The sequence below is a fragment of the Acidovorax sp. 35-64-16 genome, assembly GCF_002281195.1.
Classification (GTDB): domain Bacteria; phylum Pseudomonadota; class Gammaproteobacteria; order Burkholderiales; family Burkholderiaceae_C; genus Acidovorax; species Acidovorax defluvii.
Genome location: NZ_NCFM01000019.1, coordinates 1 through 48,684 on the forward strand (window position 1 = coordinate 1; position 48,684 = coordinate 48,684).

36 protein-coding genes and 1 pseudogene are annotated in these 48,684 nt (G+C 65.3%); 25 read left to right on the top strand and 12 right to left on the bottom strand.

Translation table 11 applies throughout. From position 1 onward, the window contains the following. Positions 1 to 110 precede the first annotated feature (110 nt). Positions 111 to 551, bottom strand: coding sequence for a CBS domain-containing protein (locus B7Y64_RS12680; protein WP_024815856.1), 441 nt, complete (start codon positions 549 to 551; stop codon positions 111 to 113). 217 nt (positions 552 to 768) lie between these two features. Then, entirely contained in the window at positions 769 to 1,389 is a 621-nt protein-coding gene (locus tag B7Y64_RS12685; RefSeq protein WP_111867918.1) for a DUF937 domain-containing protein, read from the bottom strand. Positions 1,390 to 1,771: 382 nt separating this feature from the next. Here B7Y64_RS12685 and B7Y64_RS12690 point away from each other — a divergent pair, with 382 nt between their 5' ends. The 11 genes from B7Y64_RS12690 (at position 1,772) to cobA (ending at position 19,944) form a co-directional block, all read left to right on the top strand. Then, on the top strand, positions 1,772 to 3,049 hold the full coding sequence (locus tag B7Y64_RS12690) for an efflux RND transporter periplasmic adaptor subunit (RefSeq protein ID WP_291327207.1): 1,278 nt from the start codon (positions 1,772 to 1,774) through the stop codon (positions 3,047 to 3,049). Between the two features lie 13 nt (positions 3,050 to 3,062). Next, positions 3,063 to 6,221, top strand: coding sequence for an efflux RND transporter permease subunit (locus tag B7Y64_RS12695; RefSeq protein WP_291327205.1), 3,159 nt, complete (start codon positions 3,063 to 3,065; stop codon positions 6,219 to 6,221). Then, positions 6,218 to 7,780, top strand: coding sequence for an efflux transporter outer membrane subunit (locus B7Y64_RS12700; RefSeq protein WP_291327203.1), 1,563 nt, complete (start codon positions 6,218 to 6,220; stop codon positions 7,778 to 7,780). The genes B7Y64_RS12695 and B7Y64_RS12700 overlap by 4 nt, the downstream gene beginning before the upstream one ends. After that, positions 7,752 to 8,378, top strand: coding sequence for an acyloxyacyl hydrolase (locus tag B7Y64_RS12705; RefSeq protein WP_291327201.1), 627 nt, complete (start codon positions 7,752 to 7,754; stop codon positions 8,376 to 8,378). The genes B7Y64_RS12700 and B7Y64_RS12705 overlap by 29 nt, the downstream gene beginning before the upstream one ends. 468 nt (positions 8,379 to 8,846) lie before the next feature. After that, positions 8,847 to 11,294, top strand: a complete 2,448-nt coding sequence (gene nirB, locus B7Y64_RS12710) for a nitrite reductase large subunit NirB (RefSeq protein ID WP_291326684.1) — start codon at positions 8,847 to 8,849, stop codon at positions 11,292 to 11,294. Between the two features lie 70 nt (positions 11,295 to 11,364). After that, a complete protein-coding gene (gene nirD / locus B7Y64_RS12715; protein WP_024815863.1) occupies positions 11,365 to 11,757 on the top strand; it encodes a nitrite reductase small subunit NirD in 393 nt (130 codons plus the stop codon). Between the two features lie 114 nt (positions 11,758 to 11,871). Then, positions 11,872 to 12,684, top strand: a complete 813-nt coding sequence (locus B7Y64_RS12720) for a formate/nitrite transporter family protein (RefSeq protein ID WP_024815864.1) — start codon at positions 11,872 to 11,874, stop codon at positions 12,682 to 12,684. A gap of 109 nt (positions 12,685 to 12,793) precedes the next feature. Further along, positions 12,794 to 14,530 carry a bifunctional protein-serine/threonine kinase/phosphatase gene (locus B7Y64_RS12725; protein WP_291325900.1) on the top strand — a complete coding sequence of 579 codons (1,737 nt, stop codon included), beginning with the start codon at positions 12,794 to 12,796 and terminating at the stop codon, positions 14,528 to 14,530. 542 nt (positions 14,531 to 15,072) lie between these two features. Further along, a complete protein-coding gene (locus B7Y64_RS12730) occupies positions 15,073 to 18,021 on the top strand; it encodes a nitrate reductase (RefSeq protein ID WP_291329063.1) in 2,949 nt (982 codons plus the stop codon). Between the two features lie 181 nt (positions 18,022 to 18,202). Further along, complete coding sequence (gene ybiB / locus B7Y64_RS12735) at positions 18,203 to 19,123, top strand: DNA-binding protein YbiB (RefSeq protein WP_291325904.1); 921 nt, start codon at positions 18,203 to 18,205, stop codon at positions 19,121 to 19,123. Further along, positions 19,120 to 19,944: a uroporphyrinogen-III C-methyltransferase gene (cobA, locus tag B7Y64_RS12740; protein WP_291325906.1), complete on the top strand. Its 825-nt coding sequence runs from the start codon at positions 19,120 to 19,122 to the stop codon at positions 19,942 to 19,944. The genes ybiB and cobA overlap by 4 nt, the downstream gene beginning before the upstream one ends. A 60-nt stretch (positions 19,945 to 20,004) precedes the next feature. On the opposite strand, the gene B7Y64_RS12745 is transcribed toward cobA, so the two are convergent. Then, positions 20,005 to 20,505, bottom strand: a complete 501-nt coding sequence (locus tag B7Y64_RS12745; RefSeq protein ID WP_024815869.1) for an acyl-CoA thioesterase — start codon at positions 20,503 to 20,505, stop codon at positions 20,005 to 20,007. 333 nt (positions 20,506 to 20,838) lie between these two features. Here B7Y64_RS12745 and B7Y64_RS12750 point away from each other — a divergent pair, with 333 nt between their 5' ends. The 4 genes from B7Y64_RS12750 to B7Y64_RS12765 all read left to right on the top strand — a co-directional run bounded on the left by B7Y64_RS12750 (position 20,839) and on the right by B7Y64_RS12765 (position 24,328). Next, on the top strand, positions 20,839 to 22,014 hold the full coding sequence (locus B7Y64_RS12750) for an ABC transporter substrate-binding protein (RefSeq protein WP_291325908.1): 1,176 nt from the start codon (positions 20,839 to 20,841) through the stop codon (positions 22,012 to 22,014). Positions 22,015 to 22,034: 20 nt separating this feature from the next. Beyond that, a complete protein-coding gene (locus B7Y64_RS12755; RefSeq protein ID WP_291325910.1) occupies positions 22,035 to 23,312 on the top strand; it encodes an NAD(P)/FAD-dependent oxidoreductase in 1,278 nt (425 codons plus the stop codon). A 151-nt stretch (positions 23,313 to 23,463) separates the two neighbouring features. Then, the gene (rpsU, locus tag B7Y64_RS12760) at positions 23,464 to 23,676 is read left to right on the top strand and encodes a 30S ribosomal protein S21 (RefSeq protein ID WP_005799779.1); all 213 of its coding nucleotides are present in this window, start codon (positions 23,464 to 23,466) and stop codon (positions 23,674 to 23,676) included. A 205-nt stretch (positions 23,677 to 23,881) separates the two neighbouring features. Next, positions 23,882 to 24,328, top strand: a complete 447-nt coding sequence (locus tag B7Y64_RS12765) for a GatB/YqeY domain-containing protein (protein WP_291329065.1) — start codon at positions 23,882 to 23,884, stop codon at positions 24,326 to 24,328. Positions 24,329 to 24,450: 122 nt separating this feature from the next. Here the strand turns inward: B7Y64_RS12765 and B7Y64_RS12770 are convergent, their stop codons facing one another. Continuing rightward, complete coding sequence (locus B7Y64_RS12770; protein WP_291324507.1) at positions 24,451 to 25,398, bottom strand: LysR substrate-binding domain-containing protein; 948 nt, start codon at positions 25,396 to 25,398, stop codon at positions 24,451 to 24,453. Between the two features lie 124 nt (positions 25,399 to 25,522). On the opposite strand from B7Y64_RS12770, the gene B7Y64_RS12775 reads away from it, so the two are divergent. Next, on the top strand, positions 25,523 to 26,623 hold the full coding sequence (locus tag B7Y64_RS12775) for a tartrate dehydrogenase (RefSeq protein WP_291324508.1): 1,101 nt from the start codon (positions 25,523 to 25,525) through the stop codon (positions 26,621 to 26,623). Positions 26,624 to 26,649: 26 nt separating this feature from the next. Here the strand turns inward: B7Y64_RS12775 and wrbA are convergent, their stop codons facing one another. Both wrbA and pmbA read right to left on the bottom strand, forming a co-directional pair. Continuing rightward, a complete protein-coding gene (wrbA, locus tag B7Y64_RS12780; protein WP_008907029.1) occupies positions 26,650 to 27,249 on the bottom strand; it encodes an NAD(P)H:quinone oxidoreductase in 600 nt (199 codons plus the stop codon). A 215-nt stretch (positions 27,250 to 27,464) separates the two neighbouring features. After that, positions 27,465 to 28,907 (bottom strand): metalloprotease PmbA, encoded by a 1,443-nt coding sequence (gene pmbA / locus B7Y64_RS12785; protein WP_291324509.1) that lies wholly within the window; start codon positions 28,905 to 28,907, stop codon positions 27,465 to 27,467. A 64-nt stretch (positions 28,908 to 28,971) separates the two neighbouring features. Between pmbA and yjgA the strand changes: the two genes are divergently transcribed. From yjgA to B7Y64_RS12800, 3 genes are all read left to right on the top strand, one after another. Continuing rightward, positions 28,972 to 29,640, top strand: a complete 669-nt coding sequence (yjgA, locus tag B7Y64_RS12790) for a ribosome biogenesis factor YjgA (protein ID WP_291324510.1) — start codon at positions 28,972 to 28,974, stop codon at positions 29,638 to 29,640. Continuing rightward, positions 29,633 to 30,226, top strand: coding sequence for a molybdopterin adenylyltransferase (gene mog / locus B7Y64_RS12795; protein WP_291324511.1), 594 nt, complete (start codon positions 29,633 to 29,635; stop codon positions 30,224 to 30,226). The genes yjgA and mog overlap by 8 nt, the downstream gene beginning before the upstream one ends. 105 nt (positions 30,227 to 30,331) lie before the next feature. Then, positions 30,332 to 31,432 (top strand): NAD(P)-dependent alcohol dehydrogenase, encoded by a 1,101-nt coding sequence (locus B7Y64_RS12800; RefSeq protein ID WP_291324512.1) that lies wholly within the window; start codon positions 30,332 to 30,334, stop codon positions 31,430 to 31,432. Positions 31,433 to 31,556: 124 nt separating this feature from the next. Here B7Y64_RS12800 and cysE read toward each other — a convergent pair whose 3' ends face one another. After that, complete coding sequence (gene cysE / locus B7Y64_RS12805; protein ID WP_024815883.1) at positions 31,557 to 32,336, bottom strand: serine O-acetyltransferase; 780 nt, start codon at positions 32,334 to 32,336, stop codon at positions 31,557 to 31,559. 33 nt (positions 32,337 to 32,369) lie between these two features. After that, complete coding sequence (locus B7Y64_RS12810; RefSeq protein WP_291324513.1) at positions 32,370 to 33,161, bottom strand: RNA methyltransferase; 792 nt, start codon at positions 33,159 to 33,161, stop codon at positions 32,370 to 32,372. A gap of 269 nt (positions 33,162 to 33,430) precedes the next feature. On the opposite strand from B7Y64_RS12810, the gene B7Y64_RS12815 reads away from it, so the two are divergent. Continuing rightward, positions 33,431 to 34,417, top strand: a complete 987-nt coding sequence (locus B7Y64_RS12815; RefSeq protein WP_291324514.1) for a hypothetical protein — start codon at positions 33,431 to 33,433, stop codon at positions 34,415 to 34,417. Between the two features lie 256 nt (positions 34,418 to 34,673). Beyond that, the gene (locus tag B7Y64_RS12820; RefSeq protein WP_291324515.1) at positions 34,674 to 35,603 is read left to right on the top strand and encodes an inositol monophosphatase family protein; all 930 of its coding nucleotides are present in this window, start codon (positions 34,674 to 34,676) and stop codon (positions 35,601 to 35,603) included. 201 nt (positions 35,604 to 35,804) lie between these two features. Here B7Y64_RS12820 and B7Y64_RS12825 read toward each other — a convergent pair whose 3' ends face one another. The 3 genes from B7Y64_RS12825 to B7Y64_RS12835 are packed head-to-tail and all read right to left on the bottom strand — an operon-like array spanning position 35,805 to position 44,411. Next, a complete protein-coding gene (locus tag B7Y64_RS12825) occupies positions 35,805 to 36,935 on the bottom strand; it encodes a two-component system response regulator (RefSeq protein WP_291324516.1) in 1,131 nt (376 codons plus the stop codon). Between the two features lie 24 nt (positions 36,936 to 36,959). After that, positions 36,960 to 41,816, bottom strand: coding sequence for a PAS domain S-box protein (locus tag B7Y64_RS12830; RefSeq protein WP_291324517.1), 4,857 nt, complete (start codon positions 41,814 to 41,816; stop codon positions 36,960 to 36,962). 39 nt (positions 41,817 to 41,855) lie between these two features. Beyond that, entirely contained in the window at positions 41,856 to 44,411 is a 2,556-nt protein-coding gene (locus tag B7Y64_RS12835; RefSeq protein ID WP_291324518.1) for a bifunctional diguanylate cyclase/phosphodiesterase, read from the bottom strand. Between the two features lie 183 nt (positions 44,412 to 44,594). Here B7Y64_RS12835 and mutS point away from each other — a divergent pair, with 183 nt between their 5' ends. The 4 genes from mutS to B7Y64_RS12855 are packed head-to-tail and all read left to right on the top strand — an operon-like array spanning position 44,595 to position 48,623. After that, the gene (gene mutS, locus B7Y64_RS12840; RefSeq protein WP_291324519.1) at positions 44,595 to 47,216 is read left to right on the top strand and encodes a DNA mismatch repair protein MutS; all 2,622 of its coding nucleotides are present in this window, start codon (positions 44,595 to 44,597) and stop codon (positions 47,214 to 47,216) included. Between the two features lie 53 nt (positions 47,217 to 47,269). Beyond that, a complete protein-coding gene (locus B7Y64_RS12845) occupies positions 47,270 to 47,728 on the top strand; it encodes a hypothetical protein (protein WP_291324520.1) in 459 nt (152 codons plus the stop codon). Between the two features lie 3 nt (positions 47,729 to 47,731). Then, the gene (locus tag B7Y64_RS12850; RefSeq protein WP_024815892.1) at positions 47,732 to 48,046 is read left to right on the top strand and encodes a CcdB family protein; all 315 of its coding nucleotides are present in this window, start codon (positions 47,732 to 47,734) and stop codon (positions 48,044 to 48,046) included. A gap of 7 nt (positions 48,047 to 48,053) precedes the next feature. Further along, positions 48,054 to 48,623 carry a hypothetical protein gene (locus B7Y64_RS12855; protein WP_291324521.1) on the top strand — a complete coding sequence of 190 codons (570 nt, stop codon included), beginning with the start codon at positions 48,054 to 48,056 and terminating at the stop codon, positions 48,621 to 48,623. A 4-nt stretch (positions 48,624 to 48,627) separates the two neighbouring features. On the opposite strand, the pseudogene B7Y64_RS18995 reads toward B7Y64_RS12855, so the two are convergent. Beyond that, positions 48,628 to 48,681 (bottom strand): annotated as a pseudogene (locus B7Y64_RS18995) (hypothetical protein); the annotation flags it as partial. Between the last annotated feature and the right edge of the window lie 3 nt (positions 48,682 to 48,684).

A 48,684-nucleotide genomic window follows, 5' to 3' on the forward strand; every position in this document is an offset into this window, starting at 1 on the left:
CAAGCTGCTGACCATGCTCAACGCCATGGTCAGAACCGGCAAACCTTGGGACGCATCGCTTCATAGTGCTTGACTTTGAAGACGGTTACTCAGGGGGTTGTCACCCCATTTCAGCGCACGCCGCCCGTGATGTAGTGCTCGAGCTGCTCGATGATGAACTGCTGCTCGGAAATGATGTCCTTGACCAGGTCACCGATGGAGATCAGCCCCACCAGCCTGGCGCCGTCGACCACCGGCAGGTGGCGCAGGCGGTTTTCGGTCATGAGCGCCATGCACTCCTGGCTGGTCTGGGTGGGGCGCACATACATCACGTCGGCGGTCATGACATCCCGCACCAGCGTGGCTGCGGACGTGCGCCCCAGCAGGGCGATCTTGCGGGCGTAGTCGCGCTCGGTGACGATGCCCACAATGGTTTCGCCCTCCATGACCAGCAGGGCCCCGATGCGTTTTTCGGCCATGCGCTGGAGCGCATCCAGCACTGAGTCTCCGGGTGCGATGGCATGGACGGTGTTGTCGCTCTTGGATTTGAGAATGTCAGCAACGGCAGTCATAAGGGACCTCGATAAAAAATGGTGGGCGAACGCCAAAGAGTTTCAACGCATCCTGCCTTGCGCGCAACACCGCCATGGCAAGGGGCCTGTTGTGCGGCAACTGGCACCACCGCAGTGCCCCATTGCGCCGCAAAACATTTTTTTGGTCAAATAAGGCTCTAGCGCTTTTCCATAAAGCGCTGATAGCTATTAAAAACAGAGCGAATCACGCGCCACCTCAGCGCCGACCACCCAGCAGGCCGCCGCCGATCTTGAGCAGGTCGCCCAGCCCCACTTGGCCGTCGCCATCCTGATCGAGCAGGCTGCCCAGCAAACCACCACCCAGGCCCCCTTGCTGCTGCACGCGCGCCTGCTCCTGGCCCAGCACCTGGCCCAGGCCGCCGGCGTCCATGCCGCCCGAGCTCATGCGCTGTGCCAAAAACGACATCACGATGGGCGCCAGCATCTGCAGCAACTGCCCGGCATTGGAGCCCAGCCCCGTGGCCTGGCCCAGGCCGGTCTCGGCACGTTGCTGGTTGCCCCCAAAAATGTGGCCCAGGATGGCCGCGCCATCGGGCTGGCCGCCCCCCGCGCTGCCGCCGCCGCCCAGCAGCGAACCGAGCAGGCCGCCCAGATCAGGGCTGCCGCTGTGGTCGCGCTGCAATGCGCCAAAAAGGTCCATGGCGCCCTGGGGCTGGGCTGCATTGCGCCCCAGCGTGCCCAGCAGCAACGGCAGGGCCGCGCCCACGGCGTCCTGGGTCTGCGCGGGGCTGGTGCCCAGTTGCTGCGCCATTTGCTGCAGCGGGGCGCCCTGAAGCTGGGCCATCAGTTCATCAACAAGGGAGGCGGGGGAGTTCATGGCGTGCATCCTTTCAAATCAATGCGTGGGCCACCGGGCCCAGCTGACATGTTAGGCCCAACGGGTGACTTTGGAATGAACGGAGCCCTGGTAAGCCGGGCACCTTGGCCGGGTTTCAAGGCCCCGGACCAGCAGCTGCGGCAAGTTGTGCGATGGCGGGCGGTCGTTGCACACCCGTAACCCGCGCAACCCGCGCGCCCCGCACAACCGGGCGCCGCTGCGGCGGCCATCCGGGGCCACCGCCACGGCCCACATGGGGGCGACCGCACTGGCCGGCACATCCACCCCTGCCACATCGCGCGATACCCTGTGGCACCCGGGGCTTCCATGCCCCCTCGCCTTTTGCGTCAGAATGTTTCGCAACCCAAGACTGCGCGCGCCCATGACCCCTCTTTTCCCAGACCACCTGCCTGCCGCCACGCTGCTGCCCCGCTCTACTCCCCCAAAGCCCTGCCGTTCACCACGCAGGCTGGCCTTGGCCGCCGCTGCCGGGCTGGCATTGCTGGTGGGCGCGTGCTCTGACAAGGCTGCGCCCGCAGCGTCCAGCGGCCCGGTGGAAGTGGGCGTGGTCACCCTTCAGTCCGAGCGCCAGACCGTGACCACCGAATTGCCCGGACGCACCAGCGCCTTCCTGAGCGCTGAGATCCGCCCCCAGGTGGGCGGCATCGTGCAGCAGCGGCTGTTCACCGAAGGTGCGCAGGTCAAGGCCGGCCAGGCGCTTTACCAGCTCGATGCCTCGGGCTTCCAGGTGGCGCTGGCCAGCGCCGAGGCCCTGGTGGCCAAGGCACAGGCCGGTGTGGGCACGGCCGAGGTCAACGCCCGGCGCAACGCCGAGCTGGTCAAAATCGACGCCATCAGCCGGCAGGTGTATGACGACAGCCAGGCCGCCGTGGTGCAGGCCCGCTCCGACCTGGCCGTTGCCCGCGCCGCGCTGGACAACGCCCGCATCAACCTGGGCTACACCCGCATCAAGGCGCCCATTTCGGGCCGCACCACCACCTCCACCGTCACGCCCGGCGCACTGGTCACCGCCAACCAGACCGCCGCGCTCACCACCATCTCGCAGCTCGATCCGCTGTATGTGGATGTCACACAGTCCAGCACCGAGGTGCTGCGCCTCAAAAGCGACCTGGCGCGCGGGCGCATACAGAAAAGCGGCCAGGCCGAAGCGCCCATCACCCTGCAACTGGAAGACGGCAGCCGCTACCCCCACCCCGGCAAGCTGCAGTTTGCGGGCGTGAGCGTGAACCCCGGCACCGGCGCCGTGACGCTGCGCGCCGTGGTGCCCAACCCCGACGGCCTGCTCATGCCCGGCATGTATGTGCGCGCCATTCTGGAAACCGGCATCAACGCGCAGGCGCTGCTGGTGCCCCAGCAAGGGGTGAACCGCGACACCGCAGGCAACGCCAGCGTGTTGCTGGTCAACGCACAAGGCAAGATCGAACGGCGCAAGGTTGTGGTGGAAACGGCCGTAGGCAACCGCTGGTTGGTGGGCAGCGGGCTGGCGGCCGGCGACCGCGTGGTGGTGGAGGGCTTTCAGCGTATCAAGCCCGGCGACACGGTGAAGCCGACCGAGGTGGTGGCCAAGCCAATGGCTGCCGCGGGTGCCACAGCAGCGCCTGCAGCGCCGGCTGCATCCGCCGCATCGGCTGCGCGCTGAGGGCCGGCCCGCCATGGCACAGTTTTTCATCAACCGCCCCATCTTTGCGTGGGTCATCGCCATCATCATCATGCTGGCCGGCGCCATGTCCATCAAGACATTGCCGCTGGAGCAATACCCCAACATTGCGCCGCCGCGCGTGTCGATCAGCGCCAACTACACCGGCGCATCGGCCAAAACCGTGGAAGACTCGGTCACGCAGGTAATCGAGCAGCAGCTCAAGGGGCTGGACAACCTGATCTACATGGGCTCGACCAGCGACGCCTCGGGCAGCTCGCGCACCACGCTCACCTTCAATGCCGGCACCAACATCGACGTGGCCCAGGTGCAGGTGCAAAACAAGCTGCAGCAGGCCATGTCGCGCCTGCCGCCGGCCGTGCAAAGCCGTGGCGTCACCGTCACCAAGGGCGGCAACGACTACCTGATGATCATCACCTTCACCTCGCCCGACCCCAGCGTGTCGCAGGTGGACATTGGTGACTACATCGCCAGCAACCTCGTGGACGTGATCAGCCGCATTGACGGCGTGGGCGACGTGCTCACACTGGGCACCGGCTACGCCATGCGCGTGTGGCTCGATCCGGGCAAGCTCGAAAAATACGCGCTCATGCCGTCAGACATCGGCAGCGCCATCAATGCGCAGAACGCGCAGGTATCGGCAGGCCAGCTGGGGGCCCTGCCCGCCGTGGGCGAGCAGCAGCTCAATGCCACCATCACCGCGCGCAGCAAGCTGCAAACCAAGGAAGAGTTCGAGCAGATCGTTCTCAAGTCCACCACCGACGGCGCCGCCGTGCGCCTGAAAGACGTGGCGCGCATCGAGCTGGGCGCAGAAAACCTCACCATCACCTCGCGCCTGAACGGCCAGCCCGGCGCCAGCATGGGCGTGGTGCTGTCCGACAGTGCCAACGCCATGGCCGTGGCCACTGCCGTCAACGCCAAGATCGCCGAGCTGCAGCCGTTCTTTCCCTACCAGCTCAAACCCTTTACCAGCTACGACACCACGCCGTTCGTCAGCGCCTCTATCGAAGAAGTGGTCAAGGCCCTGCTCGAAGCCATGGTGCTGGTGGTGCTGGTCATGTACATCTTTTTGCAGAACTTCCGCGCCACGCTGATTCCGGCCATTGCCGTGCCGGTCGTGCTGTTGGGCACCTTTGGTGTGCTGTCGGCAGCCGGTTATTCGATCAACACGCTGACCATGTTCGGCATGGTGCTGGCCATCGGCCTGCTGGTGGACGACGCCATCGTGGTGGTGGAAAACGTCGAGCGCGTGATGAGCGAAGAAGGCCTGTCCCCTAAAGAGGCCACGCGCAAGTCGATGGCCGAAATCACCCCGGCCCTGGTGGGCATTGCACTCACGCTGTCGGCGGTGTTCATCCCCATGGCGTTTTTTGGCGGCTCCACCGGGGTGATCTACCGGCAGTTTTCCATCACCATCGTGTCGGCCATGGTGCTGTCGGTGCTGGTAGCCCTCACGCTCACGCCCGCGCTGTGCGCCACCTTGCTCAAGCCCATTGCCAAGGGCCAGCACAGTCCCCATGGCGCGCCCCGCAAGGGCATTGCGGGCTGGATTGACCGCTTTTTTGTGGGCTTCAACCGCCGCTTTGACCGTTCGGCCGACAGCTACCAGCGCGGCGTGGGTGGCGTGGTGCGCCGGGGCAAACGCATGATGCTGGTGTATGTGCTGATCTGCGCGGGCATGGCGGTGCTGTTTTTGCGCCTGCCCACGTCGTTCTTGCCCAATGAAGACCAGGGCGCCATATCGGTGCAGATCACGCTGCCGCCAGGCTCGTCCAACGCACGGCTGCAGGCCGTGATGGCGCAGGTGCAAAAGTATTTTGCGGCCCAGCCCGATGTGGTCAGCTTCAACTCGATCACTGGTTCGGGTGGTGACCAGAGCTCGGCGCGCGGCTTTGTGCGGCTGACCAACTGGAGCCAGCGCACACGCCCCGACCAGAGCGCCGACGCCATTGCGCGCAAGGCCACCAAGGACCTGGCCGCCATCCGCGATGCGCGCATTTTCGTGCTGTTGCCGCCCGCCGTGCGCGGGCTGGGGGCCAATGCGGGCTTCAATTTTCAGCTCAAGGATTTGAACGGCCTGGGCCACGATGCGCTGGTGGCCGCGCGCGACAAGGTGCTCGAACTGGCCGCCAAGCGCCCCGAGCTGAGCAACACGCGCAGCACCAACCTCGACGACACCGCGCAGCTGGGCGTGGACATTGACGACAGCAAGGCCGGCGCACTGGGCCTGGCCACGGTGGACGTGAACAACACCCTGTCGAGCGCGCTGGGCGGCACCTATGTGAATGACTTTCTCAACAAGGGGCGCGTGAAGCGGGTTTACATGCAGGGCGACGCGCCGTTTCGCATGCTGCCGCAGGACGTGGGCCCCTGGACGGTGCGCAACAACCAGGGGCAGATGGTGCCGTTCTCGGCGTTTTCGAGCACCCGCTGGACCTATGGCTCACCCCAGTTGCAGCGCTACAACGGCAGCCCGAGCTACGAGTTCGTGGGCAGTGCGGCGGCGGGCGTGAGCTCGGGCGTGGCCATGGCGGCGGTTGAAGACATCATGAAGGAAATGCCCGCGGGCATTGGCTACGAATGGACCGGCGCCTCGTTTCAAGAGCGGCTGTCGGGCTCGCAGGCGCCGCTGCTGTATGCGGTATCGATTCTGTTTGTGTTTCTGTGCCTGGCCGCACTCTACGAAAGCTGGTCGGTGCCGTTTTCGGTGATTCTGGTGGTGCCGCTGGGCATTGTCGGCGCGCTGCTGGGCATCGGGTTTCGCGGGCTTTCCAACGACGTGTACTTTCAGGTGGGCCTGCTCACCACAGTGGGGCTGTCGTCCAAGAATGCCATTTTGATCGTGGAATTTGCCACCCAGTTGCAAGAGCGCGGCCGCAGCGTGCTCGATGCCACCCTGGAAGCCGTGCGCCTGCGGCTGCGGCCCATTTTGATGACCTCGCTGGCGTTCGGCTTCGGTGTGTTGCCCCTGGCGCTGGGCAGCGGCGCCGGTGCCGGTGGCCGCCAGGCCATTGGCACCGCCGTGCTGGGCGGCATGGTGTCGGCCACCGTGCTGGGCATCTTTTTTGTGCCGGTGTTCTTTGTCCTGATTCGCGGTTACTTTGCCGAGCGCAAGGCAAAGCAGACTGCCAGCGAAACCGGAGCCGCCGCATGAGCCGCATCCCCCTGATCGCCCCCCGCCGCACCGTGGTGCGCGCCACCGCCGCCAGCGCACTGGCATTGCTGGCGCTGGCTGGCTGCACCAGCCTGGCGCCCGACTATGCGCGTCCCATGCTGCCCGTGCCCGCCACGCTGAACGGCACGAACGGCCCAAACGGGTCTGAGGGCACCGCGCTGGCGCCCGAGACCGGCCCCATGGGCTGGCAGGAATTTTTGCAGGAGCCGCGCCTGCGCGAACTGGTGGCGCTGGCGCTGCAAAACAACCGCGACCTGCGCGTGGCGGTGCTGGCCATCGAGAAGGCCCGCGCGCAATACGGCGTGGAGCAGTCCAGCCGGTTTCCTGCCGTGGGCGCCACCGCCGCGGGCAACCGCACGCGCACGGCCGATGACCTGAACACCAGCGGCCGCTCGCCCACCAGCAGCCAGTACAGCGCGCAGCTTGGCTTCAGCAGCTACGAGATCGATTTTTTTGGCCGCGTAAAGAACCTCAACGAGGCTGCGCTGCAAGAGTTTTTGCGCACCACCGAGAACCGCCGCAGCGTGCAGCTGAGCCTGGTGGCCGAGGTGGCCAACGCCTGGCTCACCCTCGACGCCGATGGCCGGCGCCTGCAACTGGCGCAAGACACCCTGCGCAGCCGCCAGAAGTCATACGAACTGACAGAACGCAGCCATGCCCTGGGCGCCGCCTCGGGCCTGACGCTGGCGCAAGCCCAGACGACGGTGGACACCGCCCGCGCCGACGTGGCCGCCTTCACCAGCCAGGTGGCGCGCGACCGCAATGCGCTGGCCCTGCTGGCGGGCGCGCCGGTGCCTGCGGCCCTGCTGCCCGACGGGGCGAACCCCGGGGCCACGGCCTCCCCTGCCCAGGCTGCGTCGGCATCGGCATCGGTGGCACCCGCCCCCAGCCTTGCCACACCCGCCGCCACCTTGCTGGCGGTGCCGGGCGACCTGCCCTCGTCGGTGCTGCTCAACCGCCCCGATGTGCGCGCCGCCGAATACACGCTGCGCGGCGCTTACGCCAGCATTGGCGCGGCCCGTGCCGCGTTTTTCCCCAGCATCACGCTCACGGCGTCGGCGGGCACCGCCAGCAATGCGCTGTCGGGCCTGTTTGACGGCGGCAACGGCACCTGGAGCTTTGCGCCACAGATCCGCCTGCCCATCTTTGATGCGGGCCGCAACCGCGCCAACCTCCAGATCGCCGAAACCGCGCGCGACACGGCCCTGGCCCAGTACGACAAGGCCGTGCAAACCGCGTTCCGCGAGGTGGCCGATGCGCTGGCAGAGCGCGCCACGCTGGCCGAGCGCCTGCAGGCCCAGCAATCGCTGCAGGCGGCCACCCTGAAGGCGCTGCAGCTGTCCCAAGCGCGCTACCGGCTGGGCGCCGACAGTTACCTGCCCGTGCTGGACGCCCAGCGCGCGCTTTACAGCGCGCAGCAGACACTGATCGGGCTGGCACTGGCCGAGCAGGCCAACCGGATCACGCTGTACAAGGTGCTGGGTGGCCGCTGGATCGACACCACCCCGGGTGACAGCACCGCAACGCCCGGCCCCTGAAAGGGTGCGCAATGCAGCGCCCGCGCACCAAGCCGGCTTTGCCGCGCTGCTCTGCACCATCGCCTTCAGCGCCGCCAGCGGCGCAGCAACTGCCGCAGCCGACGAGCTGCAAGCGCTCCCGCAAACCCGGTCGATCTATGTAGAGGCCGGGTATACCGACCACGGCGGCCCGACCACGCGCACACGCACCGTGGGCTTGCGCGTGCCCCTGCAGTATTCGTGGTGGCAAGGGCGCATCCGCACGCACCTGGATGTGTATCTGAGCGACTGGGCCTCCACGGCCGCACCGCCGGCGCGCCGCCACAACACCCAGCTGGGCGTGGTGCCCATGGCTCGCTACCGTTTTGCAGACGGGCAATCGCCCTGGTTTGTGGAGGGCGGCATTGGCCTGTCGTACCTGAAGGCCACGCACCACACGCCCAACGGCCACTTTGGCAGCCGCTGGAATTTCAGCGACCATCTCGGCCTGGGGCGCAACTTTGGTGCACAGCGGCAGCACGAGGTCAGCCTGCAGGCCAAGCACGTATCCAACGCCGGGCTGCGCAAGCCCAACCCGGGGGAAACGTTTGTGCAGATCCGCTACGCCCACCGGTTTTAAACGCACAGCCCACCGGTTTCCATCTGGCGGCTGCGAGCACTCGCTCGCGCCTGGTCGGCCACCCGTCGACCGAATGGACCGAATGAACCGACGAGCGTGTCATCAATCCTCCACAGGCCGCGAGCTTGCAAACACGCTGGAACGGCGCACGCACCAAGCTGGCCCATCCGCTTGTGCGGCTTGCACTGGCAAGGCCAACCGTTTCGTTGACTGCTATTTATTTGATAGCTAATAGCGCTTGATAAATAAGCGCTAGAGCCATTTTTTACTTAAAACCACCATCTTTGCCACCTTTGGCACAGGTTTTGCATCACCCTGTGTGCGGCCACGATAGGCCGCATGTTCGGCCCGGTGCAATGGCGGATTGGGCTGACGAAGACGATGGCGTCCCTGCGAGTGTGTTGGCTACCCGGCCAGCCCACCGTGCGGACGCCTTTTTGTTTTTCCGAAACGCCTACGGGGGTCACGATGAAAAAATCCAGGCTGGTGATGGTGGGAAATGGCATGGCCGGCGTTCGCTCGCTCGAAGAGCTGCTGAAGATAGCGCCCGACCTTTACGACATCACGGTATTTGGTGCAGAGCCGCACCCCAACTACAACCGCATTTTGCTGTCGCCCGTGCTGGCCGGCGAGCAGACCATCGACGAGATCATCCTGAACGACTGGCAGTGGTATGCCGACAACCACATCACGCTGCACACGGGTTTCACCGTGACCGACGTGGACCGTGTGCGCCGCATCGTGCACGCCACCAGTGCAACGGGCGAGACCATCACCGCCGAATACGACCGCCTCATCATGGCCACGGGCTCCAACCCGTTCATCCTGCCCATCCCCGGCAAAGAGCTCCAAGGCGTGCTGGCCTACCGCGACATTGCCGACACGCAGGCCATGATCGACGCTGCCGCCACCTACAAACATGCGGTGGTCATCGGCGGCGGCCTGCTGGGCCTGGAGGCCGCCAACGGCCTCATGAAGCGCGGCATGCAGGTCACCGTGGTGCATGTGGGCGACTGGCTGATGGAGCGCCAGCTCGACGATGTGGCCGGCAAGATGCTGCAAAAGTCGCTGGCCGAGCGCGGCATGCAGTTTTTGATGGGCGCACAAACGCAGGAGCTGGTGGGCAAAGCCGAAGGCCGCGTGGCCGCCGTCAAGTTCAAGGACGGCACCGAGGTGCCCGCCGACCTGGTGGTGATGGCCGTGGGCATACGCCCTAACACCGCACTGGCTGAAAAAATGCGCCTGCACGTCCACCGCGGCATCGTGGTGAGTGACACGCTGCAGACCACCACCGACGCGCGCATCTACGCCGTGGGCGAATGTGCTGCGCACCGGGGCATTGCGTATGGACTGGTGGCACCGCTGTTCGAGCAGGGCAAGGTGCTGGCGAATCACCTGGCGGAGTTCGGCATTGGCCGCTACCAGGGCTCGCTGACATCGACCAAGCTCAAGGTCACGGGCATTGATCTGTTCAGCGCAGGCGACTTCCAGGGCGGCGAGGGCACCGAAGAGATTGTCATGAGCGACCCGAGCGGCGGCGTCTACAAAAAGCTCGTGCTCAAGGACGACAAGCTCGTGGGCGCCTGCCTGTATGGCGACACGGTGGACGGCAGCTGGTATTTCAAGCTGCTGCGCGACGGCCGCACGGTGAACGACATCCGCGACAAGCTGATGTTTGGCGAATCCAACATGGGTGACGCCGGCCACCAGGGCCAGAACAAGGCCGCCGCCATGGCGGACACCGACGAAGTGTGCGGCTGCAACGGTGTGACCAAGGGCGCCATCTGCAAGGCCATCAAGGAAAAAGGCCTGTTCACGCTGGATGAAGTGCGCAAGCACACCAAGGCCAGCGCCAGCTGCGGTTCGTGCACCGGGCTGGTCGAGCAGATCATCATGTTCACCGCCGGTGGCGACTATTCGGCCACGCCCAAGACCAAGGCCATGTGCGGCTGCACCGACCACGGCCACCAGGCGGTGCGCGATGCGATCCGCACCAACAAGCTGCTTTCCATCGCAGATGTGTTCTCGTTTCTCGAATGGAAAACGCCCAACGGCTGCGCCAGCTGCCGCCCGGCCGTCAACTATTACCTCATCAGCACCTGGCCCAAGGAAGCCAAGGACGACCCGCAAAGCCGCGCCATCAATGAACGCAGCCACGCCAACATCCAAAAGGACGGCACCTACAGCGTGATCCCGCGCATGTGGGGCGGGGAGACCACAGCCGACGAACTGCGCCGCATTGCCGACGTGGTGGACAAGTACCACATCCCCACCGTCAAGGTCACCGGTGGCCAGCGCATTGACCTCTTGGGTGTGAAGAAGGAAGACCTGGTCAACGTGTGGAAGGACATAGGCATGCCCAGCGGCCACGCCTATGCCAAGGCCCTGCGCACCGTCAAGACCTGCGTGGGCAGCGAGTGGTGTCGCATGGGCACGCAGGACAGCACGCAAATGGGCAAGGACATGGAGCGCGCCATGTGGCGCATGAATGCACCGCACAAGGTGAAGTTTGCCGTGAGCGGTTGCCCGCGCAACTGTGCCGAGGCCGGCATCAAGGACGTCGGAATCATCGGCGTGGAAAGCGGCTGGGAGATGTATGTGGCCGGCAACGGCGGCATCAAGACCGAGGTGGCGCACTTTTTCACCAAGCTCAAGACCGCCGAGGAAGTGCTGGAGTACACCGGCGCGTTTTGCGAGCTGTACCGCCAGGAAGGCTGGTACCTGGAGCGCACCGTGCACTACGTGAACCGCGTGGGCCTGGACTATGTGAAAAAACGCATTCTGCAAGACCCCGAAGGCCGCAAGGCGCTGTGGGAGCAGCTGCAGTTTGCGCTGGATGGCGAGCCCGACCCGTGGTTCGACTTTGACAAGGCGGCAGTGGACCAGCGCCAGTTCATCCCGATCTCCGTGGCCTGACCAGTTTTTTATATCAAAAGTGCCTGAAACGCTTTACCCAAAAGCGCAAGCAGCTACAAAAGGAATAGCAATGACCGAATGGACCTCCATCTGCCGCGTGGACGATATCCCCGTGCTGGGCTCGCGCCGCGTGGCACGCGCCCAGGGCCTGGACGTAGCCGTGTTTCGCAACACCTCGAACGAGGTGTTTGCCTTGCTCGACCGCTGCCCGCACAAGGGCGGCCCGCTGAGCCAGGGCATCGTTTTTGGCACCAGCGTGGCCTGCCCCATGCACAACTGGACCATTGGCCTGTGCGACGGCCAGGCCGCCGCCCCCGACGAGGGCTGCACGCCCAAGTTTCAGGTGCGGGTGGAAGACGGCACCGTGCTGCTCAACACCCACGAACTGGCCCACCACGCCCTGAGCGAAACGCGCCCCATCGCAGGGCCGCAGCGGCGCACGCCAGCCACCCCGGCGGCGTGATTTTGCGCACCCCGCGCCCACTTCACGCCCACCCAACGGCTTGCCACGCACCGCGTGCAAGCCGTATCCAAAGCACCTTGGCACCGCTGCCAGACAGACCACAGAAAGAAACCCATGGCCTATCTTGTCCCCTCCGAATTCGTCACCAAAATGGTGGACGCCGGCGAATCCAAAATCTACATGTCCACCCGGGACACCCTGATCCGCGCCTACATGGCGGGCGCCATCCTGGCGCTGGCGGCGGTGTTTGCCGTCACGGCCACCGTCATGTCGGGCTCTGCACTGGTGGGCGCCATCCTGTTCCCGGTGGGCTTTTGCATGCTCTACCTGCTGGGCTTTGACCTGTTGACCGGCGTGTTCGTGCTGACGCCGCTGGCCTGGCTGGACAAGCGCCCGGGCGTCACCATCAAGGGCATCCTGCGCAACTGGGGCCTGGTGTTTACCGGCAACTTCCTGGGCGCGCTGACCGTCGCCTTCATGATGTCGTTTATCTTCACCTATGGCTTTTCGGTGGCACCCAACGAAATCGGCACAAAAATCGGCCACATCGGCGAGGCGCGCACCCTGGGCTACGCCCAATACGGCCTGATGGGCTGGCTCACCATCTTCATTCGCGCCATGCTGTGCAACTGGATGGTGTCCACGGGCGTGGTGGGCGCCATGATCTCCACCACCGTCAGCGGCAAGGTCATTGCGATGTGGATGCCCATCATGCTGTTTTTTGCCATGACCTTCGAGCACTCGGTGGTGAACATGTTCCTGTTCCCCTCGGGCCTGATGATGGGCGGCAACTTCTCGATCGTTGACTACCTGATCTGGAACGAAATCCCCGTGGTGCTGGGCAATCTGGTGGGTGGTCTGGCCTTTACCGGCCTGACGCTGTACGCCACCCACATCAAGACCGGCCCAAAACGCAAGCTCGCCTGATCGCCCGCCGAAACCGCCAGGTGCCCACACGGCAATGCACCTGGCGTTTCGACCCCGGCACGTCCAATCTGCAACCCTGAATCCGACATCCTGAACGAATGGCGCGCCAATGAGCGACACCCTGAAAGTAAGCATTGGCCAGCACTCTGACAAGGGCTGCAAGGAGGTCAACCAGGACTTTCACGGCGCCTGCGTGCCACAGGGGCTGGCACTGGCCGCCAAGGGGGTGGTGGTGGCACTGGCCGATGGCATCAGCAGCAGCGATGTCAGCCAGATCGCCAGCGCCGCCGCGGTGCACGGGCTGCTGCAGGACTATTACTGCACCTCCGAGGCCTGGAGCGTCAAGCGCTCGGCACAGTGCGTGCTGGCGGCCACCAACTCGTGGCTGCACGCCCAAACCCAGCGCAGCCCCTACCGCTTTGACAAAGACCGGGGCTATGTCTGCACCCTCAGCGCGCTGATTGTCAAATCCGCCACCGCACACCTGTTTCATGTGGGTGACACCCGCATCTACCGGGTGCAGGGCAAGGCGCTGGAGCAGTTGACCGAAGACCACCGGGTGCGCCTGTCGGCCGAGCAAATCTACCTGGGCCGCGCGCTCGGCGTTCAGCCGCAGCTGGAGGTGGATTACCGGGCCCTGCCGGTAGAGCCCGCAGACACCTTTGTGCTGACCACCGATGGCGTGCATGAACATGTCAGCGCCAGCTTCATCACGCAGGCCATTGAAGCCCACGCCACCGATCTGGACCAGGCCGCCCGCGCCATCGTGGACGAAGCCCTGCGCTGCGGCAGCGACGACAACCTGACCATTCAGATCGTGCGCATTGATGCGCTGCCCCAACAGGACGCCAGCGAACTGCAACGCCAGCGGGCCACGCTGCAGTTGCCGCCCGTGCTGGAACCCCGCGCCATGCTCGACGGCTACCAGATCGTGCGCGAGCTGCACGGCAGCCACCGCAGCCACGTCTACCTGGCCATCGACACCGACAGCGGGCAAAAAGCGGTGCTCAAAACGCCCTCGATCGACCTGCAGGACAACGCCGCCGGCCTCGACCGTTTTCTGATGGAAGAATGGATTGCGCGGCGCATTCACAGCCCCCATGTGCTGCAGCCCGCCCCTGCGGGGCGCAAGCGCGAGTACCTGTATGTGGCCATGGAATACGTGCAGGGCCAGACACTGGCCCAGTGGATGATTGACCACCCCAGGCCCGAACTGTCGGTGGTGCGCGACATCGTGGACCAGATCGCACGCGGCCTGCAGGCCTTTCACCGCATGGAGATGCTGCACCAGGACCTGCGGCCCGAAAACATCATGATCGACACCTCGGGCACCGTGAAGATCATTGACTTTGGCTCGGTCCACGTCGCCGGCCTGGCCGAAAACGCGGTGCCCGTTGCCGACGATGGCGTTCCGGGCACCTTGCAATACGCAGCCCCCGAATACTTTCTGGGCGAGCCGGGCACGCCGCAATCGGACCTGTTCTCGCTGGGCGTCATCACCTACCAGATGCTCACCGGGCGGCAACCCTATGGCACGCAGGTGGCCGGGATTCGCACCCGGGCGGCCCTGATGAAGCTGCACTACGCCAGCGCGCTGGACGAACACCGCGCCATTCCGGCCTGGATGGATGCCGTGCTGCGGCGTGCGGTGCACCCCAACCCGCTCAAAAGGCAGGAAGCGTTGTCCGAGTTTGTGCACGACCTGCGGCAGCCCAGCGCTGCCTACTTGGGCCGCGCACGCCCTGCGCTGTATGAGCGCAACCCGATGGTGTTCTGGCGCGCCATTGCGCTCGTTCTGGGTGTCACCGTGGTGGCGTTGCTGGCGGTGATTCAGCACCTGCGCTGACACCACCGCTCCCGGCACGGCCCGGCACATGCCCGGCACATGCCCATTGGCTGGCCCGCATCACTTTCACACGCCTGCTTCACCACGGCACGGCTTCGCGCCCGCCCACGCAAACCTCCCGCTCTGGAGCGCCCCGTTGCACCAGGCTGGTGCCAGCCTTGCGTCCGTGCCCCATCCGGATCGTGTCAAGGCCGGTGTCAGGCGCCACGCGGGCTGGCACATGTATTGCGTTGCATGTGCGAGGGCCCGGCAGGGGCCTGTGAACCCGGGGTGCAATGGCGCAGTCTGGGGGCACACAGACGAAGGCGTCTGCACCTGCGGTTTCCAAACCTCGAAGCCGCAGTGTGTAGACGCCTGCTTTTTTTTGAGATTTGCCTTGGGAGCTGTGATGAGAAATTTCATGCAAGCGATGTGGGAAACCAGCGTACTGGCGTCTGCCCTCACCACCAGCACATTGTCACTATAAAAACAATAGCTACTAGCGCTTGATACATAAGCACTTGACCCAAAAAAGACCCCAAAAACACACAAAACTCCACGCCATGCAAGTAACCAAATCCACCTGCCCTTACTGCGGCGTTGGCTGCGGCGTGATCATCGAAAGCCACGGCCCCCAGATCACCGGCGTGCGCGGCGATCCCACCCATCCTGCCAACTTCGGTCGCCTGTGCACCAAGGGCTCCACCCTGCACCTCACCGCCAGCAGCCCCATCACGCTGCAGACTCGCTTGCTGCAGCCCCTGCGCCGCGCGCAACGTGGCGATGCGCCCCAGCCACTGTCGTGGGACGCCGCCCTGGGCCTGGTCACCGAAAAATTTGCCGACATCATCCAGCGCCACGGCCCCAACGCCGTGGGCTTTTATGTCAGCGGCCAGTTGCTCACCGAGGACTACTACGTCTTCAACAAGCTCGCCAAGGGCCTGATCGGCACCAACAACATCGACTCCAACTCGCGCCTGTGCATGAGCAGCGCCGTGGCGGGCTACAAGGCCACGCTGGGTGCCGACGCGCCGCCCGCCTGCTACGACGACGTGAACCACGCACAGTGCCTCTTCATTGTGGGCAGCAACGCGGCCTGGGCGCACCCCATTTTGTTTCGCCGCATCGAAGACGCACGCGCCGCCAACCCGGGCATGAAGGTCATCGTGGCCGACCCGCGCCGCACCGACACCGCCGGCATGGCCGACCTGTTTTTGCCCATCCAGCCGGGCAGCGATGTGATGCTGTTCCACGGCATGCTGCACCTCATGCTGTGGGAGGGCTGGACGGACGCCGAGTACATCGCCGCGCACACCACGGGCTTCGATGAACTCAAGGCCCTGGTGCGTGAAGCCACGCCCGAGCGCGTGGCCCAGGTGTGCGGCATTTCGGTGGCCGACCTGACCACCGCCGCAAGATGGTTTGCGGGCCTTGACGGGCAGGAGGTCGCCACAGGAGCCAGCGGCGCCCCGCAGCGTCGCAAACCCACCCTGAGCCTGTACTGCCAGGGCCTCAACCAGAGCAGCAGCGGCACGGCCAAGAACGCGGCGCTCATCAACCTGCATCTGGCCACGGCGCAGATCGGCAAGCCCGGCGCGGGCCCCTTCAGCCTGACCGGCCAGCCCAACGCCATGGGCGGGCGCGAAGTGGGTGGCATGGCCAATCTGCTCAGCGCCCACCGCGATCTGGCCAACCCGCAGCACCGCGCCGAAGTGGCCGCGCTGTGGGGGGTGGCCGATGTGCCCAGCCAGCCCGGCAAGACGGCGGTCGAGATGTTCCAGGCCGCCGCCGACGGCGAAATCAAGGCCCTGTGGATTGCCTGCACCAACCCCGCGCAGAGCATGCCCGACCAGGCCACGGTGCGCCGCGCGCTGCAGCGGGCCGAGTTTGTGGTGGTGCAAGAGGCCTTTGCCACCGCCGAGACCTGCGCATATGCCGACCTGCTACTGCCCGCCACGACCTGGGGCGAAAAAACCGGCACCGTGACCAACAGCGAGCGCCGCATCTCGCGCGTGCGCACTGCCGTTCCCGCCCCCGGCGAGGCGCGCCACGACTGGGCCATTGCGGTGCAGTTTGCGCACCAGCTGGAGGCGCGCCTGCGTCCCGGCCAGCCCACGCTGTTCCCCTACACCACCGACCACGCCGACCAGGGCGCACAGGCCGTGTGGAACGAACACCGCGAAAGCACACGCGGGCGCGACCTGGACATCACCGGCCTGTCGTGGGCGCTGCTCGAATCTGCCGGCCCCCAGCAATGGCCGTGTCCCGCGGATGCTGCCGGCAGCGGCAATGACGACAACAGCGCAACCACGTTGCCAACCCGAACGCGCGACATCGGCAAGGCCCGTTTGTACGAAGACGGCATCTTCCCCACCGCCGACGGCCGCGCCCGCTTTGCCGCGCACGCCTGGCAGCCCACGGCCGAGCAGCGCGAGTCGCGCTACCCCTTCAGCCTGACCACGGGCCGCCTGCGCGACCAGTGGCACGGCATGACGCGCACCGGCACCCTGGGCCGCCTGTTCGGCCATGTGGCCGAGCCCTGCGTGCAACTGCACCCGCACGACATGGAGCGGCGCCAGCTCAAAAACGGCGACCTCGTGCATGTGACCAGCAAGCGCGGCTCCATCGTGGTGCCCGTGCAGGCCGATGCCACGCTGGGACTGTCGCAGGCCTTCATGGCAATGCACTGGGGCAGCGATTTTTTGAGTGGGTGCTCGTCCACCGGCGAGCGGCTGGCGGGCGTGAATGCGCTCACCACTTCGGCGTTTTGCCCCACCTCCAAACAGCCCGAGCTCAAGCACGCCGCCGTGAAGGTGCTCAAGGCCGAGCTGCCCTGGACCCTGCTGGCCATGGCCTGGTTGCCGGCCGACAGCGCCCAGGACGTGCGCGAGGCGTTGGCCGCACTGATGGCGCAGTTTCCCCTGTTCCAGTTCACGAGCTGCGTGCCCTTTAGCAACAACACGCCCTTGAACGAACCCGGCCGCGAGCGCATGGGCGTGCTGCTGCGCGCCGCCGCCCACGAGCCGCCGCCCGACGCAGTCATTGAACGCATCGAGGCCCTGATAGGCCTGGCCACCGCCGACACCTTGCGCTACGCCGATCAAAAGCGAGGCCAGCGCCGCGCCGCCCGGCTGGTGCGCCACGGCAGCGCCACCATGCTCGAAGCCATCGTGCTGGCAGGCGACACCAGCGCCGAAGGCTGGCTCAAGACCCTGCTGCAGGAAGAGCTGCCCGCCCAAAGCTACGGCCGCCTGCTGCTGGTGCCCGGCGCCAAGGCCCCGGTGGCCGTGCAGTCGCGCGGCAAGCCGGTGTGCACCTGCCTGAACGTGACCGACGCTGCCATCACCACCGAGCTGGCGCAGTGCCACGGTACCGACGCTGACCGCCTGGCGCAACTGCAAGGCAAGCTGCGCTGCGGCACGAACTGCGGCTCGTGCCTGCCCGAGCTCAAGCGCATGGTGCGCAGCACCGGGCCACTGGCGTCCAAGCACATGGCGCAGGCTGCCACATAACCAAGAGTTGCCTGGATTGCGCCAGAATAGCGGCCCACCCTCCTACATCCCCACAACCACCGCACCAGGACTTGTGCAATAGGGCTCCGGCTAGGCATTTTCGGCGCAGACAGTACGCCTGTACGGCAAGCCGAAATAACGACGCTGGAGCCCTATTGCACAAGTCCCGCCACCAAAAAACATGGGCATTAGCCAGTACATCAAAGAAATCGGTCGCGGCCCCCGCGGCTCCAAGCCACTCACGCGCGAGCAGGCGGCAGACCTGTTTGGCCAGCTGCTCGACGGCAACGTGACCGATCTGGAAATCGGCGCCTTCTGCCTGGCCATGCGCATCAAGGGCGAAACGCCCGAGGAAATGTGCGGCTTTCTCGACGCCGCCCACAGCCGGATGGCGCTTTTTCCGGCCAGCGACCGCCCCGTGATCGTGCTGCCCAGCTACAACGGTGCGCGCAAGCTGCCCGTGCTCACGCCGCTGCTGGCGCTGCTGCTGGCGCGCGAGGGGCTGCCCGTGCTGCTGCATGGCATGCGCACCGAGGCGCGCCGCACCCTGGCATCGGATGTGCTGCTGGCGCTGGGCGTTCCCGCCCTCACAGCGCCGGAAAAAATAGCAACCGGCAGCGTGGCCCATATCGAGACCGGGTATCTGCATGCCGCCCTGGCACGCCTGCTGAAGGTGCGCGAGGTGGTGGGACTGCGCAATGCGGGGCACAGCATCGTGAAACTCATGAACCCCTGCGCGGGCCCCGCCGTGGTGGTGACCAGCTACACCCACCCCGAGTATTACGACATGCTGCAGGCCACCTTTGGCGCGCTGCACATGACCGCCCTGCTCTCGCGCGGCCTCGAAGGCGAAGTGGCGACCGACCCGCGCCGCACGCCCCGCTACGATGCCTTCGTGGCCGGCGTGCACCAGCTGCTGCAAGAGCAGCAACCCGGCACCGCAGCCGACGTGCCAGGCCTGCCCACCGAGATCGACATCGACACCACGGCGCGCTACACGCAAGACGTGCTGGACGGCCGCCTGCCCGTGCCGCCAGCGCTGGCGCAGCAGGTGGAACACATCTTGCATCTGGCTGCGCAAACACCACCGCACGCCCCATGAACCCCACCACGCCCCCCACCAGCGCACTGTCGCCCGCCACCCACCTGGGAACCTGCACGCTGGTAGGCGCGGGCCCGGGCGATCCCGAGCTGCTCACCATCAAGGCCCTCAAGGCCATCCAGGCCGCCACCGTGCTGCTGGTAGATGACCTGGTGAGCGACGCCATCGTGGCGCACGCATCGCCCACGGCGCGCATCGTTTACGTGGGCAAGCGCGGTGGCTGCACCAGCACGCCGCAGGCCTTCATCGAAAAGCTGATGCTCATGGCCGTGAGCGAGGGCGAGAACGTGGTGCGCCTCAAGGGCGGCGACCCGTTCATCTTTGGCCGTGGCGGTGAAGAAGTGGAGCACCTGCGTGCCGCCGGGGTGGCGGTCACGGTGATCAATGGCATCACGGCGGGGCTGGCCGGGCTGACCTCGCTGGGCGCCCCGCTCACGCACCGCGAGCATGCGCATGGCGTGGTGTTTGTCACCGGCCACGCCAAACCCGGCGACGCGGGCACCAACTGGCGCCAGCTGGCCGCCACCGCGCGCGAGGCCCGTCTCACGCTGGTGATCTACATGGGCGTAAGCGGTGCGGCCCATATCGGGCAAGAGCTGCTCACCGGCCTGCCGGCCCACACGCCCGTGGCCATCATCCAGCACGCCAGCCTGCCCCACCAGCGCCATGCCATCACCACGCTGGGCCAGCTGCACGCCACCATCGAACGCGAAGGGCTGACCAGCCCCTCGGTGATTGTGGTGGGCGACGTGGTGCGCGGTGTGGCCAGCGTTTCCCAACCTGCCCCCGGCCAGGCCAGCGCCACCCGCCGCACGGGCTGAAGGTCCGCTGCGCAAGGGAATCGGCGCGCCTGCCCGCCAGCGCGCAGGGCTCAGGGCGCTTCAGCCCGCCGGTGCGGGGGTTGGCGCCAAGCGGGCCTGCTCGAAGCGCGCGGCCAGCTCCTTGCGCAGCGATTTGCGCAGCAGTGCAGCGTCCCAGCGGCGGCGTTCGTCGGGCGTAGAAGGCGACAGGGGCGGCACCTTCACCGGCTTGCGCGCCTCGTCCACCGCCACCATCGTGAAAAAGCAGCTGTTCACATGCCGCACCACCTGCGAGCGGATGTCTTCGGCCACCACCTTGATGCCCACCTCCATCGACGACGCGCCCGTGTAGTTGACGCTGGCCAGAAAGGTCACCAGCTCGCCCACATGAATGGGTTGCAAAAACATCACCTGGTCCACGCTGAGGGTGACCACGTAGCAGGCCGAGTAGCGGCTGGCGCACGAATAGGCCACCTGGTCGAGCAGCTTGAGAATCGCCCCGCCATGCACATTGCCCGAAAAATTGGCCATGTCAGGAGACATCAGCACGGTCATGCTGAGTTGGTGTGAGGGGATATTCATGCCAGGATTTTAGAGGGCACCCTGCCCGTGCGGATGCGCAGCCAGCGCCCGCTGCTTCCCCGAGTATCTGAACGCGCCACAGCTGCGCAAAAGCTACACCGTGGCGGTGATACGCAACACCATGCTGGTGGCCATTGCCGTGAATGCTGCGTGCCCAACGGGTTCATACAGCGGTTCAGGTTTTCGCTTGCCTGCTGGGGATGGGCATTGGCGCAGGCGCCTGTCTCGCACTTGACGCCTGCCCGGTGTAAACCCTTGGGCGGCAAGCACCGGGCGCTCCTACCATCGCCGCACGTTGCGGCCACGTTGGCCGACACCTGAAGGAGCTACTTGATGATGAACCACGATGCGACGCCCACTGGCCACGGCCTCCCACTGGCGCGCCGCCGCAGCCTGGTGCTGGCACTGGCGGGTAGCGCGGCCTTGGCGGCGCTGCCTGCGGGCGCGCAACCCGCAGCAGGAAAGGGCGACATCCTCATCGGCCGCTCGACCGCCCTGACGGGTGGCATGGCTCCGTTTCTTGCGCCCCTTCACGAGGGGCAGGAGGCCGCCATCGCAGACGCCAATGCCAAAGGGGGTATCGGCGGCCGCAAGATCCGATTGGTGTCGCTGGACGACGGGTTCGACCCGCGCCGCACGCTGGAAAACGCCAAACAGCTGAACGAAAAAGACGGCGTGCTGGCCTTGTTGGGCGTGTCGGGCACTTCACAGGTGATGACGCTGCTTCCCTATCTGGCGCAAGCCAAATTGCCACTGATCGGCGTGTATACCGGCTCCCCCGCCATCCGCGCGCAGCAGCACCCCTACCTGTTCACCACACGGGCCAGCTACGCTGATGAGCTGGTCAAGATCGTGCGCAACCTGGTGGCGGTGCAATCGTCACGCATCGGGGTGGCCTACGAAAACAACGACTTTGGCAAGTTGCTGCTGCCGCTTGTCGAAAAAACCATTGCTGCCGAAGGCGCATCTTTGGCGGGCACACATGCGCTGGCCGCCGCCGGAGAAGATGCCAACGAAGCCGCCAAGGCACTGGCCGCCCAGAGGCCGCAGGCAGTGCTGCTGATAGCGGCAGGGCCGCCTGTTGTGGCCTACGTGCGGGCGCACCGGGCCCATCTGGGTGTGCCGGTGTACACCTTGTCACTGGGCGCGGGCACCGCCATGCTCAAGGCGCTGGGAGAGGACGCACGTGGCCTGGCCGTGGCGCGTACCGGCCCGTCCCCCAGCAAACCCACCATCCAGCTCACGCGTGACTTCCAGGCGTCCATGAAGCACCATGACAAGCCCGTGGATTACGACCGCTACACCGGCTACATGGACGCCCGCGTGCTGATCGAAGGCCTGCGCGCTGCGGGGCCGGGGGTTACGCGCGCCAGTCTGGTGCAGGGCATGGAAAGCCTGGGCAACCTCGACCTGGGCGGTTATGCCTACCAGTTCAGCCCGCAGAACCACCATGGCTCCAACTATGTGGATATTGCCGTGGTGGGGTCGGGCGGGGTCTTCAGGCAATAGCCCCCTGATCGCGGGCGACAATGGCGGCCCCGCTACCGCTGCCTAAAACCCCTGTGACCCTCGCTTCCCTTGTTTTTGATGTTGTCATCATCGGCGCCGGTGCCGCCGGCCTGTTCTGTGCGGGCCAGGCGGGCCAGCGCGGGTTGAAAGTCTTGCTCATCGACCACGCCGACAAGGTGGCCGAGAAGATCCGCATCTCGGGCGGCGGGCGCTGCAACTTCACCAACCGCGACCTGGACCCCGCCGCGCCGCACAAGCACTTCGTGGGGCAAAACCCGCAGTTTTGCCGCTCGGCGCTGTCGCGTTACACACCTGCCGACTTCATTGCGCTGGTGCAAAAACACGGCATCGCCTTTCACGAAAAACACAAGGGCCAGCTGTTTGCCGACCGCTCGGCCGAGGACATCATCGCCATGCTGCTGGCCGAATGCGCAGCAGGCCAGGTGACACACTGGCAGCCCTGCGCGGTCAAAAATATAGCGTTTTTGGCTTCTGGTGCTTATCCATCAAGCGCTAGCAGCTATCAAATTGATACTGATCGTGGCCCGGTGCGGGCGCGCTCGCTGGTCATCGCCACGGGTGGCTTGTCCATCCCCAAGATCGGCGCCACCGACTTCGGCTACCGGCTCGCGCAGCAGTTCAACATTCCGCTGATTGAGCGCCGCCCCGGCCTCGTGCCGCTGACGTTTGACGGTGCAGGCTGGGCACCTTACGCGCAGTTGGCGGGGCTAGCCCTGCCCGTGCAGATCAGCACTGGTGCCAAAAAGGCGCGCATGGCGTTTGACGAAGACCTGCTGTTCACCCACCGCGGCCTGTCGGGCCCGGCGGTGCTGCAGATTTCCAGCTACTGGCAAGAGGGCACACCGCTGGCCATCAACCTCGCGCCCACGTTCGACTTGCCCGCCGCACTGGCGCTGGCGAAGGCGCGCTCGCGCAAGCTGATTGCCAACGAACTCGCCACGCTGGTCCCAAGCCGCCTGGCCGATGCCTGGGCGCAGCGCGAGGCCGACTGGCAGCGCCCCATCGCCGAGGCCTCGGACAAGGCCCTGGCGCGACTGGCCGAGCAGCTGGCGCGCTGGGAGCTGACGCCCACCGGCACCGAGGGCTACAAGAAGGCCGAGGTGACGCTGGGTGGTGTGGACACGCGCGTGCTGTCGCAGCAAACCATGGAATGCAAGACGCAGCCCGGCCTGTATTTCATTGGCGAAGTGGTGGATGTGACAGGCTGGCTGGGCGGCTACAACTTTCAGTGGGCCTGGGCCAGTGCACATGCTTGCGCCCAAGCGCTGCCTGCTTGAAATTTGCCGCATCCGGGCTATAATCTCCGGCTTTGCTGGCAATGCCCCGTCGGCCAAATACTAGTTACAGACGGGGAAACCGCTACGTATGGTCCTGAGGCCCGATCTCCCCAAGCCCCTCTGCGAGCAACATTTTGGAAAACATTAGCTAATGACTACGATCCGCGTAAAAGAAAACGAACCCTTTGACGTTGCACTGCGTCGCTTCAAGCGCACCATTGAAAAGCTCGGCCTGCTGACCGACCTGCGCGCCCGTGAGTTCTACGAAAAGCCCACCGCCGAGCGCAAGCGCAAGAAGGCAGCCGCCGTGAAGCGCCACTACAAGCGCGTTCGCAGCATGCAACTGCCCAAGAAGATGTACTGATCTTCCGGATCCCAAGCCTGCTTGGGTCCCAGAACCCGCGCTAGGGACGCCAAGCGCGGGTTTTTGTTTTTGCGGGTCTGCACAAAGCCCCTCTGGCGTCGTTGCAGCGCCTTGCCGTAGCAAAACTACTGTCTGCGGCGCTGCGCCTAGCCAGAGGGGCTTTGTGCAAACCCTCCGACTCTGTCTTACTAAAAAGGAAGCCGCCATGAGCCTCAAGGACCAGATCACCGAAGACATGAAAACCGCCATGCGCGCCAAGGACAGCGAGCGCCTGGGCACCATCCGCCTGCTGCAGGCCGCGATGAAGCAAAAGGAAGTGGACGAGCGCGTCGTGCTGGACGATGTGGCCGTGGTCGCCATCGTGGACAAGCTCATCAAGCAGCGCAAGGACAGCATCACCGCCTTTGAAGGCGCGGGCCGCCAGGACCTGGCTGACAAGGAAAAGTCCGAAATGGCCGTGCTGCAGGCCTACCTGCCCAAGCGCATGTCTGCCGAAGAAACGCTGGCCGCGGTGAAGGCCATCGTGGCCGAGCTGGGTGCCGCCGGCCCTGGCGACATGGGCAAGGTGATGGGCGTGGTCAAGACCCGCCTGGCGGGCAAGGCCGACATGGGCCAGGTGTCGGCCGCGGTGAAGGCGGCGCTGGCAGGCTGATCCGCCAACGACCAAACCCCGTTAACGCCACCCCGCGGGCCGCACTACGGCCTGCCGTGCGGTTAGTATCATTTTAATAGCTGCTTGCGCTTACCAGATAAGCGCTAGCAGCTATTTTTGCTTCAAACTGCGCCGTTGTCACCGGCACCCTCATTGCCCGCCGGCTGCGCCATCCCCCCGGCGCGAAAGTACTCCTGGAGGAACTCCACGCACACCCGCACCTTGGCCGAGCGCTCCAGCCGCGTGGGGTACACGGCCCACACATTGGCCTCCTGCTGCCACTGCGGCAGCACCTGCACGAGGCGCCCGGCCTGCAGCTGCGCGCCCACATCCCACAGCGAGCGCAGCACAATCCCGCGGCCGTCCACCGCCCACTGCACGGCCATCTCGCCGTTGTTGGCCGACAGCGGGCCACGCACCTTCACCGATTCTTCCTGCGCGCCGCTGCGCAGGCGCCACACGCCAAACGGGTGGTCGCGCTCCTTGATCACCAGGCAGTCATGCGCAGCCAAGTCCGCCACCGTGCGCGGAGCGCCCTTGCGCTGCAGATAGGCGGGCGCTGCGCAGAGCACGCGGTGGTTGTCGGCCAGACGGCGCGCGATGAGGTGTGGCGCAATCTCGTCGCCCACGCGCACATCCAGGTCAAAACCCTCGCCCGCCACGTCCACCAGCCGGTCGAACACCTCCAGCCGCACCTGCAGGCCGGGGTGCTGCTCCACCAGCCGCGACAGCGCAGGCGCCACGATCTGGCGGCCGAAGCCGAAGCTGCTGCTCACGCGCAGCAGCCCGCGCGGTGCGCTGCGGGTGATGGCGACCTCTTGCAGCAGCTGCTCCATATCGTCCAGGATGCGCTGCGCCCAGTGGAAAACGCGCTCACCCTCCTCGGTCACCGCCACCCGGCGGGTGGTGCGGTGCAGCAGCTTGACCTGCAGATCCTGCTCCAGCAGGCGGATGCGCTTGCTCACGTAAGCCGGTGAGGTGCCGAGCTCGATGGCGGCGGCGCCAAAGCTGGACTTGCGCACCACCGCAGCGAACACGCGCAAGTCGTCGGCGGCAGGGTTTTTATGCACGATGTGTGAAGGATGAGGCTACGGTTGGCAGATTGTAGTTGTCGTTGGCGCTCGGATAATGCGGTGCAACCGCGCCCCTTGCATCGGCGGCGCCCTCCCATTCCTCACCCACCTGCTTCACACCATGAATCTGCCCGCCACCAAAACCTATCGCATTGCCGTCATCGCCGGAGACGGCATTGGCAAGGAAGTGATGCCCGAAGGCCTGCGCGCCACCCTGGCGGCCGCAGAACGGTTCGGGCTGGGGCTGGAGCTGCACACGTTCGAGTGGGCCTGCTGCGACTTTTACGCGGCCCACGGCAAGATGATGCCCGACGACTGGAAGGCCCAGCTGGCGGGCATGGACGCGATCTTCTTCGGCGCGGTAGGCTGGCCCGCCACCGTGCCCGACCACATCTCGCTGTGGGGCTCGCTGCTCAAATTCCGCCGCGAGTTCGACCAGTACATCAACCTGCGCCCGGTGCGCCTGTTTGAAGGCGTGCCCTGCCCGCTGGCCGGCCGCAAGCCCGGCGACATCGACTACTACGTCGTGCGCGAGAACACCGAGGGCGAATACACGTCGCTCGGCGGCATCATGTACGAGGGCACCGACCGCGAGATCGTGATCCAGGAATCGGTCTACTCGCGCCACGGCGCCCACCGCCTGCTGAAGTTCGCCTTTGACCTGGCCCAGAGCCGTCCCAAAAAGCACGTCACGCTGGCCACCAAGAGTAACGGTATCGCCATCAGCATGCCCTGGTGGGACCAGCGCGCCGATGATGTTGCCAAGGGCTACCCCGAGGTCACACTCGACAAGCAGCACATCGACATCCTCACCGCCCGCTTTGTGCTGCAACCCGGCCGCTTTGACGTGGTGGCCGCCACCAACCTGTTTGGCGACATCCTCTCTGACCTGGGCCCGGCCACCACCGGCACCATTGGTCTGGCACCTTCGGCCAACCTGAACCCCGAGCGCAAGTTCCCCAGCCTGTTCGAGCCTGTTCACGGCTCGGCACCGGACATCTATGGCAAGAACATCGCCAACCCGATTGCCATGATCTGGTCAGGCGCGCTGATGCTGGACTTTTTCACCGGGGGACAGGGCGCGGGCCGGCAGGCACACGACGCCATCGTCACAGCCATCGAAGAGGTGATCAAGAGCGGGCCGCGCACCCCCGACCTGGGCGGCACGGCCAACACCACACAGGTGGGTGAGGCCGTTGCGGGCCTGATAGCGCGGCGGTAGTCCCCCCGGGGGCCCGCCCGTAACCGTCAGGGGAACAGCTTGTTGGCGGTCTCGGCGATCAATTTGCCCTGGAACCGGGCACCGTCCAGATCCAGGGCGCTGGGCTGGCGCTGCCCCTGGCCGCCCGCAATGGTGGTCGCGCCGTACGGGCTGCCGCCCACCACTTCGTCGAGCGTCATCTGGCCCTGGTAGCTGTACGGCAGGCCGACGATCGTCATGCCGAAATGCAGCAGGTTGGTGATGATGGAGAACAGCGTCACCTCCTGCCCACCGTGCTGCGTGGCCGTGGAGGTGAACGCGCCCCCCACCTTGCCATTGAGGGCACCGCGCGCCCACAGCCCGCCCGCCTGGTCCAGAAACGCGGCCATCTGCGAAGGCATGCGGCCAAAACGGGTGGGGGCGCCGACGATGATGGCGTCGTAGCCCTCAAGCTCTGCAACGGTAGCTACGGCAGCTGACTGGTCCAGCTTGAAATGCGCGCCCTTGGCAATGTCTTCGGGCACCGTCTCCGGTACCCGCTTGACGTCGACTGTCGCACCCGCAGAGCGCGCACCTTCGGCCACGGCCTGGGCCATGGTTTCGATGTGGCCGTACGTGGAATAGTAAAGAACGAGAACTTTGGACATGGTGGCTCCTTGAATCCTTGAGGGGTTGACGCGCCCGCTGGTTGCGCGGCACCCCACGATATTGCGTTTCGTTCATGACAGCAATGGCATGCGCAAGCGCAGCGGCATCAGACGACAGCCGATTGTCACGACCGCGCCAAGCGCCTGGCACCCACCAATAAAAAGCAGCCCAAGGCTGCTTTGTTGTTCGGGACCTGGCTGCAGCGTCGCAGCTGTCAGCTACCAGCCACCTTCATGCGGTTGACGAGAATCGAGCCCACCGTCTTGGCCCCGTAGTTGTAGGCGTCTGCCCCCACGGCCTCGATGCCCTTGAGCATGTCTTTCAGGTTGCCTGCGATGGTGATCTCGTGCACGGGGAAGGCGATCTTGCCGTTCTCCACCCAGAAGCCGCTGGCGCCGCGCGAGTAGTCGCCCGTCACGTAGTTCACGCCCTGGCCCATCAGCTCCACCACGAACAGGCCCGTGCCCAGCTTTTGCAGCATGGCATCGAGGTTGTCGCTGCTTTGGGTGAGGCGCGAGGTGAGTGTGATGTTGTGCGAACCACCGGCGTTGCCCGTGGTCTTCATGCCGAGCTTGCGGGCCGAGTAGCTGCTGAGGAAATAGCCCTGCACCCGCCCGCCCTGCACCACCTTGCGTGGCGCCACGCGCACGCCTTCTTCGTCAAAAGGCGAGCTGCCCTTGCCGCGCAGCACAAACGGGTCTTCCAGAATATCGATGTGCTTGGGAAACACCATCTTGCCCAGCGAATCGAGCAAAAAGCTGCTCTTGCGGTAAAGCGAGCCCCCACTGACGGCCTGCACAAAACCACCCAGCAGGCCTGCAGCCAGGGTGGATTCAAACAGCACCGGGCACTGGGTGGTGACAATCTTGCGGCTGCCCAGGCGGCTCAATGCGCGCTGGGCGGCATAGCGGCCCACGGCCTCGGGCGAGGCCAGTTCGGCCGCGTCGCGCTCGGAGCTGTACCACGCATCGCGCTGCATCTCGGCATTGCGGCCGGGCAACGAGGCAATGGGCGACACCGAAAAACTGTGGCGCGAGCTGGCATAGCCGCCGCGAAAGCCGCGCGTGTGGGCGCTGAAAAAATGGCTTTGCTGGGCCGACACGCCAGCGCCCTCGCTGTTGGTGATGCGGCGGCTGGTCTTGAGCGCGGCGGCCTCGCACTCCATGGCCAGGCGTGCGGCCTGCTCGCTGTCGATGGCCCAGGGGTGGAACAAATCGAGGTCGCGGTGGGTGTCGGGGGGCGCAATATCGTCGGCATCGGGCAGACCAGCCATGGGGTCTTCGGCGGTGAAGCGGGCGATGTCGTAGGCGGCCTGCACGGTCTGCTCGATGGCCTTGTCCGAAAAGTCGGAGGTGCTGGCATTGCCGCGGCGATGACCGATATAAACCGTGACGCCCAGCGACTTGTCACGGTTGCGCTCCACGTTCTCCAGCTCGCCCTTGCGCACGCTGACCGACAGGCCGCAGCCCTCGGACGCCTCGGCGCCCGCGTCGGTGGCGCCCAGCTTTTTGGCGTGGGCCAGGGCACGGTCCACCAGGTCCTCAAAGAACGGGCGGCTGTAGCTGAAACCGCGTTCCGGGGCGGGGGAAGTGGCAGGGGCTTGCGCGGCGGCCGGGGCGCTGGGGGCGCGCGCGGCGCGTTTGGTGGGTTTATTCATAGCGGCGGCTATGATACTTGCCGCTGTGGTGCGCGCTGCGCCACCTCTCTCTTTGCCCCCACCCATGTCACGCAAACCCAAAAAAGGCTACTTTGTGCGAGGCCAGTTCGTTGCCGAAGGCAGCGAACTGGACATTCAGCTCAAGGCCGAACTCAAAGGCACGCCCGATGCCAGCCGTACCGATCTCAAACGCGAAAGCGATGAACTGCAAGACCTGGGCAAAGAGCTGCTAACGCTTCGCACCGACCTGTTCGAAGCCGTGGGCCTGCCCGAAAAGCTGGTGGACGCCCTGGCCGAAGCCAAGCGCATCACCAACTTTGAAGGCAAGCGCCGCCAGATGCAGTATGTGGGCAAGCTCATGCGCAAGCTTGAACCCGAGCTGGTGCAGGCCGCACGGCAGGCACTGGAGGAGCAGCACAAGGGATCGGCCAGCGAAAAACTCTCGCTGCACCTGGCCGAGCACTGGCGTGACCGGCTGATTGCCGACGACGCTGCCCTGGCCCCCTGGATGGCCGAGCACCCCGACACCGATACCCAGCAACTGCGCGCGCTGATCCGCCAGGCACGCAAGGATGCAACCCCGGCCGGCAAGACCGCCAACGTTCAGGTCTCCGAGGGCCTGGCACCGCGCAAGGGCCGCGCCTACCGCGAGCTGTTCCAGCTGGTGCGTGAGCATCTGGGCGGCGCGGCCGGTGAAGACAACACCCCCGAAGACGAGGACCACGATGAGTGAAGCGCTCCACGACCCGGTCAAGATAGGCATCGTCTCGATCAGCGACCGCGCCAGCACCGGTGTGTATGAAGACAAGGGCCTGCCCGCCCTGCAGGACTGGCTTACCCGCGCCCTGCTCAACCCCATTACCTTCGAGCCCCGCCTGATTCCCGACGAACAGGACCGCATCAGAGCCACGCTGATCGCCCTGGTCAACGAGGGCTGCAGCCTGGTGCTGACCACCGGCGGCACCGGCCCGGCCCTGCGCGACGTGACGCCCGAGGCCACGCTGGCCGTGGCGCACAAGGAGATGCCGGGGTTTGGCGAGCAAATGCGCCAGATCAGCCTGCGCTTTGTGCCCACCGCCATCCTCTCGCGCCAGGTGGCCGTGGTGCGCGAGCAAAGCCTCATCATCAACCTGCCCGGCCAGCCCAAGGCGATTGCCGAAACGCTGGAAGGCCTCAAGGATGCGGCCGGCGCACAACTGGTGCCGGGCATCTTTGCTGCCGTGCCCTATTGCATTGACCTGATTGGCGGGCCTTACCTCGAAACACGCGACGAGGTGTGCAAGGCCTTCCGGCCCAAATCGGCAGTGCGCGCCCGATAAGACAGCCGGCGCTTTTTTCATACCCGAGCAGTCCACTCCAGCGTCGGCACGCTACGGACACGCATTCGGCGTAAGGTGGTGCTTTCACACCCAAGGAGCACCACCATGACCGCCATGATGAAAGCCGCCGTTTTTGTCGACAAAGGCCGCATCGAGCTGGCCGACAAGCCCATCCCCGATGTGGGCCCCAACGATGCGCTGGTGCGCATCACCACCACCACTATCTGCGGCACGGACGTGCACATTCTCAAGGGCGAATACCCCGTGGCCAAGGGCCTGACGGTGGGGCATGAGCCCGTGGGCGTGATCGAAAAACTGGGCAGTGCCGTGCAGGGCTACACCGAGGGCCAACGCGTGATTGCGGGAGCCATCTGCCCCAACTTCAACTCGTATGCCGCGCAAGATGGCGCACCTTCACAAGACGGCAGCTACCTGATTGCGCAAGGCCTGTGCGGCTGCCATGGCTACAAGGCCACCGCCGGCTGGCGCTTTGGCAACCTGATCGACGGCACCCAGGCCGAATATGTGCTGGTGCCCGATGCACAGGCGAATCTGGCCCCTATCCCCGATGGCCTGACCGACGAGCAGGTGCTGATGTGCCCCGACATCATGTCCACCGGTTTCAAGGGCGCCGAAAACGCCAACATCCGCATTGGCGACACGGTGGTGGTGTTTGCGCAGGGGCCGATTGGCCTGTGCGCCACCGCAGGTGCACGCCTGCTGGGCGCCACAACCATCATCGCCGTAGACGGCAACGACCACCGTTTGGGCATTGCCAAGAAGATGGGCGCCGACGTGACGCTGAACTTCCGCAACGTGGACGTGGTTGACGAGGTGATGAAGCTCACCGGTGGCAAGGGCGCGGACAGCTCCATCGAGGCGCTGGGCACGCAGGCCACGTTTGCGCAAGCCATGAAGGTGCTCAAGCCCGGGGGCACGCTGTCGAGCCTGGGCGTGTATTCCGAAGACCTCACCATCCCGCTGGCGCAGTTTGCGGCGGGCCTGGGCGACCACACCATCCGCACCGCGCTGTGCCCCGGCGGCAAGGAGCGCATGCGCCGCCTGATGAACGTGGTGGCATCGGGCCGCGTTGATCTGGGCGTGCTGGTGACCCACCACTACAAGCTCGATGACATCGTTGCGGCCTACGACCTGTTCGCCCACCAGCGCGACGGTGTGCTGAAGGTGGCGATCAAGCCGTTCTGAACGGTCTGCGCCTTGAATTTTTAACCAAATTGGCCTCTAGCCCTTACGTATAAAGCGCAAGCAGCTATTAAAAAAGAAGCACACGTCCCGTGTGCTTTTTTTTTGGACGACGGGCCGAGGCCGGCTACTTACCGACCAGATCGTTGAACTTGCCCGCCTCGAACTGCTCCTTGAGCGCCGCGTCGTCAGGCACACAGTCGCCCGTCTTGACGCATTCGGACAGCTTCTCGATGGCCTGCCACAGCAACGCGATCTGGTGCTCTTGCGAGGAGGCGTTGTCGATCAGGCCGCGCATGGCCTGCGAGAGCGGGTCGTCCTCTTGCGTGATGCCATAGGCCGTGAACTTGCGCGCCTGCTGCGGCTCGGTCACGTCGGCGCTCTGGCCCTCTTTGGAGGGGATGATGCGCGCCGGGATGCCCACGGCCGTGGCGCCCGCAGGCACGGGCTTGATGACCACGGCGTTGCTGCCGATTTTTGCGCCATCACCCACCGCGAAGCCGCCCAGCACTTTGGCGCCGGCGCTCACCACCACATCGCGGCCCAGCGTGGGGTGGCGTTTGGCGCCCTTGTAGAGCGAGGTGCCGCCCAGCGTGACGCCCTGGTAGATGGTGCAGCCGTCGCCAATTTCGGCCGTCTCGCCCACCACCACGCCCATGGCGTGGTCAAAGAACACGCGCTCGCCCACCTTGGCACCGGGGTGGATCTCGATGCCCGTGAACCAGCGCGCCAGGTGCGAGATAAAGCGACCCAGCCACTTGAAACCATGGCCCCAGCACCAGTGCGCAGGCCGGTGCAGCCACACCGCGTGCAAGCCGGGGTAGCAGGTGATCACCTCCCAGGTGCTGCGGGCAGCGGGGTCGCGATCAAGGATGCACTGGATGTCGGAACGCAGGCGGGCAAACATGGTTTCGTTGTTTTTGGAATATGGAAATGCAGTCTAGCGCTTTGCCTGTGCCGTCTCGAGCATGGCTTTGGCGACACCACGCAGGATGTGGATTTCCTCCGGGCTCAGTTGCGCGCGGTTGAAAAGCTGGTTCAGGCGCGGCATGAGCTTCTTGGGCGCTGCCGGGTCGAGAAAGCCAATGCCGGCAAGCGCCTGCTCCCAGTGGGCGAGCATGCCAGCCACCTGGGCGGCATCGGCCTGCGCACGGGTGGGGGTGGCATCCTGCACCGCAAACCCGCCCAGCGCCTGGCGCCATTCGTAGGCGATCACCTGGATGGCGGCGCCCAGGTTGAGCGACCCAAACCCCGGGTTGGTGGGAATGGAAAGCGCCACATGGCAACGGTACACATCCTCGTTGGCCATGCCAAAGCGCTCGGAACCAAAGAGAAAGGCCACACCGGTTTCGGCAGCCGGCGCCTCAATATTTGAAGCGTTTTTGACCTCCAGCCCTTTACCATCAAGCGCTAGAAGCTCTTTTTTTAATAGCATCTCGAAATGCGCCCGGGGGCTGGCGGCGGGCGGGCCGAAGTCGCGCGGCGTCATCGCGGTGGCGCACAGGTGGCTCATGCCATCCAGGGCTTCGTCGAGGGAGGCGACGATGCGGGCGTTTTCCAGCACATCAAGGGCACCGCTGGCGCGCTGGATGGTTTCTTCGCGCCGCAACACGTTGGGCCAGCGCGGCGCCACCAGCACCAGGTCGTCAAAACCCATGGTTTTCATGGCACGTGCGGCTGCACCCACATTGCCGGCATGGCTGGTCTGGATCAGTATGAAACGGGTACGCATGGTGAAATCAAAGAGAAACGGCGGGCCACCGGGGCATGCGCCATTGTCGCCGCTGGCCATGCGTGTGTGCCCCGAACGGGCGAGCGTTTGTCCCGAACCGCAGGTCGCTCCCTGCGCTCCCGGTTCGGAGTGATCGCGTAAAGCGCTGTTACAACTGCTGGCAAGGTGTGCACTGACCGCCCTCTCCAGGCGTTAAGGTGGCAGTGGCGTCTTTTATTGGGTAAACCATGGCGTTCACTTTTTCTCCCCCAACCCACAACAAGGTCTGCATGCACGCTCCCAACCCTCTCGCAAAAACCCTGGGCAGTTGGCTGCTGCTCATGTTCGCGCTTGTCATGTCGTCCACCGCATGGGCCCAGCGCGACGACGGCCAATACCAGATCCTGCAGGCCGTCTATGGCACCGATCAGCGCAGCATTGATGTGACGGACCGGCTCAAGCAACTGGCCGCGCGCGACCAGCGCTTCAAGCTCACCAACGACCTGTTCAACAATGTCGACCCGGCCCCCGGCCAGCGCAAGATGCTGCGCATCCATGCCCGCGGACCTGACGGTCAGCCACGCACCTTCGATTACATCGAGTACAGCTGGGTAGATGGCGCCCAGTTCTTGGGCTGGAGCACTGGCCGCTGGGGTCAGCGTGGCGACAACATGGGCAGGCAGGCGGTCGAACCCGTCAACGCGAACCGTGGCAATCAAGAAATTCTGCAAGCCACCTATGGCGCCCACACATCGCGCGTGGATGTGACCCAAACGATCCGCCAGCTGGTGCGACGCAACAAGCGCTTCCAGCTGACCAATGAGCTTTTCAATACCGACCCGGCCCCCGGCCAAAGAAAAACCCTGCAAATCCAAACGCGTGGCTACGGCGATCAGCCCCACATCCTCGAGTTTGCTGAGGGCAGCTGGATCGACGCTGCGCGCCTCACGGGCACCCGTGCTGGTCAGTGGAACCAGGGTGGCAGGCGCAACGATGCGGGCTATGGCAACGATGCGGGCTATGGCAACGATGCAGGCAATGGGCGGGTTACGGTCCAGCGCGCGCTCTATGGTGACGGCTACCGCCAGGTGGACGTCACCGCACGCCTGCGCAGCCAGGTGCGCGACGGTCGGCTGCAAGTGTCGGTGGACAACAACCTCGCCGGCACCGACCCTGCCCCCGGCGCACGCAAGAGCCTGACGGTCGAATTCACCCTCGGCAACGGGCCAATGCAGCAAACCACGGCACAAGAAGGCCAGTGGCTGCGGCTGCCCTGACTGCGGCATGAAAGCCGCGCGAGGTCGCCAACGGTCGCTGCTGCACGGTATCAAAGGCAACACACGGCTGAAGGCGGCTGGGGGCGGCTGACGACAGCTCAGGGCAAATGACGCTGCCGCACAAGGCATCTTGCCCACGGCTCCATCGAGCACCCGCCCAGGCCAGTCTTGGGCGCAGCGGGTAGAATCACCTCCCTTGTCGCCGCATCGTCGGTTCAGGCCTGGCGTTCAGGCCCCTGTCCTTCTCTCACAATTTATGTCGTCCAATCTGCACCCCATGCTCAACGTGGCCATCAAGGCCGCACGCGCCGCCGGCGCCATCATCAACCGCGCGGCCCTTGATGTGGAATCGGTGCGGATCTCGCAAAAGCAGATCAACGACTTCGTGACCGAAGTGGACCACGCGTCCGAAAAGATCATCATCGAGACGCTGCTCACGGCCTACCCCGGCCATGGCATCCTGGCCGAAGAATCGGGCACCGAATATGGCGCCAAGGATTCAGAATTCGTCTGGATCATCGACCCACTGGACGGCACCACCAACTTCATCCACGGCTTTCCTGTCTATTGCGTCAGCATTGCGCTGGCCGTCAAGGGCAAGGTCGAGCAGGCGGTCATCTACGACCCTTCGCGCAATGACCTGTTCACCGCCACCAAGGGCCGTGGCGCCTACCTGAACGAGCGCCGCATCCGCGTGAGCAAGCGCACCCAGCTCAAGGACTGCCTGATTTCCACCGGCTTCCCCTTCCGTCCGGGCGACAACTTCAAGAGCTATCTCAACATGATGAGCGACGTGATGCAGCGCACGGCCGGCCTGCGCCGCCCCGGCGCTGCCGCGCTCGACCTGGCCTACGTGGCCGCAGGTTTTACCGACGGTTTTTTTGAAACCGGCCTGTCGATCTGGGACGTGGCGGCGGGTTCGCTGCTGATCACCGAGGCCGGTGGCCTGGTGGGCAATTTCACGGGTGAGGCCGACTTCCTGGAGCAGCGCGAATGCATGGCGGGCAACCCGCGCATTTATGGTCAGCTGGTGCCTCTTCTGGGCAAGTACAGCAAGTTCGCGGGTGCGGGCGACAAGGCAGCTGTGCGCCAGGCTGCCGCTGAAGATACCGCCGAACCAGCAGCCCCCGCAGCCAGCGAACCACCCGACAGCCCCGCCGCTGCCGGCGAAGACGCTCCTTTCTGAAGCCATCCACTGCGCACAGCCGTTAAGCCAGCACACGATGACCACCGGTGAGGTCTTGTCGCTGGACTATGCAGCGGGCGGGACGTACACCAGGGCAGCCGTGCAAGGGCCGCCCCGCCACACTGGCTGCGTTTCCCTCCCCGCATGGCGCAGCAATTCGAGAGAAGGGGGAAGGCGCGAAGCGGCTAAGGGGGTTGTACCTTATGCAGGGTCCGGATACTTTTGCGCAATGCAGCGAAAGTCTTCGGCAATGTCCACAAAGGCGTCCACCATGTCGGGATCAAAGTGGTTGCCCTTGCCCCGGACGATGGTGCCGCAGGCCTGGTCGTGCGAGAAGGCGGGCTTGTAAACGCGCTTGCTGATCAGCGCGTCGTACACATCGGCCACGGCCATGAGACGGGCAGAAACGGGAATGGCGTCCCCCGCCAATCCTTCGGGGTAGCCCGAGCCGTCCCATTTTTCCTGGTGGCTGTAGGCGATTTCCTTGGACACACTCAAAAACGCCACGCGCATGCCCAAGCGGCGCTCTGCATCCTCAATGGCATTGCGGCCCAGCGTGGTGTGCGTTTTCATGATTTCAAACTCTTCCACCGTGAGCTTGCCGGGTTTCAGCAGGATGCTGTCCGGAATGCCGATCTTGCCGATGTCGTGCAGCGGCGCCGACTTGTAAAGCAGCTCGATCATGCGGTCGTTCAGCAGGTGCTCGAAGCGCGGGTGGTGCCGCAGACGCTCGGCCAGGGTTTTGACATAAAGCTGCGTGCGCCGGATGTGGTTGCCGGTCTCGTTGTCGCGCGTTTCTGCCAGCGAGGTCATGGCCATGATGGTCACGTCCTGGATGGCCTGCACCTCCAGCGTGCGCATGGCCACCTCACGCTCCAGGTAGGCGCTCTTGTCGCGCAGAAAATCTGACGTGGCCTTGAGCGCCAGATGCGTGTTGACCCGCGCCAGCAAAATGGGCGGGCTGATGGGCTTGGTGATGTAGTCCACCGCCCCCAGCGCCAGGCCGGCCCGCTCGTCGTCGGGCTCGGAGCGCGCGGTCAGAAAGATCACCGGAATATCCCGGGTGGCAGGCTCTGCCTTCAGGCGCCGACACACTTCATAGCCATCCATCTGCGGCATGGTGATGTCGAGCAGGATCAGATCGGGGGGGGTGTCGGAGAGTGCAATTTTGAGCGCCTTCTCCCCGTGGTTGGCCACCTTGACCTGAAAATGCTCGCGCAGCAAGCTGCCCATCAAGGTGAGGTTGTCGGGCGTGTCGTCCACCACCAGCACCGTGGCAATGGGCTTTTGCGCATGCTCTGGAGGGCTGGAAGAAAAAGGCGCGTTGTCCATGATTTTTCCTGCAGATAGGGCCGTTCAATGCGGGGGAACCGTGTGCGGCGCGGGTTGGGTGCCGGCGGCATCCAGCACTGCCAGCGCCTTCTCAAAATCGTAGTTGCTGGTGTGTTCTTCGATGGCCCGCAGAGCACTGCCAAGTACCAGCTCCAACACCCTCACATTGTGTTGCAAATACTCCACCGCTGCTGAATCGTCCTGCGCCAGCAGGCTGCGCAATTGCGCCAGCACTCCAGGTGCCTCGCTCGGCCCGCCCTGCGCGGCGTTCGGCAATGGCACGGGTGCGCTTTGCACCCACGCCTGCAGGCCTGCCAGCAAGGGCTGAAGATGCAGGGCCAGCGCGTCGACTCGCTCTTGCAGCGCAGGCACGGGATCAGACTGCCGCACCCCCAGTTCAAGCGCTTGCGCCGCATCGGAAACACCCATTGCGCCGATGTTGGCGGCGACCGATCGCAAGGTGTGGGCCACGCGCTCGGCCAGCGACATATTGCCCACAGCCAGCGCCTCCCGCACGGTATGCACCACCTGGCCCTGCCCATCGCAGAACCTGCGCAGAAGATCGGCATAGAGCGCCGGCTTGCCCAGCGCGCGCTGCAGGCCCAGCGCCCCATCAAGCCCCGGCACTGACAGTGACGCAATCGGCGCGGAACCAGAAGCGGACGCCGGCACCGGTGCCGGTGTACCGTTCGCGTCCGGTTCGGTGCCGGGCGCCTGCCCCAGCCCTGGCCGCGGGCGAATCCATCGTGCCAGCGCCGCCCACAGCACGGCTGGTTCAATGGGCTTGGCCACATGGTCGTTCATTCCGGCGGCAAAACACCGCTGGCGGTCGGTCTCCAGGGCGTTGGCGGTCATGGCAACGACGGGCAGGTCGGCGTAGCGCGCATCGGCGCGCAGCCGCCGCGTGGCCGTCTCGCCGTCCATCACGGGCATTTGCATGTCCATCAGCACCACGTCGTAGCGGGTTGCCTCCAGCATCTCCAGTGCCATCTGCCCATTGCCGGCAACATCCACCACAAAACCGGCATCACGCAGCAACTCGGCCGCCACCAGCTGGTTGAGCTCGTTGTCTTCGACCAGCAACACCTGCGCGCCCCGGATGGCCTCGGGCAGCACATCGTTGCCGGGTGCTGGATGGGGCTCTGGGCGCTCACCCGTTGCCGTGTTTTCCGCGGGCTGCATCAGGGTGTCAAAAAGAACCGATGCATTCACGGGCTTGATCAGCACCGACTCTATGCCCTGCGTGCGGGCAGCGCGCATCACCTCCTCACGCCCATAGGCCGTGACCATCAGCATCTGCGGGGTTTCGGTCAGCCCCATTTTGCGAATGCGCGCCGCCAGCTCAATGCCGTCCATGCCGGGCATGTGCCAGTCCAGCAGCAGCAGGCCAAAGGGTGTTTGCTGTTGCACGGCGGTGCGCAGAACATCCAGGGCCTCGGCTCCAGAATGCGCCTGTTGCACCACAAAGCCCATGGACAACAACATGTCCGACAGCACGGTGGCCGCCGTGTGGTTGTCGTCCACCACCAGCACGCGGCGCCCGCGCAGGCTGGGAGGCGGCTCAAACCGGCGTGCAGGCGCGCCACGCTCCAGCGGCAGCGTCACCCAGAAGGTGGAGCCTTTGCCAAACTCGCTGTGCACGCCCACCTCGCCGCCCATCAGCTCGGCCAGACTCTTGCATATCGCCAGGCCCAGCCCGGTGCCGCCGTAGCGGCGCGTGGTGGATGTATCGGCCTGCTGAAAACTCTGAAAGAGCCGGTCCATCTGCTCGGCCGTGAGGCCGATGCCCGTGTCCCGCACTTCAAAGCGCAGCAGTACGCGCCGGGCATCCTGCTCTTGCACCCGCACGGCGATGCTGATTTCGCCGTGCTCAGTGAATTTGATGGCGTTGTTGGAATAATTGATGAGAATCTGTCCCAGCCGCAAGGCGTCGCCCACCAGGTTGGGCGGCACATCGGCGGCCACGTCGCACACCAGCTCAAGGCCCTTGGCGCCTGCCTTGTACCCCACCACATCCACCACGCCTTCCAGCATGCGGTCGAGCACAAAGGGATGTTTTTCCACCTCCAGCCGGCCCGCCTCGATCTTGGAAAAATCGAGGATGTCGTTGATCACGCCCAGCAGATGCTGGCCCGCCTGCTGGATCTTGCTCACATAGTCGTGCTGCCGGGCGCTCAGCCCCGATTTGAGCGCCAGGTGCGACATGCCGATGATGGCGTTCATGGGTGTGCGGATCTCGTGGCTCATGTTCGCCAGAAAACTGGACTTGAGGGCGGTGGCCTCCTCCGCCAGTTCCTTGGCCAGGCGCAGGTCTTGCTCGGCCTTCTGGCGGTCGGTGATATCCACAAAGGTGCCAATGGCGCCGCCCGGCGAGCCATCGGCCTGCGAAAAACCATGCAGCCAGAAAAGCGTGTGGTGCATTTCGCCATCGGCATAGGGCAGGTCCACCTCCTTGTGCACCGGCTGCGCACTGCACAGCGCCGCCTCCGCATCCTGATCGAACCGGGCCCGCTCTGCCTGCGGCAAAAACGGCAGGTCGAGCACGGTCTTGCCAATCAGTTCCTCGCGGCGCACGCCAAAGGCTTTTTCGTAGGCGGCGTTGAACCCGATGTAGCGCCCCTGCGCATCCTTGTAGAACAGCGGCACCGGAATGGCGTCGATCAGGGCTTGCTGAAAACCCAGCTGCTGCGCCACCTGCGCTTCGAGCTGTTTTTGGTCGTGGATATCGACATTGACTCCCACCACCCGCACGGCCTTTCCCTGTGCGTTGCGGATGATGCGGGCGGCCTCCAGAAACCAGCGCACCTCGCCGTCAGGGCGCACGATGCGCCAGGAATTGCGCAGGTAGTTTTCGGTGCCTGCCAGGCACTGATCAAAGTAGGCACTGGCGCGCTCACGGTCATCGGGGTGCAGGCAGGCCAGCCAGCCCGCCCGTCCGCTGGGCTGACTGCCCGCAGGCAAGCCGATCATGGACACCAGCTTGTCCGACCAGACGATGCTGTCGCGCTCCAGATCGACGTCGTACACGCCCACCTTGCCAGCCTCCTGGGCCAGCTCCAGCCGCTCTGCGGCCTGCTGCATGGCCACTTCGGCCTGCCGGGCCTCGCTGATGTCCTCAATCACCCAGATCGAAGCCGACTGGCAGCCCTCCAGTTGCAACCCGCGCCCCGACAGTCGCGCAACATAGGTGCTGCCGTCCAGACGGCACAGCGTCGCTTCTTCTCGCAATGCCTGCCCCTGCACCAGCCGTGGCACCACGCGTGCAATGAACTGCTCGGAACTGCCAGAGCCGCTGAACAATGTGGCCACGCTTTGCCCCAGCAAACCAGCCACCGTGCCGCGCATCAGCTCTACAAACGCCGGGTTGAACTGTTTGAACAGCCCATCGCAAACCAGCAGGATGGGTGGTGCATTGTCGAAAATGGCGGTTTGCTGCTCCAGCAACTCGTTGAGCAGACGCTCGCGGCGCTGCACCTCCTTTTGTGCCTGCATGCGCTCGGTGACATCCTCGTGCAGGCCCACCATGCCAATGCGCTTGCCAAGTTTGTCAAACACGGGGGACAGCGTGACCTCGTCGTGGTACAGGCTGCCGTCGCGCCGCCGATTGACAAACTGTCCCTGCCAGGACTGCCCCGACAGCAACGCAGACCACATCTGCTGGTAAGTGCCCGGCGACGTCTGGCCACTGGCAACGATGGACGGTTTTTTGCCGCGCACGTCCGTCAGGGCATAGCCCGTGTTGCGCTCATACTGCGGATTGACCCAGTCGATGAATCCGTCGCCATCGGTGATCACCACGGCCACGGGGCTGCTCTCCAGCGCGGCGCCCAGCACATGAAACCGCTCGCGTGCTGCAGCCACGCGCCTGCGGCTGACCAGCATGTCCCGCACCAACAAGCCCAGCAGGCTCAGCGCCAGCAAGGCCGCGCCTCCCACTTGCAGCCGCAGGGGCAGCGGCGTCAAGGCGCTGACGTCGTCCAGCGCCAGCAGTTGCCAGCTTCCGCCTGGATCTTTCCAGTCCAGGTCGCGCCGCCCTACCGCATGGGCCACGCCATTGATGTCCACCTGGGCCGCATCGGGAGAAAACGGCAGCGCCGAGGCCACGCCGTTGTCAAAATGGTGCCCCATCTGCCGTGAAGCGCGAACGGCATCAATGCGCGCCTGCGTCAGTGGCGGCGCCATGGAAAACAGCCATTCGGGGCGGGCCGAAGCGAAGGTCACGCCCTGGGGAGACAACAGCAGCATGGGCAGCCCGGCGCTGGCCAGCTGCGCATCCACCGATGCAAATCCCACCTTGACCATCACCACACCAATGATGGCGCTGCTGGGGGTGTCGCTTTCATACAGGGGCGCCGCGTAGTACAGGCCGCGCTCCCTGGTATTGCTGCCAATGGCGGCATACACGCTGGTGGCACCGCGCAGGGCCTGCTGAAAATAGGGGCGAAAAGCCAGGTTGATCCCTGTGGACCTGGTGCCCTGGGTTTCATGGGCCACCACGGTGCCATCGCTGGACATCACATAGACGCCATTGATCAGGAACCTGGCGCGCGCCACCGCCAGCCGGTTCAGGGCCGCGCCGTCATCTGGTGCCAGCGTGCCACGGGCCATGTCCTTGAGCAGCGGTTCGCTCAGCCCCAGCAGGGACACCACCCCCAGCAACCCGCCGCCCTGCACCTGCGCCATCAGCGCCTGGGCGGTCTGGTCCAGCAGCCGCGCGCGCTCCACGCTGCGCTCAGACTCACGCCAGCGCACCACCGCCTCCACCGCGAGCCAGCTGCCCAGCAGCGCCACCACCATCACCAGCGCCAATCCACTGGCCCGGCGCGCATTGCGATCCAGCACCCAGTCGAAAACCTGCCGGCCATCGCCGCCCCTCACCATGCGGCGTCTCCCGTCGGCGCGCGGATGCGTGCCGGCCTGTCAGTGCCCAGGGTGCAAATATGCATCGATGTTCTCCACAGGGCCCGGACGCCCAAACAAGTACCCCTGGAACTGCTCGCATCCATGCAAGCGCAAGAATGCCAGTTGCCCCGTGGTCTCCACCCCTTCGGCCACCACCTGCAGGTCAAGGCTCTCGGCCAATGCCAGGATGGTGCGCACAATGGCCGCGTCGTTAGGGTCGGTGAGCACGTCGCGCACGAAGCTCTGGTCGATCTTGACCTGGTCGAGTGGCAGCCGCTTGAGATAGCTCAGGCTGGAGTAGCCGGTGCCAAAGTCGTCCAGCGCAAATCCGACGCCTTCGCGCTTGAGCTGCCCCATGCGTTCAATAGTGTCTTCGATGTCGCCCAGCAACAGGCTCTCGGTGAGTTCGAGCTTGAGTTTGGTGGGGTTGGCGCCGCAGTTCGCCAGCGTTTGCAGTACGCCGCCAACAAAGTCCGGCTGGCGAAACTGGCGTGCGCTGACATTCACGGCGATCGAAAGGTTGCGCGTGGCTTCGTGCCCGCTCCAGCGCTGCAGCTGTTCGCACGCGGTCTGCAGCACAAATTGGCCCAGCGGCAAAATCAGGCCGGTCTGCTCGGCCAGGGGAATGAAGTCACCGGGGCTGACCATGCCGCGCTCTGGGTGACGCCAGCGCACCAGCGCCTCCACACCGATCAGGCGGGCGTGGTGGTCCACCACGGGCTGGTAGTGCACGCACAGCGCGCCACGCACCAGCCCCTGGCGCAGGTCGGCCTCCAGGTTGGAGCGGGCGTTGACGGCGGCCTGCATGTCCGGGTCGAAGAAGCGCTGGGTGTTGCGGCCCGCCGCCTTGGCCTGGTACATGGCCAGGTCGGCCCGTTTGAGCAGCTCGTCCACCGACAGGCGCTGGTCGCCAAACAGGGTGATGCCGATGCTGGGGGTGCTGTAATGTTGCTGCCCCCCCAGGTCAAAGGGCAGATTCAGGCTGGCCAGGAGTTTTTCGGCAACGATTTCAGCCTGGCTGGCAGCGTCGGGCAAATCGGTGTGCAGGGTTTCGAGCATGACCACGAATTCGTCACCGCCAAAACGGGCCACGGTATCGACTTCACGCACGCAACTGAGCAGCCGGGCGGCCACCTGGGACAAAAGATGGTCGCCCATGTCGTGGCCCAGGGTGTCGTTCAGGTCCTTGAAGTTGTCCAGGTCGATGAACAGCAGGGCGCCGAGCTGCAGCGAGCGTGCGCTGGCGGCCACCGCGCGCTGCAGCCGGTCGAGCAGCATGCGCCGGTTGGGCAGGCCCGTGAGCGCGTCATAAAACGCCAGCCGCTCGATCTCTCGTTCGGCGCGTTTGCGGTCGGTGATGTCCATGGTGAAGCCGTGGCACACCACCGAGCCATCGTCCTCGCGGTGGGGCACCGCATTGGTGATGTGCCAGCGCACGCTGCCGTCGGGCATGAAAACCCGGTACTCACATTGCCAGGGCACCAGAGTACGCAGCGAGACCGCCGCGGAGTGCCGCACATGGGCCGCATCTTCGGGCACGATGCGCCGCATCAGCACCTGAAAGTCACGGGTCACATCCTCGGGGTGGACCCCCATGAACTCGCGTACGGCATCACTGATGTATTGCACGCTGCTGGCGCCATCGGGATGCAGCCGGTATTCGTAGATGAACCCCGGAATGCGGCTGGCGATGCGCCGGATAAACAGCAGTTGCTCGCGCAGCTGCTCGGCTGCGCGGCGCTCGTCTGTCACATCCTGCACCACGCCCATCTCCACCGGCATGCCGTCGCCAGCACGCCCGTGGCGCATGCGTGATCGCATCCAGCGGATCTCGCCATCCGGGCGGCGCCAGCGGTATTCGATGTCGGCATCCTCCCCACTTTCGCGCGCCCGCTCGAAAACCTGCAAATCCTCGGGGACGATGCCGCTGAGCGCCCGCTCCAGGCTCAGCCACTCCTGCCGCTCAAACCCCGCGATGTCGCACAGGCCGGGCGACCACAACAGAACGGTTTCACCCGGGTCTTCAATCTGCCGCCAGTGCCCAGTGCGCGCCAGGCTTTCCATGGTGTTGAATACATCGGTCTGCTCATCGAGTTCGCGGCGTGCCTCCTCCAGGGCGCGCTCGGATACGGCCAGTGCGGCCCGCAGGGTTTCTGCCTCGGAGACATCGCGCACCGTCACCATGATGCTGTTGCTGGCGACACTGGCCACGCTGCGGGCAGACATCTCCCAGGCCAGCACCGGCCGCCCCGGCTCACGAACGACAGGTCGGCACTCCAGCGGCACGCCGGCACGTGCCACCGCGCACAACTGCTCGACGATGCCCACGCCCTGCATCAGGTCAAACACATCCAGTGCGTCGGTGCCGGGGCCACGCACCGCGCCCAGCCCAGGCATACGCCGCGCCGCTGCATTGGCAGCGACCAGCACCAGGCGCACCCCCTCCAGCCGAAACTCCATCAGCGCGAGGGGCAGCACCTCAAAAAAAGCCTGCAGACGCGCCTGTGCGGAGGGCGCTAGCACGCCCTCGCCATCGGGGGTCAGAAGATCGGTCAGCAATTCGGATGAGATCACTTTTGAGCACAACCCACTCGTAAAAAGGATGTTTGCGTGGACGCGGCGACGCAAAGCCCGCCCCCATTCACCGCACAGAGTATGTCAAAAGGTAACGGCAACCTAGGCAATTACGCGCCGATTCGCTAGGGGAAACCCGCAAAACGAACTGCTACAGTGCACGCCTCATTCACACCGCACCGCATGTCTGACACGCTCTCGCACCACACGCCCATGATGCAGCAGTATCTGGCCCTCAAGGCCGGGTACCCCGACACGCTGCTGTTCTACCGCATGGGCGACTTCTACGAGCTGTTCTGGCAAGACGCCGAAAAAGCCGCGCGCCTGCTCGACATCACGCTCACGCAGCGCGGCCAGTCGGCCGGCCAGCCGGTGATGATGGCCGGCGTGCCCTTCCATGCGCTGGAGAACTACCTCGCCCGGCTCATCAAGATGGGCGAGTCGGTGGCCATTGCCGAGCAGGTGGGCGATGTGGCCACGGCCAAGGGCCCGGTGGAGCGCAAGGTGGTGCGCGTGGTCACCCCCGGCACGCTGACCGACAGCGAACTGCTCTCCGACAAGGCCGAGGCGCTGCTGCTGGCCGTGCACCAGGGGCCGCGCGCGCGCTGCGGCCTGGCCTGGCTCAGCGTGACGCAGGGGCGCGTGTTCCTGGCCGAATGCGCACTCGATGCACTGGGCGGCTGGCTGGAGCGTGTGGCCCCGAGCGAGCTGATCTACAGCGCGGGCGTCACCGACCGCTTTGAGCAGCAATTGCAGGCACTGCGCCAGGGCGGCGCCTTCACCTGCCCCATGGCCCCGCGCCCCGACTGGCAGTTTGACAGCCAGCTCGGCGAGCGCAAGCTGCTCGAACACCTGGGCGCCGCCAGCCTGCAGGCCTGGAGCGCGCAAGACCTGCCCCTGGCCCACGCCGCCGCCGCCGCGCTGCTGCAGTACGCCGAACACACCCAGGGCCGCCAGCTCACCCATGTGCACAGTGTGCAGGTGCAGCGCGGCGACGACCTCATCGACCTGCCCGCCAGCACGCGCCGCAACCTCGAACTCGTCAAAACCCTGCGCGGCGAAGACGCCCCCACACTGTTCTCGCTGCTCGACACCTGCATGACCGGCATGGGCAGCCGCCTGCTCAAGAGCTGGCTGCTCGAACCCCGGCGCGACCGCGCCGAAGCGCGCCAACGCCTGGCCGCCACCACCGCCCTGCGCGGTGCGGGCAGCCAAGGCCCCTGGAGCGCGCTGCGGGGCGAACTCAAGGGCGTGAGCGACGTAGAACGCATCACGGCGCGCACCGCGCTGCGCCAGGTGCGCCCGCGTGAACTGGTGGCGCTGGGCAAGACGCTACAAAAAGCAGAGCTGCTAGCGCAATATGGACAAGCGCCAGAGCCCTATTTGGCTCAAATATTCAGCCACCTGCAGCCGCCTGCGGGCTGCACTGACCTGCTGCGCCGCGCCATCGACGAAGAACCCGCCGCGCTGGTGCGCGACGGCGGCGTGATTGCCAGCGGATTTGACGCCGAACTGGACGAGCTGCGCGGCATCCAGAGCAACTGCGACGCCTTCCTGCTCGACCTGGAAACGCGCGAGAAGGCGCGCACCGGCATCCCCAACCTGCGCGTGCAGTTCAACAAGGTGCACGGCTTCTATATTGAAGTGACCGGCAGCCACCTCGACAAGGTGCCCGACGACTACCGCCGCCGCCAGACGCTGAAGAACGCCGAGCGCTTCATCACGCCCGAGCTGAAAACCTTCGAGGACAAAGCCCTGTCGGCCAACGAGCGCGCCCTGGCGCGTGAAAAATGGCTGTACGAGCAAGTGCTCGACCAGCTCCAGCCGCACATTCCCCAACTCACCCGCCTGGCCCACGCGCTGGCCACGCTGGACGTGCTGGCCAGCTTGGCCGAACGCTCCCTCACGCTGGGCTGGTGTGCGCCGCAGTTCGTGAACGAGCCCTGCATCGAGATCGAGGCCGGCCGCCACCCCGTGGTGGAGGCGCGCCTGGCTGAAGTCTCGAGCGGCGCCTTCATCGCCAACCACACGCGCCTGAACGCCAACACGCGCATGCAGGTCATCACCGGCCCCAACATGGGCGGCAAATCGACCTACATGCGCCAGGTGGCGCTGATTGTGCTGCTCGCCAGCATGGGCAGCCATGTGCCGGCGGCCAGTTGCCGCCTGGGGCCGATTGACGCCATCCACACCCGCATCGGCGCGGCCGACGACCTGGCCAACGCGCAATCGACCTTCATGCTGGAGATGGTGGAAGCCGCGCAAATATTGCACGCCGCCACGCCGCACAGCCTGGTGCTGATGGACGAGATTGGCCGTGGCACCAGCACCTTCGACGGCCTGGCGCTGGCCAGCGGCATCGCCACGCACCTGCACGACAAGACCAAGGCGTTCACGCTGTTCGCCACGCACTACTTCGAGCTGACCGAACTGCCCGCCAAGGCGCGCCACGCCGTCAACATGCACGTGAGCGCGGCCGAAAGCGGTGCCGACATCGTGTTCCTGCACGAAATCCAGAGCGGCCCGGCCAGCCGCAGCTACGGCATCCAGGTGGCCAAACTGGCCGGCATGCCCGCGCCCGTGCTGCACCACGCCCGCCACACCCTGGCCGCGCTGGAAGAACGCGCGGGCGAGGGCGAATTGCAGGTGGACCTGTTCGCCCCGCCACCCGCTCCCGAGGTGACAACCCACAGCCCCGTCGAAGCCGCGCTGGCCGCCATCCACCCCGACCAGCTCAGCCCGCGCGAGGCGCTGGATGCGCTGTACCAGTTGAAGGCCGTCATGGGGAAGCCCACGCAAGCTTGACGCCCCCCATTTCATGCCGCATGATGGCATGACGTTTTTTGAAGGAGCACGCCATGCTCAAGGAAGTGGGCACCAGCGGCCAGATCTCGCTGGGCAAGAAGTACGCAGGGCAATTGTTCGAGGTGCAAACGGCTCCTGACGGCACCATCACGCTAATGCCGGTGAAAGTGGTGCCCGCCCCCCTCACCGCACAGGAAGAGCCCGCCCGCTACGCGGCAGCGGCGGGCACCGCAGACGGTGGGCTCACCCCTGAACGCCTGGCGCGCCGCGCTGCGGCCGCCGCACGCAGCCCGGCCGAGGTGGAGGCAGCGCGCGAGAAATGGGAAAGCGAGAACAAAGAAGCCATCGAAGCCTTCAATGCCCGCATGGCTAAGATCGGCTCCACGGGACGCCGCATCCACGAATGGTCCTCGCAACACGCCACCGAAATCGACCAATACAACGCCTGGGCCGAGCAGCGTGAACCCTACTCACAGCGCGTGCGTCGCTGGCGTGCAGAACAACAAAAATGAGCCATGGCACGCCTCGACATTTACGACAACCCCATTGAAGAAGACCGCCACGCGTTTCCCTATGTGATGGACATCCAGAGCGACCTGCTCTACCGCTTTGCCGAACGGGTTTGCGTTCCGCTGGCGGTGCCAGGTGCCTTTCCGGGCATGACTAAACGGTTCAACCCCGCCATTGCAGTGAACGATCAAATCGCCCATCTGCACCCCCTCGGCATAGCCGTTTTCCTGCGCAACGAGCTATCGCAACCCCGTGCCACCGGAAAGCCCCAAATGCTGGAAATTGAAACCGCACTCGACATGCTGCTGCGCGGCTACTGAGCACCCCATGACCCCCCAAGACTTCATCGCCAAATGGGGCGCGCCCGCTGGCGTGCCCGGCCCGGCCTACGCACTCAACGAAGAACAAGGCGCGCAAAGCCACTTTCTGGACCTGTGCGAACTGCTCGGCGTACCCAAGTCCGGCAGTGCCGAGGGCTACGAGTTCAAGACCAACCCCGTGCTCGACACCCTGGAGCACATCGAATGCCGCGATGCGCTGCTGGACTGGGGCACAGCGCAGACAGCGCAAAAACAAGGCGCAGTGCAGACACCAGCGCCCGCCCCAGGCGCAGCGCAGGTTTCGGATTCGGATCACGATTTTGCGCAGCAAAACTCGTGCTCTGACCCCGAAACCGGAACCCCGCCCCATCCCGGACCACCGGGCGCAGCCGCCGCACCGCAAGAAGCCACTTGGCCCACCGCCAACGTGGTCATCGGCAACCCGCCCTTCCTGGGTGACAAAAAAATGCGCACCGAACTGGGCGACGCCTACACCACCCTGCTGCGCAAAACCTACGAAGGCCGCGTGCCCGGCGGTACGCATGGGCCTTTGACGGGTCATAGCCCGCTTCGCTGACATTTCGCGAGAGTTCCCGCCCGATGGTGCTGCGGTGGCGACCAAGGTGCCCAGCGATGGC

What these genes read in the sequence shown, in the direction of transcription:
- nirB (WP_291326684.1), top strand. Translation starts at nt 8,847, where the DNA reads ATGAAAAAATCCAGGCTGGTGATGGTGGGAAATGGCATGGCCGGCGTT.
- B7Y64_RS12720 (WP_024815864.1), top strand. Translation starts at nt 11,872, where the DNA reads ATGGCCTATCTTGTCCCCTCCGAATTCGTCACCAAAATGGTGGACGCC.
- B7Y64_RS12680 (WP_024815856.1), bottom strand. Translation starts at nt 551, where the DNA reads ATGACTGCCGTTGCTGACATTCTCAAATCCAAGAGCGACAACACCGTC.
- B7Y64_RS12765 (WP_291329065.1), top strand. Translation starts at nt 23,882, where the DNA reads ATGAGCCTCAAGGACCAGATCACCGAAGACATGAAAACCGCCATGCGC.
- rpsU (WP_005799779.1), top strand. Translation starts at nt 23,464, where the DNA reads ATGACTACGATCCGCGTAAAAGAAAACGAACCCTTTGACGTTGCACTG.
- nirD (WP_024815863.1), top strand. Translation starts at nt 11,365, where the DNA reads ATGACCGAATGGACCTCCATCTGCCGCGTGGACGATATCCCCGTGCTG.
- B7Y64_RS12725 (WP_291325900.1), top strand. Translation starts at nt 12,794, where the DNA reads ATGAGCGACACCCTGAAAGTAAGCATTGGCCAGCACTCTGACAAGGGC.
- yjgA (WP_291324510.1), top strand. Translation starts at nt 28,972, where the DNA reads ATGTCACGCAAACCCAAAAAAGGCTACTTTGTGCGAGGCCAGTTCGTT.
- B7Y64_RS12845 (WP_291324520.1), top strand. Translation starts at nt 47,270, where the DNA reads ATGCTCAAGGAAGTGGGCACCAGCGGCCAGATCTCGCTGGGCAAGAAG.
- B7Y64_RS12830 (WP_291324517.1), bottom strand. Translation starts at nt 41,816, where the DNA reads ATGGTGAGGGGCGGCGATGGCCGGCAGGTTTTCGACTGGGTGCTGGAT.
- mog (WP_291324511.1), top strand. Translation starts at nt 29,633, where the DNA reads ATGAGTGAAGCGCTCCACGACCCGGTCAAGATAGGCATCGTCTCGATC.
- cysE (WP_024815883.1), bottom strand. Translation starts at nt 32,336, where the DNA reads ATGTTTGCCCGCCTGCGTTCCGACATCCAGTGCATCCTTGATCGCGAC.
- wrbA (WP_008907029.1), bottom strand. Translation starts at nt 27,249, where the DNA reads ATGTCCAAAGTTCTCGTTCTTTACTATTCCACGTACGGCCACATCGAA.
- B7Y64_RS12815 (WP_291324514.1), top strand. Translation starts at nt 33,431, where the DNA reads ATGCACGCTCCCAACCCTCTCGCAAAAACCCTGGGCAGTTGGCTGCTG.
- mutS (WP_291324519.1), top strand. Translation starts at nt 44,595, where the DNA reads ATGTCTGACACGCTCTCGCACCACACGCCCATGATGCAGCAGTATCTG.
- B7Y64_RS12820 (WP_291324515.1), top strand. Translation starts at nt 34,674, where the DNA reads ATGTCGTCCAATCTGCACCCCATGCTCAACGTGGCCATCAAGGCCGCA.
- B7Y64_RS12810 (WP_291324513.1), bottom strand. Translation starts at nt 33,161, where the DNA reads ATGCGTACCCGTTTCATACTGATCCAGACCAGCCATGCCGGCAATGTG.
- pmbA (WP_291324509.1), bottom strand. Translation starts at nt 28,907, where the DNA reads ATGAATAAACCCACCAAACGCGCCGCGCGCGCCCCCAGCGCCCCGGCC.
- B7Y64_RS12730 (WP_291329063.1), top strand. Translation starts at nt 15,073, where the DNA reads ATGCAAGTAACCAAATCCACCTGCCCTTACTGCGGCGTTGGCTGCGGC.
- B7Y64_RS12775 (WP_291324508.1), top strand. Translation starts at nt 25,523, where the DNA reads ATGAATCTGCCCGCCACCAAAACCTATCGCATTGCCGTCATCGCCGGA.
- B7Y64_RS12800 (WP_291324512.1), top strand. Translation starts at nt 30,332, where the DNA reads ATGACCGCCATGATGAAAGCCGCCGTTTTTGTCGACAAAGGCCGCATC.
- B7Y64_RS12685 (WP_111867918.1), bottom strand. Translation starts at nt 1,389, where the DNA reads ATGAACTCCCCCGCCTCCCTTGTTGATGAACTGATGGCCCAGCTTCAG.
- B7Y64_RS12745 (WP_024815869.1), bottom strand. Translation starts at nt 20,505, where the DNA reads ATGAATATCCCCTCACACCAACTCAGCATGACCGTGCTGATGTCTCCT.
- B7Y64_RS12695 (WP_291327205.1), top strand. Translation starts at nt 3,063, where the DNA reads ATGGCACAGTTTTTCATCAACCGCCCCATCTTTGCGTGGGTCATCGCC.
- B7Y64_RS12850 (WP_024815892.1), top strand. Translation starts at nt 47,732, where the DNA reads ATGGCACGCCTCGACATTTACGACAACCCCATTGAAGAAGACCGCCAC.
- cobA (WP_291325906.1), top strand. Translation starts at nt 19,120, where the DNA reads ATGAACCCCACCACGCCCCCCACCAGCGCACTGTCGCCCGCCACCCAC.
- B7Y64_RS12750 (WP_291325908.1), top strand. Translation starts at nt 20,839, where the DNA reads ATGATGAACCACGATGCGACGCCCACTGGCCACGGCCTCCCACTGGCG.
- B7Y64_RS12855 (WP_291324521.1), top strand. Translation starts at nt 48,054, where the DNA reads ATGACCCCCCAAGACTTCATCGCCAAATGGGGCGCGCCCGCTGGCGTG.
- B7Y64_RS12755 (WP_291325910.1), top strand. Translation starts at nt 22,035, where the DNA reads ATGGCGGCCCCGCTACCGCTGCCTAAAACCCCTGTGACCCTCGCTTCC.
- B7Y64_RS12825 (WP_291324516.1), bottom strand. Translation starts at nt 36,935, where the DNA reads ATGGACAACGCGCCTTTTTCTTCCAGCCCTCCAGAGCATGCGCAAAAG.
- B7Y64_RS12690 (WP_291327207.1), top strand. Translation starts at nt 1,772, where the DNA reads ATGACCCCTCTTTTCCCAGACCACCTGCCTGCCGCCACGCTGCTGCCC.
- ybiB (WP_291325904.1), top strand. Translation starts at nt 18,203, where the DNA reads ATGGGCATTAGCCAGTACATCAAAGAAATCGGTCGCGGCCCCCGCGGC.
- B7Y64_RS12700 (WP_291327203.1), top strand. Translation starts at nt 6,218, where the DNA reads ATGAGCCGCATCCCCCTGATCGCCCCCCGCCGCACCGTGGTGCGCGCC.